This window comes from Emcibacteraceae bacterium (genome assembly GCA_041396985.1).
Taxonomy (GTDB): domain Bacteria; phylum Pseudomonadota; class Alphaproteobacteria; order Sphingomonadales; family Emcibacteraceae; genus Pseudemcibacter.
This window is the reverse complement of sequence record JAWKXO010000001.1, coordinates 634,387-692,057: the sequence shown is the minus strand read 5'-3', so window position 1 is coordinate 692,057 and position 57,671 is coordinate 634,387. Positions and strand designations below refer to the sequence as shown.

Below are 57,671 nucleotides of genomic sequence, written 5' to 3'. Positions count from 1 at the left end.
CGGGACTATATATTCTGGGCGTTGAGCCTGTTGAAGAAATGTAAACTGTAACAAGGGGTTATTATAAAATTGGCCAAACAAAATTCAGATAACGCATCATGGCTGCGCCCAATCCCTGAGGAATTTACAAGAAAAGGAATGACATCCAAAAGAAGGATGATTTTGTCGGCAGTGACCGTCGCTGTACTGGTCGGGTTTTGTCTGCTTATCTGGATGAGCTATACATCTGACACTTCGGAATTGGGGCCAGTGCCGGTCATTCATGCTGATGGCACGGTGGTTAAGGTAAAACCTGATGAGCCGGGAGGGAAGGAAATTAGATTTCAGGACAAGGAAGTCTTTAACAGGGTCGATAATATACCCGGTGAAGAAGTTGATGTCATCGCGTCAAGCTCAGAAATTCCCCTAAAGCGTCCGGTAAAACCTGAAGAAGAACAAGTGGCGGAGGAGGCTCCGGCAGAAGCACCACAAATGGTGGAGAAAGCAGCGGATGAGGCAGATAAAATTGCCCCTGCTGCAGCATCTGTTCCTGCGTCTGCTCCGGTCAAAAAAGCAGCGCCAACCGGAAATTATATGATCCAAATTGGGGCTTTCGCGGAAAAAAGCAAAGCCGAGGCATTTTGGGCAACTGTTAAGAAAAATAACAATTCAGTTCTGGCTAATTTATCACCAGTTTATATGCGTGTTGATCTTGGTGCAAAAGGCGTATTGTACCGTGTCCGTGGTGGCATGATCGATGACCGAAAATCGGCGGATAATATTTGTGAAAAACTGAAACAAAACAATCAAAATTGCCTGGTGGTAACAAATTAGATGTTTCATCCTGTAATTACAGATGTTGAGGGGCTTGAAATAAGGGCCGAAGAGCGGGCGCTGTTTAAAGAATTCCGCCCTTATGGGTTTATATTATTTCAAAGAAATTGTGATAATCCCGATCAGGTAAAAAAACTTACCGATCAGATGAAAGAAATTATAGGCAATCCTGATGCACCAATCCTTGTTGATCAGGAAGGGGGAAGGGTTGCCCGCCTAAAACCGCCACATTGGCCTGCCTATCCGGCTGCCGGGGTATATTCAAAACTTTTTGATGATAATCCTGAACTGGCCGCAACGGCAGTGCAAGTCCATGCCCGGTTAATGGCTGCTGACCTGGTTAAAGTTGGCATAAATGTCGATTGTTTCCCGGTTGCTGATATCTATTATGAAGGCGCCGATAAAGTCATCGGCGACCGTGCCTATGGTGATAATGCAGAAAAAGTCTCGATATTGGCCCGTGCTGCTGCCGAAGGTATGATTGCCGGTGGTATTACCCCGGTAATAAAGCATATTCCTGGTCATGGCCGTGCTGATGTCGACAGTCATAAATCATTGCCAACTGTTGACACGCCACTTGATGAACTTAAGAAAACGGATTTTATCCCTTTCAAAAAATTAAATGATTTTCCCTGTGCCATGACGGCCCATGTTATTTATAGTGCCATTGACAGTGAAAATTGTGCCACAATATCAAGAAAAATTATTGGGGACATTATCCGCGGTGAAATTGCTTTCAGAGGCGTGCTTTTTTCCGATGATCTTTCCATGAAGGCTCTTAATAAGGCGCCAGAACAAAACGCAGTGGACGCCCTTGTGGCGGGATGCGACCTTGCTTTACACTGTAACGGGACATTGGAAGAGCGCCGTGCGGTGCTTAAAGCGACGACAGATAAACAGTTGGGATCAGAAAACAGGCTCGATTATTTCTTTAAAAAGAAACGGATTTCAAGTGAAATTGACCATGGCCAATTATACGGCTGGCTTTCGGACGTGGTAAAGGGATATGATTAAGTATGGCTGAAACTATTCTAAATCTGACCGTTATGGTAATTCCCTTACTGCTTGCAATTACTCTGCACGAAGCAGCACATGGCTGGGTCGCCTGGAAACTCGGGGATAACACAGCAAAAATGATGGGGCGGGTGAGCTTCAATCCACTGGTCCATATTGATCCGTTTGGAACAATTATTTTGCCGGCATTGTTGATTTTTTCAGGGACAGGATTTTTATTTGGCTATGCCAAACCGGTACCGGTAAATTTCAGGGCACTTAATAATCCGCGTCGTGATATGGTTTTGGTTGCCTTGGCGGGACCAGGTGCAAATATATTTTTGTTACTTGTCGCGGCGCTGGCCATGAATTTTACCGGGTTTATTCCGGGAGTTGCCAATGAATGGGTTGCTTTAAATCTTTCCTACATGATTTTTATTAATGCCATTTTGGCTGTGTTTAATATGCTGCCATTGCCGCCGCTTGATGGCGGCCGTGTTGCTGTGGGTATTTTACCGGATTTTCTTTCCCGTCCGCTTAGTCGGCTGGAGCCTTATGGGATGCTGATATTAATTTTGTTGATTTTTATTATTCCGGTTGGTGCAGGGTATCTTGGGTTCAATTTTAATCTGTTTCAGCAGCTTATTGGTCCACCTGTTGAATATATTGTTTCCATTGCGGATCAATTAACAAGGCTGTTTTGATATGAGCGATGACTGGGATAAGGATATTGCTGATTTTGAAATGCCTGATCCAAGGCTTAGTCGTCTGGATGATCTTGATGACGAAGAACGCCTCATTGTCGATATCGAGGGCTTTGAAGGACCACTTGATGTCCTCCTGGCCTTATCCCGAACCCAAAAGGTTGATTTAAAACAGATTTCCATTCTTGAACTGGTTAAGCAGTATCTTGAATTTGTCAATAAAGCGAGGGCATTAAGGCTGGAACTGGCGGCCGATTATCTCGTAATGGCTGCCTGGCTTGCTTATCTTAAATCCCGGCTTCTGCTGCCGGAGGAGGAAAGCGAAGATGAGCTTTCAGCAGAAGAACTGGCAGCGCGACTGACCCATCAGCTTGCCCGTCTGAATGCCATGCGGGAAAGAGCGGCAATTCTTATGTCGAGAAACCAGATGGGGCGTGATGTCTTTGCGCGCGGGGCACCGGAAGCCGTTATTATTACCCGCTATCACACATATGATTTAAGTATGTATGAGCTTCTTAAAGCCTACGCTGAACATAAGACAAGAGAAGCTGTTGCCGATATTCAGATTTTTAAGCGAAATGTTTATACACTTGATCAGGCCATTGAACGACTTTCAGATATGCTGGGACTGGCTCTCGACTGGACCAGCCTTGAACACTTTTTGCCGAGCGGAATTGAGGATGCACAGCTTATTAAATCAACAAAAGCCAGCATGTTTACCGCTTCACTGGAGCTGGCAAAAATGGGCAGGGCGGAACTTGAACAAAAGCAGCAATTCGGGCCATTATTTATCCGTGGTCGAAAACCGGATCCGAAGAAGGAGGAAATAGAATGAATCATCATGAACAAATGAGAATTTGTGAAGCCCTTTTATTTGCTTCTGACCGGCCACTGTCCTCTATTGCATTAGCAGAGCAATTGCCGGAAGGAAGTGATGCACATGCGATTCTGGAAGATTTACAAAAAAAATATAAGGACAGCGGCGTCAATCTAGTCGAAGTCGCCGGTAAATGGATGTTTCAGACAGCGTCTGATCTTGCGTTTCTCCTTAGAAAAGAAGAAGAAAAGGAAAGAAAACTGTCACGTGCCGCTGTTGAAACGCTGGCGATTATTGCTTATCATCAGCCGGTAACGCGGGCAGAGATTGAAGAGATTCGCGGTGTGAGTGTTAGCAAGGGTACCATTGATGTGTTAATGGAGGCCGTATGGGTAAAACCGGTTGGGCGGAGAAGAACACCAGGCAGGCCAATGACTTACGGGACAACCGAAGATTTTCTTGTACAGTTCGGATTAAATAGTGTAAAAGACTTACCAGGTATTTCTGAGCTTAAAGCTGCGGGTTTTCTTGATAATGTGAACACATCAAGGCTTAACCTTTTAAGTGATGAAAAACCGGATGAAGAGCAACCCGACCTGCCGATGGATGATGATGAAAGCAGTTCTGAGGAGCAGGTAATCTCTTAAAATATATATTTCTGTTGATTTCCTGCCCAAGATCGTCGATCTTTTGCGTGAAAATATCTCTGTTTGTGTACAGGGTTAACTTGAAATATTGAAGGAAAAAGATAATGGGAAATGTAGGAATCTGGCAACTTGTTATTGTCGCTGTCATCGTAGTTTTATTATTCGGCAGAGGAAAAATTTCCGGCCTTATGGGTGATGTAGCCCAGGGAATCAAAAGCTTTAAAAAAGGTATGGCTGAGGATGATGAGCCAGCTCAAACTGTCGAACAGAAAAATATCGAACAAAAATCTGAATCTGTCGCTTCAGAGCAGAAAAAGCAGACTTCTGAAAACGCAGATTAATTTTATCTAACCACAGGTCGGAATCAAAAATGTTTGATGTTGGATTTCCAGAACTTTTTATTATTGCGGTGCTGGCAATTATATTTGTTGGTCCTAAAGACCTGCCGAAAGTTGTTCGCTCGGGCATGACACTGATGCGCAAGATCCGGGAGATGGGCCGGGAATTTCAGGACGGTGTCAAAAAAATGGCTGATGAAGTTGAGCTTGAGGCTGTAACGCGCAAGCTCAACGAAGCGGCAAATATTCCGCTTGAAGATGCAGGGACAAAGAAAAAAGAAGATAGTGCGTCAAATGAATTCGCTGATTATAAGGAATTTGATTATGACGAATATGACTATGATCATGGCGGATACTCACCCTCTTCCAAAAGTAAGCAAAAGGACGCGGAAAAGGATACGTCATCCACGGAAGCGGTTGCCAATGAACAATCTTCCGATACAACAGAAAGTCCTGTAGAAACAGCATCCGAACAATCGTCTGAAAAGGCCAATGAAAATAAGAGTAAAGCAGATGACTGATATGTCGGAAGAAGACGAAATCGAAGAAAGCGCGGCACCGCTTCTTGATCATTTAATAGAACTTAGATCCCGCCTTATCTGGTGTGTCGTTTATATCATGGTTGCTTTTTTGGTCTGTTTTTATTTTGCTGATGATATCTATAATTTTCTTGCACAGCCTTTTGTGGATGTGGCACGGGAGCATGGCAAAGAACCGACAATGATTTTCACGGGATTGCAGGACAAATTTTTTGTAAATATCCGTTTGAGTTTCTATGTGGCGCTCTGTGTAACCTTTCCAATGGTGTCTATGCAGATATGGAAATTCGTGGCCCCCGGCCTTTATAAAAATGAGAGACATGCCTTTTTACCATTTCTGGTCGGAACACCGATCCTGTTCGTGATGGGGGCATCACTTGCCTATTACGTGGTTATCCCTAACGCCTGGAATTTCTTTATTTCATATGAAGTCGGAGTAGCGTCTGAGGTAAGTAAAGAGATTGGAAATCAGGCACAGCTTCATATTCAATCATTACCGGCGGTTAAAGAATACCTTTCACTGACAATATTATTAATGTTTGGTTTTGCGCTCAGTTTTCAGTTGCCCGTGCTTCTCCTCCTTCTGGCGCGCGTAGGATTGGTAACTGCTGATGGGTTGTCTAAACAAAGAAAATATATGATCGTCGGCGCTTTTGCCTTTGCGGCATTTATGACACCGCCTGATCCGATTAGCCAGATCAGCCTTGCAGTGCCTGTATTGCTGCTTTATGAAATATCAATAATCGTTATAAGACTAACAATAAAACAACCGGAAGAACATGTTTGATATAAAAGCCATCCGCGATAATCCAAAATTTTATGATGATGCATGGGCCCGACGGGGGCTTAATCCACAGACAGAGGAACTGATAAGTCTGGACGCAAAATTGCGCGAAAAACAAACGGACCTTCAGGTTTGCCAGGCACGTCGCAATGATGCATCAAAAGCCATTGGTATAGCAAAATCAAAAGGTGAGGACGCATCATCAGCAATGAATGAAGTTGCTGATTTAAAAGTCAGAATGACGACCCTTGAAGATGAGGTACGGATATTAAGTGATCAGTTAAATGCTGCACTAGCGGGTATCGCGAACATACCTTATCCGGAGGTTCCGGATGGAGCGGATGAAGAGGGAAATATTGAGGTTCGCAAATGGGGTGACATACCGACTTTTGATTTTGAACCAAAACAGCATTTTGATCTTGGAGAACAATTAGGACAGATGGATTTCGACCTTTCCGCCAAAATGTCGGGTGCCAGATTTGTTTTACTTCGTTCGGACCTGGCTAAGCTCGAACGGGCACTGGCCGCTTTTATGCTGGATATGCATACGGCTGAATTTGGCTATGAGGAAGTATCGGTCCCTCTTCTAGTGCGTGAACAGGCGCTTTTTGGCACCAGCCAATTGCCGAAATTTGAAGAAGATCTCTTTAAAACCACATCGGATCATTATCTTATTCCGACGGGTGAGGTGCCACTGACAAATATGGTCAGGGAAAGCATTGTCGAAGAAGAAAAATTACCATTGAGATTAACCTGCCTGAGCAGTTGTTATCGTTCTGAGGCCGGGTCAGCCGGTCGGGACACGCGCGGAATGATCAGACTGCACCAGTTTCAGAAAGTTGAAATGGTCAGCATTACAACGCCGGAACAATCAAGTGATGAGCTGGAGCGGATGACGTCGATTGCCGAAGAAGTTCTCAAAAGACTAAAGCTCCCATACAGGGTCGTGATGCTTTGCACAGGAGATATGGGCTTTGCCGCCCATAAAACCTATGACCTTGAAGTGTGGCTGCCCGGGCAGAATGGTTACCGGGAAATTTCAAGTTGCTCGAATACCGGTGATTTTCAGGCGCGGCGAATGAAAGCCAGGTGCCGTCCAAAAAATGATAAAAAAACAAGGTATGTTCATACATTAAACGGTTCTGGTCTTGCCGTTGGCCGAACACTGGTCGCCGTCCTTGAAAATTATCAGCAGGCGGACGGTTCCATTAAAATTCCTGATGCCTTAATTCCATATATGGGTGGACAAGAGGTGATTTATTCCTCTTAGAATATTTAGTAAGTCTTATGAAAAGTAGCCTTAAATCCAAAAAAAAACAGCTAATAGAGATTTTAAGATCCCAGGGAATCACTGATGAAAAGGTGCTTGAGGTTATTTCTGAGATTCCCAGAGAAGACTTTATTCCCGACTTTTTAAGAAACCAGGCATATGAAAATGCCGCTCTTCCTATCGATAGCGGGCAAACCATAAGTCAGCCATTCATTGTCGCTTACATGACACAGGAACTCAAAGTCGAGAAAAAGCATAAAGTGCTCGAAATCGGGACGGGGTCAGGATATCAGGCGGTGGTGCTGGCAAAATTATGTAAGCGTCTTTTTACAATCGAGCGTCATATGCCGCTTTATAAATCGGCAGAAGACATGTTTAAAAAACTGAGAATTTTTAATATTACGACGCTTTTTGGAAACGGCATCAAAGGCTGGAAAGAACAGGAACCTTTTGACCGGATTATGGTTACGGCGGCGGGGGAAGAAATTCCTGATGAATTATTATATCAGTTAAAGGACGGTGGCATAATGATCATCCCTGTCGGTGCTCAGGACGAGACGCAACATATTATCCGGGTAACGCGGCGTGGCGATGATTTTGATGTTAAAACGCTACTGCCAGTGAAATTTGTTCCATTGCTATCGGGTATTGTGCATTCGTCTTAATGCCTGCTATAATTTTCGTATGAATTTAAAAAAGGCATTATTTTTATCTTTATATATTATTGTCGGTACAATTCTTTCGGGTTGTTCACTTGGTTATGACAGCCCTGGGCCTTACCCTTATTCACACGTCAATCAGTCTGATCCGACACCATCAACGTTTCAATCACAGCCTGCATCAGGCACACAAGCGACAAATAACACCCCTGCACAGAACCCGACACCGCGAACGAAACCTACTGCTCCTGCGACAGTTAATGTTTCTTCAATTCCAGCAACCAAGCCGTCGGCTTCAACAACATTGGTAACAGTCAGGAAGGGCGACACCGTTTATGCGATATCTCGCAGGTACGGGGTAACGGTTCGATCTGTTATCAGCACTAATAACTTGAAACCACCTTACCTATTGAAACTGGGGCAGACATTGTCAATTCCTGCCGTTACAGATTATACAGTAAAAAGGGGGGATACAGTTTATGGTGTATCAAGAGCTAATGGCGTTATGATGAATGATCTTGTCCGAATAAACGGACTGCGACAGCCTTATGCCTTAAGGGTAGGACAGGTGCTGAAAATTCCTGGACATGACCAATCGTCTTTGATGAAAGTTGATGTCGCGCCACCACCTCAAATTTCAGGGAAAGGGTTTATGTGGCCGGTACGGGGCAATATTATTTCCAGTTACGGACCAAAGCAGGCAGGTTATCATAATGATGGTATAAATATTCGTGCCTCCCCGGGAACACCAGTCTATGCTTCCGAAAGCGGTGTCGTCGTTCATGCAAGCAATAAACTTGAAGGATATGGAAACCTTATTCTTATAAAACACCAAAATGGATGGGTCACGGCTTATGCACATAATCAGGTGATGCTCGTTAAAAAAGGGCAGAATGTGGTTCGTGGTCAGACTATCGCCCGTGTTGGAAGTTCTGGTAGGGTAAATAGTCCCCAGCTTCATTTTGAAATGAGGAAAGGCTCCCGTGCGGTTGATCCCAATCTCTATCTTAAAAGCTAATTTGATATATTAGTAAATTTGCAATAAATCATCGTTATATAAAAACAATTAAAAACCACATTGAATTATCATTATTTAAACGAATAGTGGTTAAGGTAATGGTTTGAAATTTGCATTTGAAGAAAATAATAGATCAAAAATAATCAGTGGTTCTGGAAAATAGATAAAGGTCAAAAAGCGGGATGGGCAATTCAATTGAGCTGAGTTTATCGGCATTAAATGATTATATTGAGAACAAATGCAGCGGAAAAGAAGTGTTTTTTGGCATCTGGTCATTTGACGATATAGAATTCAAGATAGATAAAATTCCAGACAATATTCAGATTGAGAAGGGAAGAAACTGGTTGGCATTAAGAAACGGTGCAAAACTGGTTGATGGGGTATTATTTCCCAAAATTTCAGACGATCAAGGCCCGGAACTTGTTGTGATGAGGGGATATCTGGGGGAAGAAAAAATACATTCCTATAGCGATCCTGATAAGGTCCGGAGCTATTGGAGCGGGAATTTTCAACGCCGTCATAACGGAATTTTCAGTGCTGTATCTATTACGGATGATGGTAAGAAACTGAATTTCATTTCTGATATTTTTGGGATCGGAGCACTTTATTACAGGCAAGTCGGCGATTTGGTCTTTTTCTCTTCTGCTTCGGGGTTGCTTTCTTTGTGTGATGATCATCCTGACTATACGTCCTGGGTTCTGAATATAGTTTTGGGTTTTATTCCTGGAAATGATACACTGACCAAAGAAATAAAACTTGTTGAGCCTGCCACCAATACCAGCTTCACGAAGCACGGTATGTCCGTTGATAAATGGTTTAAGGTGGATGATTTTCCTGAAGGTTCAGGATTTGTTGATGATGAAGTTCTTGGACAGTCGCATGAATGTTTTAAGCGTTCGGTTGAACGTTGCCTTGATCTTCATCATGGTAAAAATATATTACCCTTATCAAGCGGACATGACAGCCGCCGGATATTTGGCCATTTAAATGATAGCGAATTACCATTTGAAACTTGTACATTGCAAATTTCAACGGCAACCGGTGAAGACCTCGACCTGCCATATGGTGAGCGCATTGCCCATGATTTTAATATTGATCATACTTCCATAAAATTGCCGAATAAACAGCAATGGCGCATTAATGACATCCAGCGGATCCTCTCAATGGATGCACAAAGTCAGGTTCATACATGGTCAGTGCCATTATTCGAACATTATAAAAACCAGTCAGTCACTATTTATGATGGTCTGGGTGGGGATGTGTTCGGGTTTCACGGACTTGTGGTGAACGAAGTCAAGAATATCAAATTACCCATAAATGTACCAAAGCAGTTTAGTTGTGATATAAAAACGACTGATCAGGAAGTCACAGCAATTGTTGAAAATATGAAAGCGAAATTCAAATTTGGTCCAAATCATGGACTACTGGTATTTTTACATTCTATTTCCAGAAAAATTACAAGCCTTTGGTCGCAGCAACAGGCGAAACCCGGTCAGTTGGTAGTATATCCATATCTTGATCTTGAGTATGTGGAATTTATGTTGTCATATTCCTATAAGGAAAAAATATATGAACGGACACAATTGAAAATAATGGAAAAATACTGGCCAAAACTGGCGTCTTATCCTTCTAGTCGGGAAGTTCCTGCTGATGCAGTTAGCCTCAATCACATTTATGAAACCAATAACCGTTATTCCAAAAACTTTTTACAAACGAACTGCTCGTCTAGCCAAAACAGTCCCGTTGATTTTGGCCGTTTTCTGACTTTAAAAGCACGTGTCATTCTGGGCCTGTCCCGCTATTACAGAAAACTGGATATCAGTTCAGGTTGGTGGATCAGACCGGTTATAGAATTTGTTTTCTGGTGGAAGAACAGACCTTTATTTTTCAAAATTGAAAATGAAAAAGAATAGTCTGAATTATTCTTAAATATATCTGTTAAACATTGTAATCCCGCCTTGTTTGATCTATGGCTATAAATATTGATCGCGCGGAGTTTGCGACCCTTTGTCAATATTGATTTAAAAATAGATATTAAGGTGAATATATAAAATGAATTCCCTGAAACTGCCTGAATTTGAAGATGTTTTGAGTGCGGCAAATAAAATTGCCGGCCATAGTGTAAAAACGCCCCTTCTGAAATGTGATGATCTGTCCGAAAAACTGTCAGCAGAAATATATGTCAAGGCAGAATGCCTTCAGCGTGTGGGTGCATTCAAATTCAGAGGGGCTTATAACAGGCTTTCAAGACTTTCTGATGACGAGAAAAAACGGGGTGTTGTTGCCTACTCATCAGGCAACCACGCGCAAGGGGTAGCCGCATCTGCCCGCTTGCTCGGTATTGACGCCGTCATCGTCATGCCGAAGGATAGCCCGAAAATGAAACTTCAGAATACGATAAATTATGGAGCTGAAGTGATCACCTATGACCGGGCAACGGAAAGTCGTGAAGAGATCGCCGCCCAAATATCAGCGGAACGGGGGTGCGTTGTTGTTCCTTCATTCGAGGATTTTTATATTATTGCCGGTCAGGGTACAGCCGCCCTCGAAGCCCTTCACCAGGCAAAGGATTTCGGAACCGAATTTGATGTCTTTATGACCCCTGTTGGGGGAGGTGGTCTAATTTCCGGTTGCTCACTGGCGGTTAAAGCTCTTAGTCCAGAGACAGAAATTTATGGTGTGGAACCCGAAGGGTTTAATGATGTACAACGCTCCCTGCAAAGTGGCAAAATTGAAAGTAACCCCAAGCCGTCAGGATCAATTTGTGATGCCATTCTGACCGTTCATCCGGAACCCATGACATACACGATCATGAGCCGTAATCTTTCGGGCGTATTGACAGTGACGGATGAGGAAGCCCTTAAAGCAATGAAATATGCCTGGGAGAAACTGAAACTGGTTGTTGAACCGGGTGCCTGTGTTGCACTTGCCGCGGTTTTGCATGGTAAACTGGACGTAAAAGGTAAAAAAATATGTATCGTACTGAGCGGCGGTAATGTTGATGAGGAAACATTTATTAAGGCACTAAATACATAATGTCGGGCAAAATTGGAAAAATAGCAAATGGTGGAGGGATACTTTATCCCTATAAAGGGATTTGGCCGGAAATTGATGACAGCTGTTTTATTGCACCCGGAGCACGGATAATAGGCGATGTTAAAATTGGTGCCGGTAGCAGTGTATGGTTTAATTGTGTTCTCAGAGGAGACGTCGGAAAAATCAGAATCGGCAAAAATACAAATATTCAGGACGGAAGTGTACTTCATGTTGATAGTGATGGTTTTGATACAATCCTTGGCGATAACGTATTGGTTGGGCATATGGCACTCGTTCATGGAACAACCGTTGAAGATGATGGCTTTGTCGGCCTTGATGCCACAACAATGGATGGTTGCGTTATTAAGAAAAAAGGCATGCTGGCGGCCGGGTCATTGCTTAGTCCGGGTAAGATTATCGGCGAGGGCGAGCTTTGGATGGGACGTCCTGCCAAATACGTGAAGGACATTGATGAGAAAGCGTTAAGGGCTTTCGCGAAAGGGGCTAAAAAATACGCAATCACAGCCCAGGAATATCTCAGCGAATATTCATAATTTGTCAGGCCTGATTTCTCAGAAATATATTAAACATTGCTTTAAATCCCAATCTCATTAAAATTAGCTAAATAAAAATATAAAATATCTGGGAGCACTGAATGGAAGCAATGTTTGCAGCATTTGCGGATTGGTTAAACATGATCGTTTGGGGACCAATCATGCTGGTATTGCTTCTGGGAACAGGGGTATATCTGACAATCGGCTTAAAATTTATGCCGATCAGACGTCTAAAAGCAGGTTTTCAAAGTCTTTTCAGTAAAAAATCAAATACGCATACATCTGCTCATGATGGTATAACACCACTGCAATCATTGATGACGGCGTTATCCGGGACGATTGGTGCCGGAAATATTATTGGTGTGGCCTCAGCAATTCTTGTTGGTGGACCGGGAGCCATTTTCTGGATGTGGATGACGGCTCTTTGCGGGATGGCTACAAAATATGCTGAAGCTCTTATGGCGGTCAAGTACAGGACAAAAAGTGAACATGGGTTTCTGATCGGCGGACCGATGTATTATATAAAAATTGGCCTGCCTAAAAAATGGTTGTTTCTGGGGGTTTCTTATGCCGGAATGATGGTGATTGCAGGTCTTGCGACCGGGCATATGGTTCAGGCGAATGCCATTTCCGTAGTTCTAAGTGAAAATTTCGGGGTCAGTAATTGGGTTACGGCAACGGCGCTTTCCGCATTGGTATTCGCGGTGATAATCGGTGGCTTAAGATCCATTGCAAGAATGGCAGAATTCACAGTGCCGACAATGAGTATTCTTTATTTGTTTTTCGGGACAATAATATTACTAATGAATGCCGCTCAAATTCCCACTGCTTTTGCGCTTATTTTTGAGGGCGCCTTTAATGGAACCGCGGCCGTTGGTGGATTTGCCGGTGCCGCCATGATGGCGGCAATACAACAGGGGGTTTCCCGTGGCCTTTATTCCAACGAGGCAGGGACAGGAAGTGCAGCAATTGCCCACGCTTCTTCTGAAGTGAAGGATCCTATAAAGCAAGGTGAGATTGCTATGCTCGGAACCGTCATCGATACGATTATTATTTGTACGTTTACGTCACTGATCATTTTAACAGTACAGATCGATATGGGTGGTATCACACAGGCGGCCTGGTTGTTTGGGGATGACGGTAATGCTGGGGCGACCCTGACATCACAGGCATTTGCCGCCGGGATTAGTGGTGGCGGCTATGTGGTTATTGTAGGCCAACTAATCTTCTCATTTACAACGATCATTGCCTGGAGTCTTTATGTCGAAAGGGCGGGAATTTTTCTGAGCAGTGAAAAATATAAACTGGCCTTCAGGATTTTAAGTGTAATTTTGGTTTTTTTAGGTTGTGTAGGCCAGTTTACCACAGTATGGGCTTTTGGCCTTGCGTCATTAGGTATGATGGCAGTCCCTAATCTTATTGCGTTGCTTATAAAAAGCCCGGAAATTTTTGAAATGACTCGCGTCGCCCATCAGACAAGGCTAGAATTAGATAATCAAAATGCTGAATAAATTAAGGGATTAAAATAAAAATGAGTGTAGCTGAAAGTAAAAATCATGAAATGACGAGCCATTGGCGGTCGAAAACCGGCTTCCTGTTAGCGGCTGTTGGTGGCGCAATTGGTCTTGGAAATATTTGGCGTTTTCCGTTTGAAGCAGGGCAAAATGGTGGGGCGGCCTTTGTTATCGTTTATGCGGCTTTTGTATTTATAATCGGATTTCCATTATTAAGCGCTGAAACAATGCTGGGCCGTTACGGTAAAGAAGGTGCCATAACCAATTTTGGTCATATTGCCCGACTGGAAGGTAAATCACAAAACTGGAAATTTATCGGCTGGTTTATTGCCTCTTCCGCTTTCATTATCAGTTCTTATTACAGTGTTATTGCCGGAACGACTGGAGCTTATGCGTTTGAGGCGATCAGGGGAACATTTTCCGGAATAACGCCGGAGGGTGCAAAAGCACTTTATGCCAGCTATGAAGAAAACCCTTTGAAACTTACTTTCTGGCACGGCTTATTCATGGCGGGATGTGCCTTTGTTCTTTCCAAACAGCTTAATAATGGTATCGAAAAAATGACGTCCATTACCATGCCGCTCTTCTTCTTTCTCTTAATCGTGCTAATCATTGTCGCCGCGGTGATTGGCGATTTTTCAGCCGGGGTAAAGTTCCTTTTTGCGCCTGACTTTTCCAAATTGACAATGGGTGTGGTGGTTACGGCCCTCGGACATGCATTTTTCTCAATCGGTGTTGCGCTTGGTATCATGCTTACATTCGGGGCATACCTGCCGGATGACACGTCAATTGTTCAATCCTCACTTCTCGTCTGCGTTGGGGATACATTATGTGCAATGACTGCGGGCCTTTGTATTTTTCCTATCGTCTTTGCCTTTGGACTGGAGCCCGGTGCAGGACCAGCGCTGGTGTTTAATTCCATGACCGTTGCTTTTGGCCAGCTTGAATATGGAGGATTTTTGGGTACTGGTTTCTTCGTTTTGCTTGCCATTGCGGCATTTACAACGCTTCTTGCTTTGATGGAACAAATGGTCAGTTATTTGAATATTTTTTATGAAATGTCACGAGCCAAATCAGCCTGTATTGTGACAGGATCAATATTTACACTTGGTCTGCTTTCCGTTTTATCTTCAAATATACTTGCAGGGTTTACAATAAACGGAATGAATTTGATAGATAGCTTGGATTGGTGGATCAATAAAGTTGGTCTGCCGCTAGGCGGGTTGTTCACAGCCATTTTTGTTGGATGGGTTTTAAATAAGCAAAAAGTATTCGAAGCATTTGGGAAAAATGAAAAGCGTCTCGAACTGTTATATACAATCATCAAATATGTATGTCCGATTGCTATTTCGATTGTGTTTATTTCTCAGATTATTTAAATATCCAAAATTTTTTAACTGATTTCTCGCAGAATCCTGTTCCCCGAACAGGATTTTGCTGTTATGAGAGGGCGGAAAATATAATATTCTACTCATTTAAACGGATAAAAAGATGAATTCTGAATTTTACAGAATAAAAAGACTGCCCCCTTATGTTTTTGCTGAAGTCAATGCAATGAAAGCAAAAGCACGAGCGGCAGGAGAGGATATTATAGATTTTGGTATGGGAAATCCTGATCTTATGCCGCCACAGCATGTGATTGATAAAGTCACCGAAACCATGAAAGACCCTAAAGCACATCGTTATTCTGCATCAAAGGGGATTCATGGACTTCGGAAAGCAATGGCCGCTTATTATGAGCGCAGGTTCAATGTGACCCTTGATCCGGAAAGTGAAGTAATAGCCACTTTGGGCTCGAAAGAGGGGCTTGCCAATCTGGCCCAGGCCATTACTGCGCCTGGTGATGTGATCCTCGTGCCGAACCCAAGTTATCCGATCCATCATTTTGGATTTATCATCGCCGGGGCGACAATTCGTCACCTACCGACAAGCAAGGATCATGATTTTATAAGAATACTTGATCAGGCGGTAAAACATAGTGTGCCAAAGCCGCTGGCTTTAGTGATTAATTATCCGTCAAATCCGACAGCTGAGGTTGTTGATCTTGATTTCTACAAAGAGGTAGTTGCTTTTTGTAAAAAACATGAAATTTATATCCTTTCTGATCTGGCCTATGCGGAGATTTATTTTAATGATGTGCCGCCACCATCAATTTTGCAGGTTCCCGGTGCCCGTGATGTTGCCGTTGAATTTACTTCCATGAGTAAAACATATTCTATGGCTGGCTGGCGGATGGGCTTCGCTGTTGGTAATAAAGACCTTATTGCGGCCTTAACCCGAATGAAATCCTACGTTGATTATGGTGCTTTTACACCTATTCAGGTGGCGGCAACTGCAGCGCTTAATGGTCCGCAGGACTGTATTGATTATGCAAGAAATATTTATAAAAGCCGCAGAGATGTTCTGGTTAACGGAATGGCCGGTTCCGGCTGGGAAATACCATCGCCGGAAGCCACCATGTTTGCCTGGGTACCGCTTCCTGAAAAATGGAAAAAACATGGGTCAATGGAATTTTCAAAATCCCTGCTAACCAATGCAAAGGTGGCTGTGGCACCTGGCGTCGGTTTTGGAGAATATGGGGATGATTTTGTCCGCATTGCTCTTGTTGAAAATGAACAGCGCATAAGACAGGCAGTCAGAAATATGAAGCAGTTTATGCAAAAAAGTGATGAATATCTGGAACAATTAAGTAAGAAATAAGGTAAGGAAACGTTTTGAGTAATCCGTTAAAAGTGGCCGTTGCCGGGCTTGGGAATGTAGGCGTAGGTGTCGTTAAGATACTTGAAAAACATAAGCAGTTAATCGCTGATCGTGCCGGTCGAGAAATTATCATTACCACCGTTTGTGCCAGAAACCATAATGCTGACCGTGGCGTTGATCTTTCGCACTATAAATGGGTTTCTGATGCGAGTACTCTGGCGGATCAGGATGATGTGGATATTGTTGTTGAACTGATCGGCGGCGAAGAGGGTGTTGCCTATGAAACGGCGATAAATACTCTTAAAAATACCAAATCACTGGTTACAGCCAATAAAGCTATGATCGCCCATCATGGAACAGTTCTTGCTGATCTGGCTCAGGAAAATAATGTTGCCCTTCGTTTTGAGGCCGCAGTAGCGGGCGGTATTCCCATCATCAAGGCGATTGGTGAAGGGCTTGCGGCCAACGAACTAAACCTTGTTTACGGCATTATGAACGGTACCACCAATTATATGCTGTCCCAGATGGAGGCACGGGGGTTGAGTTATAATGAAATTCTCGCGGAAACTGAGCAACTTGGTTATCTGGAAGCGGACCCTTCGCTTGATCTGGACGGAATTGATGCCGCACATAAACTGGCAATTTTAAGCAGTGTGGCGTTTGGGACAAAAACAGATTTTGACAATGTCTATATCGAAGGTATCCGTAACATTGAAACTGTTGACATAAAATATGGCAAGGAACTCGGCTACAGAATAAAGCTACTGGGCATTACCAAATATGAAAATGGTAATCTATCCCAACGTGTTCATCCGGTTATGATTGATCGTAAACTTCCAATAGCAGGCGTTATGGATGGATTTAATGCTTTGGTAGTCGATGGTGATTTTATCGACAGAACTTTTTATCAGGGGCGTGGTGCCGGTGAAGGGCCGACAGCCTCAGCGGTGGTTGCTGATCTGATTGACATTGCAAGAGGACACACTGGTCCGGCATTCTTTAAGCCGGCCTCAAAACTTGTGGCGGCAAACCCGGTGTCGATTGATCAGAGAAAAGGGGCCTATTACATTAGGCTGCATGTTAAGGATGAGGCCGGTGTAATCGCCGATATAACGACTTCTTTAAAACAGGCGAATGTGTCCGTGAAGACCATGTTACAAAAGGGAACAGAACTGGACGGTACAGTTTATGTGGTTCTTGCAACGCATGAAACGACAGAAACGGCAATGAATGAAGCCCTTAAGCGTATAAGTGAATATTCATCTGTAATAGAGGCGCCGTTATCTATTAGAATTGAAAAATTATAATTATAAGATATATTCGGTATAGTATTAAATAATAAGAAATAGGAATTAATTATGGCTGTTAAATCGACTTTAGATCGTATTTTTGTACTAGAGCTCGTACGTGTCACAGAGGCAGCGGCGATTGCCGCAGCAAAACTTGTCGGAATGGGGGACGAAAAAGCAGCAGATGCTGCAGCCGTTGATTCCATGAGAAATGAACTAAACGAATTGCCTATTAAAGGCCGGATCGTTATTGGTGAAGGGGAGCGTGACGAAGCCCCAATGCTTTATATCGGTGAAGAAGTGGGGACAGGCGAAGGGCCGGAAATTGATATCGCTCTTGACCCGCTTGAAGGAACTACAATTGCCGCAAAAGCCATGCAAAACTCATTGGCAGTCGTTGCCCTTGCTGAAAAAGGTAATCTTCTGAATGCACCGGATGTCTATATGGATAAGATAGCTGTTGGTCCGGGTTTACCGGAAGGCGTAGTAGACCTTGATAATAGTGTTGAAGAAAATATTAAGTCCGTTGCAGGGGCAAAAGGACGTCTGGTCAGTGATATGCTTGTCTGCGTGCTTGATCGCCCACGCCACGCGGAACTGATAGATAAAATCCGCGCTACCGGGGCACGCGTAAAATTAATTGGTGACGGTGATGTCGCCGGCGTAATTGATACAACCAATCCGGACACATCCGTTGATATTTATATGGGCTCTGGCGGCGCACCGGAGGGCGTCCTGGCGGCGGCGGCACTACGCTGCACAGGCGGACAAATTCAGGGCAGACTTACATTCAGAAATGAAGAAGAGCGTAACCGCGCCCGGAAATGGGGAATTGATGATCTTGACCGCAAATACAGTACCGTTGATATGGCAGCGGGTGATGTGATATTTGCGGCCACCGGTGTTACCGATGGAACGCTGCTTCGCGGTGTTCATAGTACGCCGGACGGAAAGGCATACACGACGGAAACAGTGGTGATGAGATCAGCATCAAAAACGGTGCGTAATATCCGGACTATTCATAACCGCGCAGTCAAACTATCAAAATAATAGATGAGCGAGAGTAACTTTTCCACTGCCGATAAAGATTATATTCTGGCCGTGGAAAATTCTGTAACAGGCCGGTCCTGGGTAGCCCGACCGGCCGAACACAGGGTGATTCAGGCTATTTCGCAAAATCATGATCTTCCGGAAATTGTTGCCCGTGTCATCGCCGGCCGCGGCATTGATATTGATGAAGCACAGATTTTTCTTAATCCTACATTAAAGGAAACATTGCCTGATCCGTCACTATTCAAGGATATGGATAAGGGCTGCGTACGCATTGCCGATGCGATTATGAGCGAAGAGAAAATAGCCGTATTTGGCGATTATGATGTGGATGGGGCGACATCGTCGGCTCTCTTTAAACGTTTCTTCAAAGCAATCGGGCATGATGCGACCGTCTATATCCCTGATCGGATGAGTGAAGGCTATGGTCCGAACAAAAAAGCCCTGCTTGAACTTAAAGCTGCTGGCCATAAGCTGGTCATTACCGTTGACTGCGGTATTGTTTCATTTGACCCTTTAAAGACAGCGACCGAGGCAGGACTTGACGTTATCGTTGTTGATCATCATCAGGCAGAAGCGAAATTGCCGGATGCAGTGGCAATTATCAATCCAAACCGACTTGATGAAGAGCCAGGTTTTGGCCAGCTGGCCGCTGTCGGAGTAAGTTTTTTGACGATCGTCGGTATAAACCGGGAACTCAGAAACAGAGGCTGGTATGAGGAGAAGGGGATATCGGAACCCAACATTATTCAGTGGCTTGATTTGGTGGCCTTGGGGACAATATGCGATGTGGTTCCACTTGTCGGGCTTAATCGTGCTCTGGTTTCTCAGGGGCTTAAAATTATGGCAGAGAGACGCAATGTCGGCCTTAAAGCCTTAAGTGATATTGCAGGGATCAATGAAGTGCCCGGGACGTATCATGCCGGTTTCCTGCTTGGTCCCCGGGTCAATGCGGGTGGCCGTGTTGGTCGGTCTGAAGCAGGTAGCATACTGCTCAGCACAGACGATGAACTGGAAGCAGCAAGGATATCGCATGAGCTGAATATCTATAATGCAGAACGCCAGGCAATTGAATCCATGGTTCTTGAAGATGCCATGGTGCAGGTACAAAACAAAATCGGCGTCGGGGGGCTGGTGCCGCCTGTAATTATTGCGGCAAATGTTGGGTGGCATCCTGGGGTAATTGGCATCGTTGCCGGCCGTCTTAAAGAACATTTTAATCGACCGACGATTGTCATTGCCATTGATGAAAATGGTGAGGCAAAGGGATCAGCTAGGTCTATCATGGGTGTTGACATTGGGGCTGCCATTACGGCAGCAAGACAGGCTGAAATACTCAGCGCAGGGGGCGGACATTCCATGGCAGCGGGACTATCCATGAGAAGCGAAAAAATAGAAGTACTTGAACAGTTTTTATGTCATAGGCTTGGGTCGAAAGTCGATGAGGCCATGACGTCACTTTCCTTAAAGTTGGACGGAGTTTTAAGTCTCGGCTCAGTAAATTCAGAACTTGTCCATATGCTGGACCGGATCGGGCCCTATGGGCAGGGAAATGCCGGACCCCGCTTTGCTTTCCCGGATGTGTTTTTAAGCTATGTCGATATAGTCGGAAAAGATCATGTGAAATGCACTCTTAAAGGGGCTGATGGAAAAAGCGTTAAGGCAATGGCATTTCGTTGTGCCGATAAACCGCTTGGTCAGTTGCTGATAGAGTCACGGGGTAAAAAAATCAAAGTTGCCGGCACCATCCATAATAATCATTGGAATGGTCAGATAAGTGCCGAAATTTTCATTGAGGATGCAGCGATTTAGCGTTTAATTCTGCGGTTTTTCAAAAAAGCGTACTTTAAAATCAAAAAAGATATTGACCCGTGCCGCCGGAAACGTTAGAAACCACCCACACCGACTTTGACGGCCCCTTCGTCTAGCGGTTAGGACGCGGCCCTTTCACGGCTGAAACACGGGTTCGAGTCCCGTAGGGGTCACCATTTCTTCTTTTGATCTCACTTGCACTATTTATATCACTGTCTTAATTAAATTGACTGTCATATGGCTGTTAAAAATTCTTTTCAGAAAATCAACCAAACCGGAGGATTTTGAATTGCTTGCTACTGCCGGACCATTAAGTAACAAATATCTAAAGTTATTTATTTATTCATTTTGATCCGCCTCAATGACAAATGGCTGGCCTTTATTGTTAATACTTATTTAAGGCTGATACCCTAATATTTTTTAACATATTAAGAAATGATTCTTATATTGTAGAATTTGTCCTCGTTATGAGGTTGGGGTGGCAAAATGTTAGAACACGCTATTGAAAAAGCGGATTCTTTTGAATTTCATCATTTAAAAGATCATCTGATTAAAAGCTTGCATTGGCGATGATTGGCTTGAATGATCCATATACTGCAGCACATATCGAAGAAGTAGCCGACATTGTACAAAAAATAGGGACAAAGCTTGGTCTCGATCATGACAGGCTTGAGAATCTGACATTGGCAGGTTTTTTACATGATATAGGTAAGCAGGCAATACCCAGTTCCATTCTTTCAAAACCTACAAAATTAACAAATGAAGAATTTTCACTGGTAAAAACCCATGTTGATGTCGGTGTTCAGCTATTAAAATATGCAGAAGTTTCTCCGGAAATAATAAGGATTGTTGCAGAGCATCACGAAAGACTGGATGGCAGTGGTTATCCAAAAGGATTAAAAGGAAACCAGATATCGTTCGAAGGTCAAATTATCGGGGTTGCCGATGTGATATCGGCTGTTACCAGTAAAAGAACCTATCGTACGGCTGCTTCGAAAGAAGAAGTAACCAAATTACTACTGGATTCTTGTCCCCATAAATTTAATCGTGGGGTGGTTGATGCAGCTTTGGAATGTCTGGACAGCCTGTATTAGAATTATAGTTTATAATCAGACTTATTCTGGATATTTTTGCCGAAGCGCAATCTATTTTTAAACATCAATCTGAAGATTTTAGAAGACGCTCGCACCAGTCTTTATCTATTCCTCGGCTGTTTATTGTGAAGGATAGATTAATTAGATATTGCTTCTGACCACTGGTTAATGATTCCGGGTTATCCGAATAAAGTGTATTATAATGATCAAGATAATTCTGGCAGAGCACTCTGTCATCAAGATCGTCAAAATTATGTGATATCTGTCTTTCCCTAAATGAGTAGCCGAAGACTATTAAGAAAAATAAAAAACTAATAAAAAATTTTAATAGATGCATTTGATCTTTCCCCCAAAAAATTAATTAATCTATGAAAGCATTAATTTCATTAAAAAGCAAATTTGTCTACAAAGAGTTTGTTACAGTTAAAAGACAATTTGGTTATGAGATTATTATCTTTTTCAAAATTTCAATAAAATTATCTATCTCAACCTCGTCATTGTAATAGTGTAAGGATGTCCTAACCAGATTTGGTAAGTGATTTTTGGTTGCATCCAGCAATGTACTGCCAGGTTCGGAAACGCTGGTGTTTATGTGATGTTTTCTAAGGGCGTTCACAATATCGGCAGCCTTATGGTTTTTAACCCAGAATGTAACGATGGCACATTGATTTTTGCTTAATGTATGGGGAATGATATTTTTTATTTCAGTTAAACGATGACGCAGATAATCTGCCAGTTCATTATTACGCTGCCTGATATTTTCAAGACCTATATCAAGGGCATAATCAACGGCAACACCCAAACCAAGAACAGCTGCATAATTAAATTCCCAATTTTCAAATCTTTTTGCGTCATGTCGAAGTTCATATTCATGGTCACTTAGCCATTTGGCACTTTTTAAATCAATGATTGGCGGGTGGAGCTTTTCAATCACTGATTTTCTGGCATATAAAAATCCTATACCGCGGGGGCCGCGCAGATATTTTCGACTGGTGGCCGAGAGTAAATCACATCCTATCTCTTCGACGTCCAATGGCATCTGCCCGGCCGACTGGCAGGCATCGACCTGATAAAGAATATTATGTTTTTTTGCAATTTTGCCGAGGGCACAAATATTATTGACGAGCCCGCTGTTGGTGGGGACATGCGTTGCGGAGATCAGTTTTACTTTTTCATCAATCATCGCCTCAAGCATATCCAGCTTTAGGTCTCCATGTTCATCACTGGGAATAACATCAATGATGACACCTTTTGATCTGGCCATATGAAGATAGGCAAGGTAGTTGGAGGCATATTCCGCTTCTACGGTCAGTATTCTGTCACCGGGTTTAAAATCAATGGCATAAAATCCCATTGCCCATCCAACAGTGGCGTTTTCAACCAGTGCAATTTCATCCGAGCTGGCACTGATTAACTTGGCGACAGACTTATATACTTCATCTATCTGATCCTTTTTATCGGCCATTGCTTCATAGCCGCCGATAATAGCTTCCAGTTTCAGATGGGCTATTTGTGCATCAAGTACAGGTCTGGGCATGAGGGACGACCCTGCATTATTCAGATGGATAAAATTTTTTTTACCCGGCGTATCCGCAAATATTTTTTCTTTATTTAAAGTCATCGGATTATTTCCTCTGAAAATTGAACGGCACTAGAGCATAAAATTTCAGCTTTCTCAATTGAAATAATTACGTTAGCATAGCGAGAAATTTTAAAGGGGATATTTAAAATGATTAAGTCACTTCTTGCTTTATTGTTTTTTGTATGTGGGTTTGGGACAGCCTATACCAAGGAATTCCACTTTGTTGAAGCAACAATTGATGATATTCATCAGGCCCTGTCATCAGGGGAAATAACATGCCGCGATATTGTCTCCGGTTATCTGAATAGAATAAAATCCTATGATCAACAGACAAAGCTGAATGCCATCACAGTGATTAATCAAAAGGCTTTGGAAAAAGCGGATGAAATTGATAAAAAAATAAAAAATGGTGAAAAGCTTGGCCCTCTTTACTGCGCTCCCATGCTGATTAAAGATAATTATGATACCCACGACCTGCCAACAACTGGGGGCTCAATTGCCCTATTGAATAACTATCCGCCCGATGATGCGTTCATGGTAAGAAAATTACGGGAGGCTGATGCCATCGTTCTTGCCAAAACCAATATGGCAGAATGGGCGTTTAGTCCACGACAAACAAAAAGCTCCTCATTTGGGACCACGGCAAATGCTTATGATCTTACGCGAGTGCCCGCGGGGTCTAGCGGCGGGACGGCGTCTGGCACGGCGGCCAGTTTTGGGGTTGCCGGCATGGGAAGCGATACCGGTAACAGCATCCGGGGACCATCATCACATCTGGCATTATTCGGTATTCGCTCAACCATTGGCCTGACCAGCCGTGATGGGGTTATTCCACTTGCCTGGGACCGGGATATTGCCGGACCAATGACCAGAACGGTAAAAGACGGCGCTCAAGTTTTTAATGTGGTTGCAGGCTATGATCCTAACGATGCCATGACAGAACTTGGCAAAGGAAAACGTAAAGCCGATTACACAGCCTTCCTTAAAAAAAATGGACTTAAAGGAAAACGGATAGGGGTCCTTCGTTCGCTAGTCTTTACAGATGATGCAGACCCGGAAATTACGGCGCTTTTTATGAAAGCCGTGGATGATTTAAAAGCGGCTGGAGCAATTATCGTTGATCCATTTGAAATTACGAACCTCACTGAACACCGGGAAGCGCCAAATTTTTGCCGCCGCTTTCGCTACGATATGCATGAATATCTTAAATCACTGGGGGATAAGGCCCCGATTAAAGATGTTATAGAAGTATTGGAAACCGGGCAATATTCGCCTTATGTTAAAGGGGGGCTTGAGAATTTTGGGTCCGGTCCGCTTGATGTCCATCCAAGAGATGAAAATCCGCCTTGCCTCGAATACCCCAATCATCCGGGCAGAAATGCGTTTAAAGCCGACGTTATAAAATCGATGGATAAATATGATGTGGATGTGGTTATCTATCCATCCTGGACAAATCCGCCAGCCAAGCTTGAGCGCGCTGATGAAGATTATAAAGGTGATAACAGCCAGATAATTGCACCGGCAACCGGTCTGCCCGCAGCAACAATCCCTATGGGGTTTTCACATGGCAACCTTCCGGCTGGGCTTCAGATTTTGGCAAGGCCATTTCGTGAAGATGTCATATTTGAAGTTGCCTATTCTTATGAACAGGCGACCAAGCACAGAAAACCACCGAGCCTTTTTCCTGAACTTAAGAATAATGAAAAATAAATGTGAGTAAATAAATGAGCCAGAAATATAAAAGCGATATTGAAATCGCTCGCGATGCCACAGCAAAACCAGTAGAACAGATCGCAGCAAAAATTGGTATCCCGGCAGAAAAGCTTATCCGTTATGGTCATGATAAGGCAAAAGTAAGTCTGGATTATATTGAAAGCCTTAAGGATAAACCGGACGGTAAACTTATACTGGTCACAGCAATCACCCCTACACCGGCAGGCGAAGGAAAAACCACTACCACTGTTGGGCTGGGCGACGGGCTAAACCGGATTGGCAAAAAAGCAATGATCTGTATTCGGGAGCCATCACTCGGGCCATGCTTCGGAATGAAGGGAGGAGCGGCAGGGGGTGGCTATGCGCAGGTGATCCCTATGGAAGATATAAATCTCCATTTTACCGGAGATTTTCACGCAATCACCAGCGCCAATAACCTTTTGGCGGCAATGATCGATAATCATTATTACTGGGGAAACGCTACTGAACTGGATAATCGCCGTATCACCTGGCGGCGGGTGTTGGATATGAATGATCGCTCACTGCGTCAGGTAGCCACATCCCTTGGCGGTGTGGCAAACGGATTTCCACGTGAAGGGGGTTTTGACATCACCCCGGCGTCAGAAGTCATGGCAACGTTCTGCCTGGCAAGTGGTCTTGATGATCTTCGTCGCCGGATCGGACAAATCACCATTGGTCAGACGCGGGAAAGAAAAACAATCTATGCCCGTGATATTAAAGCCGATGGCCCGATGACGGTTCTGCTTAAAGATGCATTGCAGCCAAATCTGGTTCAGACTTTGGAACATAACCCCGCCTTCATTCATGGCGGCCCATTTGCCAATATTGCCCATGGCTGTAACACGGTTATGGCCACCAAAGCGGCCCTAAAAATGGCAGATTATGTGGTTACTGAAGCCGGGTTTGGGGCTGATCTGGGGGCAGAAAAGTTTTTTGATATCAAATGCCGCAAGGCTGGCCTTAAACCGGCTGCTGTTGTTCTTGTGGCAACGGTTCGCGCCCTTAAAATGCATGGCGGTGTCGGAAAAGATGATCTGGCAAAGGAAAATGTTGATGCGGTTATGAAAGGGCTTAAGAACCTTGAACGCCACGCGGAGAATATTAAAAAATATCATGTGGACAGTGTCGTCGGAATAAACCGCTTTCCAACTGATACTGATGCGGAAATAGCTGCTGTGGTTGAGGCATGTGCCAATGTCGGGATAAAAGCCGTAGAAAGTAGCCACTGGGCTAATGGCAGTGCCGGCAGTGCAGCACTGGCACAGGAGGTGGTTAATACCATAGAGCGCGGCAATTCAAACTTTCAGGTGCTTTATCCTGATAATTATGGATTGATGACCAAAATTGAAATTATTGCTAAGGAAATATACCGTGCGGATGAGGTCTTTGCTGATCAGAAAATTCGTAATCAGTTAAAGGATCTGGAAAAAGACGGTTTTGGCCATTTGCCTATCTGTATCGCCAAAACGCAATATAGTTTTTCGACCGATCCGTCTTTGAAAGGAGCGCCTAAAGGCTATGGTATCCCGATCCGCGAGGTCCGGCTTTCCAATGGGGCCGAATTTGTGCTGGTGGTGTGCGGTGAAATCATGACTATGCCGGGATTGCCGCGTGTGCCTGCGGCTGAGGCAATTGAAATTGATGAAAATGGATTTGTGCAGGGACTTTTCTAAAATTTGCAGCGTTTAATAATTTAGGCTTCTTAAAACTCATCGTTATTGATGATCCGATAGCTCTTGTCTGCATTAGGCCTTTATTCTATACATAAATAACAACAAAATTTGGGAGCAAAGCTTGCATAGTTACGCATGGATTAAAAAGGTTACAGTACTTATTGTGAGTGTCGCTATTTCACTAATTCCGGTAAACGCTGCCTTTGCAGCACGAAAGCAGTTTAATATCGGCACAGGCTTTGTTGGCAGTTCTATGCATTCTCTTGGAACGGTGCTCGCAAAGAATCTTCAGAAAAATATGCGGTTGCGGGTAACTGCCCGGCCATTTGTCGGGCCGAGTTCGTTTATACCGCTTATTAATGCGGGTGAGCTTGAAATGGGGCTTACGTCCATGGCGGGTATGGGGACAGCCTATAGAGGAATTGACACGGATGCCAATAAGGACATCCGGGTTGTTGCCAGACTTTTTGCTATGCCGTTTGCTTTCATTACTCGAAAGGATTCAGGCATTAAAAATATTGCTGACCTTAAGGGAAAAAAAGTCGTCTTGGATATTACGGCTGCCCAAGCAGTAAATACAATGGCCATTGCCATGCTGGAAGCAGCAGGGCTTGAACGTAAAGATGTAGTGGTCATTCCGGTTTCCGGTGTCGGGCAGGGCGTTGAAGCCGTTGTCGAGGGCAATGCAGATGCCACACCCGGAAGTGTGAGTATGTCAGCGGTCAGAAAAGCGGATGCCACCGTCGGGGTGCGCATTTTAAACCTTGCCAGCCCGGGGTATGAGCAAAGGCTTGAAAATTCTTCAGCACCGGGCCTGAGATCCTATGTAATTGAAGAGGGACTATATCCCGGTGTTGAAACCGAAACCCGAATTTTTGCTATGGATATGTATCTTTTGGTTCCAAAAGCATTGGACGATGAGGATGTGGTAAAAATTCTTGATGCATTGCATGCGAGCTGGCCGGAAATGCAAAAAGAGTATGGGGGATTTAAGGGTGTATCAACAGATGAATTTGTACATCCATCGCAAACGGTACCTTACCATAAAGCCGCTATCGACTATTATAAAAGCGGAAAGGGTACAGCCATTTGGGATGAGCAGGCAGAGCTCAGAAATCAGAAGCTTCTTGATGTCTGGAAATAATTTTTTTATTTTTTTTGTTTCATTAAATTTGTGATCAGTGAGCATTAGAGCATTTCTGCCAAAATTATGTTATTTTTATTAAATATATAAAACGGAGTCCTAAAAGCTTTGTTTTAAGGGCGCCTAATATGATAATTAATATTCTTAAAGTTCAATAAATGGTCAATTCGACTTTACCTTTGGTTAAGTTATGATATAACATCTCTAAAATACGAAAAATAGGTGGGTATAATGGTTAAATTTACTATAAATGGAAAATCACACACTTTTAATGGTGATGAAGAAATGCCACTCCTGTGGTATTTGCGTGATGAAGCAAAATTAACAGGAACAAAATTCGGCTGTGGAATTGCACAGTGTGGAGCTTGTACAGTGCACGTTAACGGACAGGCTCAACGTTCGTGTGTATTGCCGATGATGGCAGTTGAAGGTGAGGAAATTACCACCATTGAGGGAATTGGTGATGAAAATCGTCTTCATGCAGTACAGAAGGCCTGGATTGATGAAGACGTTTCCCAATGCGGTTACTGCCAAACCGGCCAGATTATGGCTGTGGTTTCTTTTCTGAAAGATTATCCAAATCCCACCGATCAGGATATAGATGAAAATCATACAAATCTTTGTCGTTGTGCCAGCTATATGAGGATAAGAAGAGCCATTCATCGAGCGTCCAGATATATAAGAGGGGAGATGTAAGATGGATAATTTCAACAGACGTCGCTTCCTTAAGGTTTCTGCTGCTGCCGGCGCACTCGTGATTAGTGCGCCAAATTTCAGTTTTGCGCAAGGGATGGGCAGGGAAAGATATAGAAACCTGGATACAAACCTTGGCTTTTATTTAAAAATTGATGCCGATAATAAAATTACCATCGGTTATTCTGTTCCAGATGACGGTACAGGCGTAAGCACAGCTTTGCCGATGCTGGTTGCTGAAGAACTTGATGTTGATTTTAAGACTGTCAATGTGGAAAAATTGCCGCCACTTTATAAAAAGGCAGATGGAGAAAACGGATACGATGATCAAACATATAAAGGGCAGCCTATCCATCAGTCCACGGGAGGTAGTCAGGCAATCCGTAGATCATATATCATGCTCCGTCAGGCTGGCGCAGAGGCCAGAGCCCGCCTTGTAAAGGCTGCTGCTCAGAAGTTGAGCGTTTCAGAAAGTGATCTTTCAACAGAAAATGGATTTGTGGTTCATGGCAGCAACCGTTTAAGTTACGGTTCGCTTGTTGATGCTGCTGCAAAAGTAACTTTAAGCAGCGAGCCAAAGCTAAAAGATTATGCCGACTATAAAATTATTGGTACTGACCAGCCACAGAAAGCTGCTTTGGATATAGCTTTGGGTAAGCCAATTTACTGTATGGATATGGAACTGCCGGGCATGCTCAATGCGGTAATAGCACGCTGTCCATACATTGATGGTGTCGTAAAGTCATATGATGATACCGCAGCCTTGAAAGTACCGGGGGTCAGAAAAGTAGTCAGAATTCACCGTATTCCTGAAGACCGCAATCAGCAGAAAATAATTTCTGATGGTGTTGCGGTTATTGCGGATAATCATTGGTCCGCCCTTAAAGGTCGCGACGCACTTGAAATTGAATGGGACGACAGCAAATGGGCCCATGCCGATGATGCCTGGTTAAACAGCGAATTTGACAGGATGGTTAAAAGCGGTAAGCGGGAAATTAAAATTGAGCATGGCGATTTCGATGCTGCATATGCGAAAGCTGATAAAAAGCTTGAGGTCGCTTATGAGCAGCCTTACTGGGCACACGCCACAATGGAAACGCCATGTGGTATTGCCGATGTAACCAATGATAAGATTACAGTTATCGCGGGGAACCAAACGGCAGTTCGGGTTATGAATGATCTGATGAAGGTATTCCCAGGTTATCGCCATGACCAGTTTGATGTTACCATTACGCGTCTTGGGTCTGGCTTCGGCCGCAAATTTATTGTTGATGCTGTGACCGAAGCGGCACTTTGCTCTAAAGCGGTTGGAAAACCTGTAAAGGTAATCTGGACCCGCGAAGATGACCTGGAACAGGATTTCTATAATCCAAAAGGTCGGCACGTTTTCCGTGGTGGACTGGATAAAAACGGTAAAATTATTGCCGCAAACTATCTTCATTGTTCTACGGACAATGATTTTGCCACACATGCGTTTCCAGCTCATAATATCCCTAATTACCGGGGCGAGGTAGTGCATAAGCAGGTTCTGCCAAGTGGCCCCTGGCGTGGTCCGACCGAAAATGTTGCCGGTTACGCTATGCAATCTTTTGTCGATGAGATGGCACATTTGGCCGGGAAAGACCCACTGGAATATCGGATTAATATGTTCCGTGAAACTGGTGATACACCACATCCCGGGTTCAGTAGTGATTTTATCCGTGCAGATCGCTTTATCAATATCCTGCAAATAGCGGCTAAGAATGCCGGCTGGGGTAAAAAACTGCCTAAAGGCCACGGTATGGGGGTTGCCAGCTTCATGACCTTTGGTGGTTATGCCGCTGCTGTGGTTGAGGTTAAAGTGGATGATGACGGAACTTTGACAATTATCAAAGCGTCAGGGGCATGTGATCCGGGTGTGGTGATCAACCCTCTTGGCTGCAAAGGTCAGATTGAGGGCGGTACGCTGGACGGCTTTAGTGCGGCACTTGGTCAGGAGATTAAAATTGATGGTGGTCGTGTTATTACCAATAATTTTGATACCTACCATATGGCGCGAATTGCTCAGTCCCCAACACAGTTTGATGCAGAGGTAGCCAAAAATAACATCGAACCACGCGGAATGGGTGAAATGGCGCTTCCGGCTGCAATCCCGGCCCTTTGTAATGCGATTTATGCAGCAAGTGGAGTAAGAATACGTAAATTACCGATCGCTGATCAGCTTAAATCAGCTATGAAAGGCTAATTTTAAAAAACTTAAAAGTCTATTTTAGTAGGGCGATAATTTTTATTATCGCCCTTATTATTTTTTATAAAGCTCATCCGGGCTTTTTAATACATTGGAAATGATTGTTGTTGTGCCGTCTTTTGCGACTTCCTCGAAGAAACAGCTATATCTTCCTGTGTGGCAAGCTACGCCGATTTGATCCACAAGAAGCAGAATAGTATCGCTGTCACAATCTATCCGAAAACTTCTTAACGTCTGAGTTTGTCCGGAGGTTTCACCCTTGCGCCATAATTTTTGTCTGGATCTTGAATAATAACAGACCTGACCCGTCTTTAAGGTTTCAATAATGGCTTCCGAATTCATCCATGCCATCATCAGAACTTCACGCGAGTCGTGAGCTTGTGCAATAACAGGGATCAGGCCATCATCATTAAATTGCAATCGGTTTATAAATTGCTCTAAAGAGTTGTTATTTTCCGTGCTTGTCATATTATTGTCCTGATGGGTTGATATTTTATAACAATCAGGGCAATATCATAATTCGGGGCTCTTTGGAATAGTAACGAGAGAGAAAAAATTGTTAAAACATAAACACAATCATGATGAATGCATTGAATCTGCATTGGAGGCAGCGCAGAAGATATGTGAGGAACGCGAAACAAGGTTTACGCCGCTAAGGCGTAGAGTGCTTGAATTGGTATGGAGTAAGCATCAGCCAATAACAGCATACGAGGTTCTTGATTTGCTAAGCGAGGGACAGAAAAGGGTAGCGCCACCAACAGTGTATCGTGCGCTTGATTTTCTTATTGAGGAAGGATTTGTTCACAGAATCGAATCGCTAAACGCCTTTGTCGGATGTAGTGATCCGGCACATAAACACCAGGGCCATTTTATGATTTGTACAAAATGCAGTAATGTTACGGAAATGAACGAGAAATCGTTACATGATGTCATTAAAAAAGCAGCAAAGGAAAATGGCTATACCTACGAAAATTCTATATTGGAAATCGCGGGTGTTTGTGAAAATTGTAGGAATTAGTGGGGATGAGCGTCAAATCTAGTCAACTACTAAGGCTAGAAAATGTGTGCAAAAGTTACAACAATAACCTTGTGCTTGAGGATGTTTCTTTTTCGGTTAGCCGGGGAGAGACAGTGACCCTGATCGGCCCTAATGGAGCCGGCAAAAGCACATTGATGAAAATCTCACTTGGCATTTTGGATGTAAGTTCAGGAGATGTGCACAGAGCCAAGAATATATCTATTGGATATATGCCGCAGAAGGTGATGATTGATGATGTTTTGCCCTTATGCATCAGGGATTTTTTATATCTCAGACCCAAAACCACCTATGATGACATTGAGCAAGTTCTGGAAACAGTCAGGCTTCCTCACATTGGAGATCAACCTATTCAAAGTGCGTCTGGCGGAGAAATGCAGCGTATTTTGCTGGCGAGAGCCTTGCTAGGAAAACCCGATTTATTAGTGCTGGATGAACCTGTTCAGGGAATCGATATCCTTGGGCAGCAGGAAATTTATGGATTGATTGCAGAAGTGCGGGACAAAACGAACTGTGGTGTCCTGATGATTTCCCATGATCTTCATCTTGTTATGGCTTCCACAGATCAGGTGCTTTGCCTGAACCGTCATATATGCTGTAGCGGTCCTCCGGAATTTGTGAGAAATGATCCTGAATATTATGCGTTGATGGGGCGCCCAATGGAAGGCGTTGCCATATATACACACCATCATAGCGAGGGTCATGATCACCAATATCATAGCCATAAACCTGCTAGGGATAATCACGATCATGATTGATCAGTTTATAATCAATGCATTGATTGCGGGTGTAATGGTTGCGGCGATAGCCGGACCATTAGGATGCTTCATGGTGTGGCGGAAAATGGCTTATTTTGGTGATACAATTGCCCATTCTGCCCTTATGGGGGTCGCTTTGGGGATTGCCTTTGATAGCGAAAATCCGGTCATTATGATAGGTACCTGTTCCGCTGTTGCCATGCTCCTTCTGTTTTTACAAAGGGACAGACGGTTTTCGTCAGATACATTACTGGGTATTCTCGCACATAGTGCCTTATCAATTGGGATGATTGTTATTTCAATGATGGACCGCTTCCGAACAGATATGATGTATTATCTTGTTGGCCAAATTCTCGCCATCGGAACTGATGATCTCTATACAATTGGTGGTGTTGTCGTGTTATCCGCTATTATACTTTATTTAATCTGGCGCCCATTGCTTTCAATTACGGTGCATGAAGATCTGGCCAGAATTGAAGGGGTCAAAGTAGATCAAATTAAAATTGCCTATATGTTACTTATCGCTTTTGTGGTTGCAGTGGCTCTAAAGGTAATAGGTGTTCTGCTCATCACAGCTTTAATGATCATTCCCGCAGCTGCAGCAAGAACAATGGCAAAAACCCCGTTACAGATGATTATTATATCTTCAGTTTGTGGAATAATATCCGTCATAACTGGTATCAGCATTTCAAACATGTGGGATGTACCGACAGGGCCAGCAATTGTTCTAAGCGCTACCGTACTGTTTTTATGCGGGCGCTTTTTTATCCGGGCAAGAGCATAAATTTAAATATTTTGTTATAAGGCGCTGTTGAAATGCTTGAACGCCTGATCAAGGTCCTCTATTAAATCATCAGCATCTTCAAGGCCAACATGTAAGCGGATGAGCGGGCCATAATGATCCCAGTTATTGCCAACTCTTTCATTCTTTAAATTATAAAGGCTCATGACCAGACTTTCAAAGCCGCCCCAGCTATATCCCATTTTAAACAGGTTGAGGTTATCGAGAAAGGCTTCTACGGCTGCATCATTGCCTTGTTTAAGAGTGAATGAAAAAAGACCGTTTGATCCTTTAAAATCCCGTTTCCATATTTCGTGACCAGGACAGTCGCTAAAGGCCGGATGAAGCACGAGATCAACTTCATTTCTTGATTTTAGCCAGTGGGCAATTTTTAAAGCACTCGCTTCATGCTGTTTTATTCTGGCGTTAATGGTTCTGATGCCCCTAAGCGCAAGGTTTATATCGTCAGGGGCTGCGGTATAGCCCATAAAAAAGCTGTTGTCATAAAGCTGTGGCCAGTATTTTTCTGAAGTTGTAATGGTTCCCAGCATGGCATCGGAATGCCCGACAATATATTTCGTTGCCGCCTGAATGGAAATATCCACCCCATGTTCATAAGGGCTAAAATTAACAAGATTGCCATAAGTATTATCGAGCATCACAATAATATTTTTGGCATGCGCTACCTTTGAAATAGCCGGAATATCCTGAATTTCCATTGTTACCGAACCAGGGGACTCACAGAAAATCACTTTTGTATTTTCACGAATTAGGCTTTCTATACCACCACCGATTAAAGGATCATAATAGGTGGTTTCGATACCCATTCTTTTTAATACCGTGTTGCAGAGTACTCTTGTCGGTCCATAAGCGGTATCGACCATCAATAAATGATCGCCACTGCTTAAAAATGACATTAGTGCTGCATTAATAGCGGCAAGACCGGATGGATATATTAGGCAATCATGCCCGCCTTCAAGCTCTGCCATGGCATCGCGAAAGGCAAAATGAGTTGGCGTGCCGCGACGACCGTAATACATAATTTTATTCTTAAAATTTTTGAGGGCATATTTTAAATCATCGACTGTTTCATGAATAATGGTTGATGTGTGATAAACGGGCGGGTTAACCGCCTGACCGGTCCACTTTTTATTGCGGCCACTATGGGCAATTTTTGTATCTTTTTTCATTGTAGTTTTTCCACAGGAGTATCATTTCTTGTGCCCCATTCGGCCCATGATCCATCATAAAGCGCCCCATCCTTATGACCAATCTGGTCAAGGGCAAAAAGCAGAACACAGGCTGTAATACCGCTGCCGCAAGATGTGACGATAGGTTTGTTCAAATCAACGCCATTTTCGACAAATATTTTTTTTAGTTCATCTCTACCTTTATAGATTCCGTCTTCACTCAGAAGTTCATTAAAAGGAACACTAAAACTACCGGGAATATGACCTGACCGTGACTCTGGCCTTGGTTCTGGGGCTGTTCCTAAGAACCGTCCTCTTGAACGTGCATCAACAAGCTGTTCTTTATTGCTTTCAATATTGGCTTTAATCTGATCTAGATTGCGGATTTTATTTTCATCTTTATTGGCCTGATAATGGCTGCTTGAAAATGTTGGAATATCTGACTGAGTGGGACGCCCTTCCTTGCACCATTTTTTAAATCCACCATCAAGGATTGATATATTTTCATGACCGAAATTTTTAAACATAAACCAGGCTCGGGCCGCAGAATTAAAATCGCTGTTATCATAAACAACGATATGATTTCTGTTGGAGATACCCATTTTTCTGACCCGGCTGGACATTTTCTCATTGCTTGGCATCATGTGGGGGAGAGGGATGTCAGTGTCAGCGATTTCATCAATATCAAAATATAATGCGCCTGGTATATGACTTTGTGCATATTCTGCCTTGGCATTATTTTCTGAATTTGGAAGATACCAGGTCGCATCAAGTATTCTAATATTTGGATCACTCATATTTTCAGCAAGCCATTCTGTTGTTACGAGTGAAGATGTTCCGGGCATTTTTTGGGATCCATTTAGTTTATATAAAAATTGAAGATAAGTTTATTCATGACACAGGTCAACAAGGTGAATTGATGATTATTGAACTTTTTCCCTAGGCAGATGACAATCGGTCATTATTATATTATATGATGGTATTTTAGCATTGAAAGAAGACTTATGAGTAAAGAAATTTATGACGGGTTATCCCAATTGGGCGGATCAACAAAGTTGCCTGAAAATCCGGATCAGGCGATTTTGGAAAAAGTTCCCAATCCGAGACCGGCATCTCCATATTTTGTCCGTTTCACTTGTCCGGAATTTACATCTTTATGTCCGGTGACCGGGCAGCCTGACTTTGCCCATATTGTCATTGATTATGTGCCGGAAAAATATCTGGTCGAAAGTAAATCACTGAAACTTTATCTTCATTCTTTTCGAAATCATGCAGGGTTTCATGAGGATTGTACGGTTGGAATTGCAGAACGTCTGGTTGATGAATTAAAACCCGTCTGGCTGCGAATAGGGGGGTACTGGTACCCAAGGGGTGGTATCCCTATTGATGTCTTCTATCAGACTGGGAAGCCACCGGAAAATCTTTGGATTCCGGATCAGGATGTGCCAGGGTACAGAGGGCGCGGATAGCCCTTTAAAAAATTTATATTTCAAAAAAAAAGGAGGCCGCGGCCTCCTTTTCCATTTTAATATAAGTTCTGTTATTTCCCGAAAATTATTTCCGGTAGCCAGGTAACCAGTCCTTCAAAGTTATAAAGGATTACCAGGGCAATAACCTGAATAAGAATATAGGGAACGACTCCCTTATAAATATCAGTTGTTTTTACCTTATCTTCCGGGGCGACACCACGCAGATAGAAAAGCGCATATCCAAATGGCGGTGTCAGGAACGATGTTTGCAGGTTCATGGCCATCATAATGCCCAGCCAGATAGGATTAATATCCATCAGGAAGAGGACCGGGGCCACAATCGGAACCACCACGAAAACGATCTGAATGAAGTCAAGGAAGAAGCCAAGAGCAAACATCACCAGCATAACGACAAGGAATGCGCCCAAACGTCCACCAGGCAGATTGGTGAGGAATTCCGTAATATAATAGTCACCATTAAATCCAAGGAAAATCAGGGTGAACAATGCAGCGCCAACCATTATGATAAAGATCATTGAACTGATTTTAGAAGTCATCTGCATAACTTCATGGATTACTCTGGTGCGGTAAACCCTCATAAAGCATTCAAAGACACCCCAAAAGAGAGCAATCACAAGAGGAATGGAAAGGCCAAAGGCAATATAATCCATGAAAGCAATTTTTTCACGTCCCATCCTAAGATCAAACACACCACCTAAAATAACAAGTATGACTATTGAAGATGCGGCGACAATTACCGGCAAAGGTTTTGACTTATTATTCTTATATCCAGCCATTATGATCGCACCAATTGCACCTAAAGCCGCAGCTTCAGTCGGTGTTGCAATACCGGCAAGAATGGATCCAAGCACGGCCACAACCAGAATGATTGGCGGAAGAAATGCTGCCAAAACCGGCTTAAGATCTATTTTCTCGCTTTTCTCAATGACTGGTGGGCATGTACTTGGCAAAAAGATAGCAAGTGAAACTTGGTAAATAATATAGAGAAGCACAAGGCCCAGGCCAGGAATTAGTGCCCCAGCAAACAAATCACCAACCGATAATGGTGTAGGAGAAAAGTTTCCAATAGATAACTGTGACGATTGCCATGCTGAGGATAACTGATCACCTAGAAGGACCAGTACGATTGATGGCGGAATAATTTGTCCTAGCGTTCCTGAAGCGGCAATGCCGCCGGTTGCCACAGCTGGACTATATCCCTTGTTTAACATTGTCGGCAGAGCCATAAGGCCCATAATAACAACTGTTGCACCAACAATACCGGTAGATGCAGCCAGAAGGGCCCCTACGATTGTTACGGAAATCGCCAGGCCGCCTTTAAGCCGTCCCATCAATTTCCCCATACTTTCAAGCAGGTCTTCAGCAATTTGTGACCTTTCAAGCATAACCCCCATAAATACGAAGAGGGGGACCGCCATCATCACAACATTTGTCATCGTTCCGTAAATTCTTTGCGGCACACCGCCAAGAATAGAGAAATGAAATATTCCCATTGCATAACCGAGGCCACCAAAAATGAGTGAAATACCAGGCAGAGTGAAGGCAACCGGGTAGCCGAGAAGCAGGGCTCCACAGGCCAAAGCAAACATAACACTGCAAAGCAGTAAGTCCAGTGGCATGCCAAAAAATTCGCTTAACCAGATTCCGATGAGTACGAAATCAATATGAACCCCAATTAGTGATAAATCTAATATCATTAGATGCCCTCCCCGAGTTCTTCTTCCACGAGATGTTCATATCCGAATATGACGAGAAGAGAATGTAATGAGATAGAAACACCTTGTAAGAATGTACTTCCCACAAACAATAAGATCATTGTTTTTAATATATAGACAATTTGAAGACCACTGGTCTCAATTGACCCTTCACTAATTTTCCATGACTGCATAACGAATGGCCACGCGTAATAACCGATACATATGAGGACCGGGAATAAAATGATCAGAGCACCAAATAAATTTATGTAGGCCTTTCTTTTCTCATCCATTTTACTATAGAAAATATCAACACGTACATGACCGTTATGAAGAAGAGTATAACCGGCTGCCCCCAGAAAAACTAAAGAATGCATGTAGGTCAGACTTTCCTGCACAGCAATAACCCCTTCACTGTAAAGGTAGTTAAATAATACAATTCCAAACTGCACGAGTACGAGCGTAAGCGCTGCCCAAGAGACGATCTGCCCTATTTTTTCATTTACGGCATCAATAGCGCGGGCAGTAATTGCAATTCCTTCCATTGGATTTTGCTCCCGAATGTTATTCACTAAATATTTTTTGCATGGTCATTATTTTATAAAGGCTGACCAAATTTATCTGATAGTCGACGGGCAGCAATATATGGCTCGTCCGCAACGGCACTCCATTCCTTGGCTGCTGCAAGTGTTTCCATATAGCTGTTATACACCCTTCTTGAAATGTCATCAGTTCTGCCAATGTCGGCAACCACATCCGCAGCGGTATCAACAAGTGCTTTCATTACTTCAGGTGGAAACTGACGTGTTTGAACATTATGTTCATTGATCAGAGTACGAAGAGAACCGTCATTGCGGGCATTAAACTCGGCCAGTGAATATGAATAATGTTTTTGTGCCAGTGCTTCGATTATCACTTTTTCTGAATCGCTTAGCGTATTCCATACCTCAAGGTTCCAGCCAGCACATACAGATGCACTTGGCTCATGCCAACCAGATGTATAATAAAATTTAGCAGCCTGATGGAAGCCCAGTGTTAAGTCATTCCAGGGGCCAATCCATTCTGTTGCGTCTATATTGCCCTGTGATAGGGATAAGAAAATCTCGCCACCTGGCAAAGTTACAGGGGTGCCCCCCAGTCTTTTGATAATTTCCCCCCCGAGTGCTGGGATACGCATTTTTAAGCCTTGGAAATCTTCTACAGAATTAATTTCTTTATTAAACCAACCGGCCATCTGAATTCCGGTTGCATTACATAGCATTGGTTTAATGTTGAAACCGGCTGAAACCTCATCCCAAAGTGCCTGTCCGCCACCATATTGAAGCCATTGTGTCATTTCCGTTGCAGTTAGGCCAAATGGAACAGCACCAAAGAAATTAAAAATCGGGTGCTTACCTTGCCAGTAATAATCCGGACCGTGATATATATCAGCATTACCCTGTGAGACAGCGTCAAATGCCTGAAGAGCAGGGACCATTTCATCGGCAGCATAAACACGAATGCGAATCCGTCCGTTGGTCGCAGTGTTAATATCATCAGCAAATTTTACAGCACGATCCCCCAGACCCGGAAAGTTTTTACCCCAGGTTGTTACCATTTTCAGATCAATCGAAGGTTGACTGTTTTGAGAGCCAGATGATGAAGACGCGCCGACGTTCTTGTATTTACCTGAATTTGGATCAACGGGACTTGGACTACAGGCGGCTACAGCGCCAGCAGCAAGAGTTCCTGCGCCTAAGGCAGCAGATTTTTTAAGAAAAGAACGACGTTTCATATGTTAGCCTTAATTTTGATGTAGAAAGATTTATTGTTATAAGATTTCATTCTCTTATAAACACGCATTTTATAAAATTCAATAATAACTATAGAGTCAATATAATTTATTTAAGAGCTTCCAACCGTTTGAAGTCAGAATTTCCAATGGTTGGAAGTTTTTTTTATAACTCATCTTGGGACTGTCTTTTACAAAATACCCAAGGTAGATATGATCCAGATTTCGAGATTTTGCAATATTAATGTGATTTAAGACAATATAGACACCAAGACTACGTCTGATCATTGAAGGGGAAACATCAAAAAAACTATAAACCATTGAAAGTGAGTCCTGCATCTGATCTGTAAGTGCTGCGCCAATTAATGTTCCGTCTGGCAGTCTGTATTCTATTATTACAGTGCTGACAGGGCTGCTTTCCACCATATCGCGATATTCATGAAATGACAGGCCACTCATTCCGCCATCAAAATGGCGGCTATTGATGTAATTGATAATTAGAGAGTATTGCTCTTTTGTCGCAATGTTAGGTTTTATCTCGAAAATAATATCTTTATTTTTTGAAAGAATGCGCTTCTGAGTTTTTGACCCTTTGAATAAAATGACAGGAATTCTTACAGATTTGCATTCATGACATCCTTCGCAGGCCGGGCGGTAAGCAATATCCTGACTTCTTCTAAAACCGACCAAGGCAAGTGAATGATGTAAATCTTCAGCTCTTTGTCTGTTTGTTTCCGGTCCCTGATAATTTAATATTGCCTCCCTGTCATAGGCAAGTTGTTCAGGCTTGAGTTCGGTAAATATTTTTCTCTCTGTTTTTCCTTCAAGATACGGGCAGGCATTCGGTGCCGTAACATAAAATTTTGGAAAATGGGAGGATTGGTCAGTCATAACAGATAAATACCATATTTTTATATTATTTAGCAGTGTATTTTTTCATTTATACAATGTCCTTTTACAGATCATAATACCAGGGCGCAAAGAACGTATAACTAATCCAAAGCAATAAAATAAGAGGCACACCCACTTTGATGAAATCAGCAAATTTGTAATTTCCTGGCCCAAAAACCAGAAGGTTTGTTTTATATCCCATTGGTGTTGCAAAAGAACAATTGGCAGCAAAAATGACTGTGGTGACAAATATAAATGGATCAATATTTATTTCATTGGCCATGTTTATGGCAATAGGGGTAAACAATACCGCAGTAGCATTGTTGCTTAAAATATTTGTCATAAAGGCGATCAGCAGGAAAAATGCCGAAAGAATAACTGTCGGACTTGCACCATCCAGTAAGGTGACCATATGCATGGCTATATATGAGGCACCGCCAGTCGCCTGAAGGGAAGTTCCCATGGCCAGAGCGGCGCCAATAAGCAGAAATATATTTCGATCAATAGCACTTGTCGCTTTTTTAACACTTAAACATCCGCTTACGATCATGGCAAATGCACCGAGCAATGAAGAAATGGCGATAGGCAATATTCCTGTAGAAGCCAGAAAGACAACTGAGATAAATATGAACATGGATTTCCACATATCAACAATGATTGGAATTTCCTTGGCTGACCATTCCAACAATAGGACATCATTATTAAGTCGAAGTGATTGGATTTCCTGTTGGGTTCCAATAGCCAACAAAGTATCATTTGCTTCAAGTCTAATGTCATTGATTGATGTTCTGTTCATTCGGCTTCGCCGTTGAATACCGAGTATTTTACAACCGCCCGGTAAACTGAAACCTGATTGGGCAAGCGTCCGGCCGTCCAGTTTGGATTCCGGCATTATGACTACTTCTACAAGTTTTTGTCCTCTGTATAGAATCTGATCCTCACGATCCGTTTTTTTTCTGTCATCTTCCGAGTGGCCTTTTACGTCAGACAGTAGTAAATGTTCTTTGGCTATTTTATCGGTCAGCTCCTTTCTTGTAGCAGCTAAAATAAGCTGGTCTCCCTTTTCAAGACTGATATCATCAAAAGGTGGAAGGAATTTTTTTGTTCCTCGTCTAACCATTTGTACAGTTAGACCGGATAGAATAGGAAACATACCTGCTACTGCCTTATGACCAATTAATGTATTTCCTTCTGTAAGATCAATTTGAACAATAAACTGCTTGCCGGTGATTTGAGTGTCTTTATTTGAAGTTGAGCGATCTTTTGGTAAAATATAGGGGGCTATGAACAAAACATATAAAAATCCAATAAAGGCAAGAAAAATACCTGGAACAGCAAAATCAAAAAATCCCAGTTCAATTCCGCCTATAGTCCTTAATGATTCAGAAACAAGCAGATTTGTGCTGGACCCGATCAAAGTGGTCATCCCGCCCAGAATGGCGACGAAACTGAGCGGCATCAGATAAATTGAAGGAGACTTCCCAAGATTCTCGGCCAAAGTAATCATAATGGGAATAAATATTACAACCACAGGCGTGTTGTTTAGAAATGCGCTGATAAACATGACCACAAGTAATGACATGACGATCACGGCGACAGGATACGAACTGCTTAAACGTATGAGAATTTTGACCGGGCTATCCAGAGCACCTGTTTCCACAATACCATGCCCGACAACAAGTAAGGCAAGAATGCTGATTAGTGCAGGATCTGCAAGCCCCTCAAGCAGTGACCTTGTATTAATAAGAACTTTATCATCGTTACCGTGAAGGGGCATAAAATGGAAAAGCAGGAGCAAAGAAACGATAATACCAAGTGAAACCAATTCCATTGGATATTTATCAAGTACATAAAAGAAGATACCTATCGCAATCAAGCCAAAGGTTAGCCACATTTGGACTGAGGGCTCTAAAATTTCCATATAAGATTCCTTGTTTATGGAATAATTTTAGCAGTAGTTATCTGGAAAAGACAAGGTCTTTTATAGGTTTAAAGATTGCTTGGAAGCGTTGGGGCTTCACGGATGACAAGAATAGTAATTCTTCTGTTTTCCGGGCGATCAGGGCGACCTGGCAGCAATGGTTCAGTTGCGGCCTTGCCTGTGATCTCTGCAAAGCGGTCTGTTGAAACGCCTGAAGACAATAGAACTCTTCTCGCGGCATTTGCCCGATCAGAGCTTAATTCCCAGTTAGAATAATTTGATCCTGCCCTGAATGGTTTTGAATCAGTATGCCCGGCAATTGAAATACGATTTGGCAGTTTACCAACTTTTTCAGCAATGAGCTGTAGCATTCTTTCAGCATATGAATAGAGTTCGGCGGTGTCACTTTTGAACATTGACCTATTGTCTTTATCGACAAGCTGAATGCGCATGCCGTCTTCGGTCATATCAATAATCACCTGATCTTTTAATTGCGAAAGTTCGGCATTATCCTGAATGCTTAGATTTAGATCAGTAGCCATATCTTCAAAAGCTTCCTGCTCTCGGTTTGCCATGGCAACTTCAAAACTATTTTCTTCCGCTGCATCGTTATTCCGTTTGGCAACTTCTTCTTTTTTAATCACCACTTCATCAGGCATTGGTGTTGTAACATCACTCGATGAGGATCCATCAGAATTTACCGAAACACCTTCAAGTACATTATCTGCTCCTGCAACAGCTCTTGTCGCCGCTGTAGTAGGTGTGAAATAGTCTGAAAGACCTTCTTTTTGTTCCTGGGATGTGGAATTCAAAAGCCATAAAAGCAGAAAAAATGCCATCATGGCCGTAACGAAGTCAGCATATGCCACCTTCCAGGCACCACCATGGTGTCCGCCCGAAACTTTTTTAATACGCTTTATTATTATAGGGCGTTGCTGTTCGTCCGACATCTAAAACCTTAATTCAAAAATATGACTTTGTCTGCCTATAATGCCCGCGGATGGTTAATTAAATATTATCAGGCATCATCTTTTTGAATTACATATCAATATTTCTGTTCACATTGACTACGAAGCCTTCTTCCCGAAGTTCATCAAGGATATCCTGAAGATGACGCGCATCTCTGGTTTCCAATGTTATGTTAGAATAAGTTTCCTTGGCCGGAAGTTCTGTAAACAGCCGGTGATGTGATACGTCGATAATATTTCCGCCCTGATTACCGATAATTGAAGAAATAACTGATAAAGCGCCCGGCACGTCTGGAAGTTCAATGCGAAGACGGGTGATTCTGCCGTCTCTGACAAGGCCACGCATTAAAATTGAAGCAAGAAGCCTGGTATCTATATTACCGCCTGTGACGACCAGACCGACTTTTTTGCCTTTAAAAATATCAGGATATCTTATGACTGCCGCAAGGGGGCAGGCACCGGCCCCTTCAACAACCGTTTTTTCAACAGTAAGAAGAAGTCCCACTGCTTTTTCAATTTCGTCTTCGCTGACCAGAAGAATATCATCAACCACTTTTTTACAGACTTCGATGGTTTTTTCGCCGATCGTTTTTACGGCAATCCCTTCTGCCAGTGTTGATCCTTGCGCAACATATTCCTGTCCATTGAGTGACCGATAAAGCGAAGGAAAACGCTCCGACTGAACGCCTATTACTTTTATGCCGGGATTTATAGCCTTTGCCGCAGTGGCGATACCGGCGATGAGGCCTCCTCCCCCGACAGGGACCACAATTATGTCAAGGTCCGGGACATCGGACAATAATTCCAAAGCGATCGTGCCCTGTCCGGCCATAACATGATAATCATCAAAAGGATGAACGACAGTAAGCCCTTGTTCTTCAGCTATTTTTAGTGCTGCTTCTGCTGTTTCATCAAACCGCTCACCAACCTGTACAACTTTTGCTCCGAGTGCTTCCGTATTGCTGATTTTAACAAATGGGGTTCCAAGCGGCATTGCAATGGTTGTCGGAATTTTAAGCCGGCTTCCATGATAGGCGACACCTTGCGCGTGATTTCCGGCACTGGCAGCTATGACGCCGTTTCTTTGTTGCTCATGCGATAGATTTAAAAGTTTATTCAGTGCTCCACGTTCTTTAAAGGATGCTGTAAACTGATTATTTTCCAATTTTATATAAATATCTGCGCCTGTAATACCGGAAAGAGTAATCGCATGATTTGTCGGTGTGTGTTTAATGGCGCCGTCAAATGCTTTGGCGGCATTTTTAACATCCTCTAATGTCAGTGTTTCCGGATTATTGCTCATGATTTTTTGCCGATCACTCAGTTGCTTTATTTCTATAGAGCCCTGATATATTGGTTTCTCAGGAAAAAGTCCAAAATTTTTATTTTTTATTTTTTTCATTTTTTAGGCCGACATTAAAACTTGCTTAATAACCTTTAACTATAACTATGGGTAACTATAAAAAATAAAGGTTATTTTAATGCTGGTTATTGTTGGTATTGTAGTCACACTGGGAATGGTATTTGGCGGCTTTATTGTCCATGGCGGTAATATGGCTGTTATCTTTCATGCGCTCCCAACGGAAGCTATGGTTATTGGTGGTGCCGCGATTGGTTCATTCATTACGGGGAACAGTGGATCAATCATGAAAAAAGCCGGTAAAGGCTTCGGCAAAGCCATTAAAGGATCAAAATGGAAGACGCAGGATTACAGCGATCTTTTATGTCTGCTTTTCATGCTTTCAAAACTGATTAAGACCAAAGGGGTTATTGCACTGGAAGCTCATATTGAGAATCCAGGTGAAAGTAAGATTTTTAACCATGTCGGAAAAGTAAAAGATGATCATCATGTAGTTGATTTTATTTGTGATTATTTCCGCATGACAACCATGAACTTTGATGATCCAAACCAGATGGAAGATGTCATGCTTAAAGAGCTTGAAAAACATCACCATGAGGAAAGCGAAGGGGCCCATGCTCTTGCTGTGGTTGCGGAAGCTTTTCCTGCACTGGGTATTGTGGCCGCGGTTCTCGGCGTTATCAATACAATGTCATCAATTGATCAGCCTGTTGAAATCCTGGGCGCTTTGATCGGCGGTGCGCTTGTGGGTACGTTTCTGGGTATTTTGATTTCCTATACAATGGCTGCACCGCTTGCGAGCAGATTGCAGCAGATCATTGATGAAGAAGGTCATTTTTTTGGAGTTGCAAAAGATTTCATCATTGCGCATCTACATGGCAGTGCCCCGCAAATTGCTGCAGAAATCGGCCGAAAAGCCGTGCCAGGTGAATTCCAGCCTTCATTTTATGATCTTGATGAATTGTTGCAGGAAATACCAAACGACGTCTTTTCCTGATTTCATTCAATAATTTATATGTGTTTGAGCTTTTCAGCGACGACGGGTGCAAAGTAGGTCCAGATACCACTGGCACCGGCACGTTTAAAAGCAAGAAGACTTTCCATCATAGCCTTATCAAGATCAAGCCAGCCATTGGCCGCTGCTGCATGGATCATGGCATATTCGCCACTGACCTGATACGCAAATGTCGGAAAGTTAAGTTCCCGGGTGACCCGCTCAATTATATCTAAATAGGGCATACCTGGTTTGATAATGATACTGTCAGCCCCTTCATCAATATCCATGATCACTTCACGGATGGCTTCATCGCTGTTGGCCGGATCCATCTGATAGGTTTCCTTGCTGCTTTTCAGATTGGATGATGACCCGACGGCATCGCGGAACGGCCCATAAAAGGCTGATGCATATTTTGCGGCATAAGACATGATCCCGACATTGAAATATTTCTTTTTTTCAAGCATTTGGCGGATGGCGGCGATACGCCCGTCCATCATATCGGAGGGGGCGATGATATCGCATCCGGCTTTTACCTGAACAAGGGCCTGATTAACCAGTGCATCTATTGTCAGATCATTATCAACATAGCCGTCCCTGATCAGGCCGTCCTGACCGTGTGAGGTGTATGGATCAAGGGCGACATCGCAGATTATACCAATATCCGGAACCTGCTCTTTTATGGCGCGGACTGTGCGGCAGATAAGGTTTTCAGGATTTATCGCCTCGTAGCCTTCCTCACATTTTAATTCTTCAGGCGTTTGCGGAAAAAGGGCAATTGCCGGAATTCCCAGTTCCATTGCTTTTGCTGCATTTTCAACGGCTAAATCTATTGTCAGACGTTGAACGCCGGGCATAGAAGAGACATCAGTCGCCGTATTTTTTCCTTCCTGGATAAAGAGCGGCCAGATCAGATCCTTTACCGATAAGGTATTTTCACGAACAAGGTCACGGGACCAGGCAAATTTTCGGTTGCGCCGGGGACGACTATTGGGGAAGGAACCACTGATCATTTACTGCTCCGGAATTATTTTCCACTAATTTTAAACTATTAATTATTTGTAAACAAATTTTTAACAGCTTGTTAGGTATGTTGTTATATAACGTGAGTAAATAAAGCAAAATATATTTATAAATAATAGGATATTAGGATGTCACTTACACATCACAGCAGTAATCTGATCGGTGGCCACGAAACTCAGGAAACAAGAACAAGACATAATTTTCTTGAGTGTCTGAGACTGATTGAGCGTCTTCACAGAAGAATGCTTGATATTGTCAAGCATCGTCTTGATTTAAAAGGGATGAGCGATATCAACTCTGTTCAGGCTCTCTTGCTTTATAATATCGGAGATCATGAAATTACAGCCGGAGATCTAAGAAATCGTGGTTATTATCTTGGCTCAAACGTATCTTATAATTTAAAGAAACTTGTTGAAGCGGGTTATATCCGTCAGGAACGTTCTGAACATGACCGCCGTGCCTTAAGGATCTGGCTTTCGGACAGCGGAAAATCAGTATGTAATCTTGTCGGTGAACTGTTTGATGAAAATCTTGACCTTGTTCGCGACCAGAATCTGTTCACGGATCAGGGGGTAACGGAACTGCGTGACAGACTGAGATCTCTTGAAAGTTTCTGGACCGATATGCTTCGTTTTTCCGGCGAATAGGGAAAAATGTCCAATTTAAAAGCGCAAAGATTGATTTTTTTGACATATGTCATTTGAAATTTGGTTTTTAAACTAATAAACTGCCAGTTATTGAAAAGTGTATTTTTTCCTTCCTTTGTCAAATAAACTAAGGTACGACAAAGCGAATGGAACAAGCTGGAATTATAGTAATGAATTACGACCAAATATTTTCGTCAGCTTTAAGTGATATTAAAGAAGAAGGCCGATACCGTGTATTTATGGATATCGAGCGTAAAAACGGCGAATTCCCGAAAGCAACCTGGCATACTGAAAACGGCGAAAAGGAAATTGTCGTCTGGTGCAGTAATGACTATCTGGGTATGGGACAGCATCCCGATGTCATCAATGCCATGAAGGAAGCGATAGACAAGGTTGGTACCGGTTCGGGTGGTACCCGTAATATCAGTGGCACTCATCATTATCATGTGATGCTTGAGGAAGAACTGGCGGATCTTCATCATAAGGAAGCAGGGCTTCTTTTTACCTCCGGCTATATTTCCAATGAAACGTCAATTTCGACAATTGCAAAACTATTGCCTGGCTGCATTATTTATTCGGATGAGCTTAATCATGCATCCATGATCAGCGGCGTTCTTAATGGGAAATGCCAGAAACGAATTTTCAGGCATAATAGTGTTGAGCATCTTGAAGAGCTCATAAAAGCCGATGATCCGGCACTTCCGAAGATTATATTGTTCGAGTCTGTTTATTCAATGGATGGCGATTTCGCGCCGATTGAGGAATTCTGCGATCTGGCCGATAAATATAATACCATGACCTATATGGACGAGGTTCATGCGGTCGGTATGTATGGCCCGCGCGGTGGCGGTGTTGCTGAACAGCGTGGCCTTATGGACCGTGTTGATATTATCGAAGGCACTTTGGGTAAGGCATTTGGTCTTATGGGGGGGTATATTACGGCCTCAAAAAACATTGTCGATTGTGTTCGCAGTTTTGCGTCTGGCTTTATTTTTACGACGTCATTGCCTCCAGCCCTGACAGCCGGCGCACTTGCAAGTGTACGCCATCTTAAAAAATCAAATGTTGAGCGGAAAATTCATCAGCAGCGTGCGGCAAGGTTAAAAGAAAAACTGCGTGAAGCCAATCTGCCGGTGATGCCGTCTGATAGCCATATTGTCCCGGTTCTGGTTGGAAATCCGGTTATCTGCAAAAAAGCGTCTGATATACTGCTTGATGAATATGGCATCTATGTTCAGCCGATCAATTTCCCGACAGTGCCGCGGGGTACGGAACGGCTTCGATTTGCGCCAAACCCGCTTCATGATGATGACATGATCGATCATCTGGTAAAATCTTTAAGGGAAGTATGGCAGCGCCTGGATATCGATAAATATTCCAGAGCGGCATAAATTTAAGCGAAAGGGCCCGGACCATGGACGAAAATGAATTTATCATTGAATTCATTGCCATGGGAAACTCTGTCAAGGTGACCTGCGTTGACCCGAAAACGGGACGGGAGGTGTCCACCATCGGCCCGGCCAATCTTTCACGCGATCAGCTCAGTAAAGCCGCTATCAATAAAATGCTGTATGTTTTGAAAAAAGAACAGGCTTAAGTCCTAGATTTTTCAGCGTTTTTTAACCAATGTTACGCCGCCTGGGCCTATCAGCACATCATCACTTTGAAGTTTATAAATCTGGGCAATACCGGGAGCGACAAATATTTTTATTTCATCACCTTTTTTTTCATAATCAAATTCTGCAAATCTGCTGCCGATCATTGATTGACTTACCCTGCCATCAGGTCTGAAATCCATGACGACAGCTCCTTGCATGGCGCGGTATTGCCCTGAAAACCCACCCCCGCATGCGGTCAGAAACAATAAAATTATTGAAGCTAAATATCTGTATATATTTTTCATTTGTTTCTCGCTTAATAAGTGAAACCTTCTTCGATAATGACAGAGTAAGCTGAACACAAACTGAATTATATTTATTGTTAAATTAATAGCTTAATAGACATCTGTAATTATTAGGCCATCTTTAAATAAGGTGTCTATTGCCGAAGTATCATAAACCAGTGTTTCCCAAATATTTAGATATTTCAGTGTTTTCAGTTTTTTTATCGGAGACAAATCTTTTACCAGAGTATCAGCGATTTCAAGATATTCTAATTTTTCCAGACTTTCTAGGCCATTTAAATCAATTATATCTGTCGCACTTACATTTAGATACTTAAGTTCAGTTAATTTTCTAAGTGGTGATAAACTGGATATATAACTATTACTAATATTGAGAAATTTTAATTTTGTTAAATTTTTTAATACCTTAATATTGTCTATTTGGGTAAATGTCAGAGTAAGTTTTTCCAGATTTTTCAGATTTGAAAGTGGTGTAATATCATCATATGCCCTGTCTATTACTGCATCTCCGACATTCCTGTCTCTTGTAAAGCGGCTGTAATTTTCTGGACCCTTGTCAATATTAAACCGTTTTCTAAGTTCATTTATATCAATTTTACATTCTTATCTTTTAATATTGAGGTAAATTCATCACTATCCATGTCTGCCTGGATTACTATGGTTCCTGGATTTGTACCATCCGGATTTTTATATACATCAAGACTTAATCTGCCTGATACATCGAGTTCTATAAGATTAATAAGTGCGCTTAAAGGCGATAGATCATTAATAGGTGTTCTAGCGACATTGAGTTTTTTTAAATTATGAAGTGATGATAAGGGCGATAAATCACTGACAAATGTTTCTGATAAATCGAGCAGTAAATCAGGATGGTTCATTAATTGCTTGTTTATTTCAGACATATTGGACTTAAGGTCATGGTCATTGAAAAGGGTGTTTTCCGGTTTTAAAATTAATAACCCATCATTGTCGGAGGATAAAATTAAACCAATTGGGCGTTCAGGATAAAAAGGAACAGGATATGTTTTTTTTATCTTTTCAATTTTTGATGTAACGTTTTGTCGGACAGCTCGTATATCAATTCTGCGCTTTTCGAAAATCGTAGATTGATGGTTTTCAAGTGAAGATACATCCTTAACTCTGGTATCCCTGATATCAGGTGAATGTAAATTTTTAAGTTTTGATAAAGGAGAGATATCTTCAACCCATGACCTGTATAGGGAAATATATCTTAATTTATTAAGGTTACTTAGCGGGCTTAAATCGTCGACTTTGGTATATGTTAAAGCCAAATCCTGTAACTCAGTGAGTTCACTAATTGGGGTTAAGTCTGAAATATCACTTTTACTAATATATAAACGCTCAAGTTTTTTTAAATTTTTTAAATCGTTGAAATTTGAATAGTTTGTACTCTCAAGAATTAGGCTCTTTAAATTCTTTAGCTTTTTAAGTGATGATTGGTTTTCAATTTTAGTATTTTGCACTCTCAGACTATTTAGATTGGGTAGGTCTAGTAATAGATTGATATTAATTGGCACAGTATCAACAAAGCTCAGGCTTTCTATACTAGTCATTTGATTTAATGAGCTTAAGTTTATGATATTGCTTTTATCTATATTAAGATTTTTTAGGGATTTAATTATAGAAAGATCTTCAAGGTTTATATTTTTGAGCTTATAAAGATGCAGATATTCCAAATAAGGATTATTTGATAATGCTTTCAAGTTATTAACATCGCTGTTCCAAATTGCTAGGTCCATGAGTGATGTTAATTTAGAAAGGATGTTTAACTGGTTTTGGCTAGCATTCGAAATTTCAAAAGAAAGTCCGGGAAAATTTTTCTCAATAAACTCTATATTGGCATTTGCAATTTCAATTTTTTCGTCTGATAAATCATTCTTTGGATTGGCATCAATATAATTTTCATAATCCACATAGAAAAAACCAAGTTCTTCTAATTCTTTTATTTTTTGTTGTAATTCGGTCATCTTCATTAAATGAATATCGTTCTTATCGTTTCTGAAATTTTGACTATATGAAAAATTATCTGGAAAAAATATAAGCAAAATTGCCAGAGACAATAATACTGACATCAGTTTAATTTTTTTTCTCACAGAAGCCCCCCTTCTGATTTCTAAAATGTTCTGATTTTAATAATAGCAAGCAGTATAAGTGTTTGCAATGAAGGGAAGGGGGCGAGCTTCTTTAAAAATTATCGGCAATTTCATCAAGGAAATTTTCCATCACCAGATAATAATTGGAAAGTCCGGTAATGGTGACATATTCATCATCGATCAGGCCGCCTGTGCCTTCCAGGCGCATGAGTAGAATGCTGCTGCCTTGCGGTGTAAACCAGCGGGCGTCACAGCCACCCGTTTCATGCATCAGACTGGGAATGCGTCCCTGTTTCAGGAGAGCACGCATAAGGTCAAGAAGCGCTTCATCATCCGGTTCAATACTGACTGGGTCTGCACTGTTGATAATTTCCAGTTTTGAATTTTTCAGGGCGTTTCTGATTTTTTCCTCAATAACGCTCACCGTTAATGTCGGTGGATAGCGTAAGTCAATGGTGGCTTCAGCCATTGCCGGGACTGCATTGGTGGCTTCCCCACCCTTTATGGTGCCCAGGTTGAAAGTAATATTGCCCTGATGGTCAATATCCCCATAAGAAAACTGCTGTTTCACCCGCTCTATATCATCATTAAGCAGGTCAATGGCGGACATGCCTTCCCACGGGCGGGACCCATGGGCAGCTTTTCCGGTGGCTGTCAGTTTAATCTGCAAAATCCCTTTTTCAGAAATTGACGGGTTTAATGGATGTCCGCCATCCGGGTTAAACACGACTTTGGCTTTTAAGCCATAATCCTCAATTAAATGGGCGGTGCCGTTAAAGCCGCCGATTTGTTCATCTGTCGTCATGACAAGGGCATAATTTTCAAATTGGGGATTTTGGCTATTGTCCAGAAAAAGCTGGATCATACCGGCCGTAGCCGCCTTCATGTCGCTGATTCCCCGGCCATGCAGGGTATTGCCGATCACTTTAGGCGTATAGGAACTAAGATCCGGATTATCGACCACATCCAGGTGGCCCAAAAAAATAAGATCATAATCAAAGCCATCCTTTTTGCTTATGACCATGGATTGGGCACCATTTTTTTCAAAACGCCGGATGATATATCCGCTGCCTCTAAAAAGATTTTCCACATAATCTGTGATCGCGAGACAGGTTTCCAGGTTAGTTGAGTAAGACGGGATTGAAACCAGATCAGATGTCAGTTTAACCAGTTGATTCTGTAATGTAGTCAGTTGCTCTTTACTATAATTTCGTGGGTTTTGTTTTTGACTGCTAATAATTTGATAGGCGCGTGCTGTTTCATCCTTTGCAAAAAGCGGGTGGCCTGATAATTCTGTCGCTGGAATATCAGAAGAAGTTATCTCCTGCGAAACAGCATAGGAATCAAACCCACATACCAGAACAGCGAGAAGGGAGAGCCGTTGGATCAGGACAAATAGAATGAACTTTACGGACTTGTTAAATATAGTGTGTCTCTTTTTTTTGAAGATAATAATTAAAATAAAACGTATAAATATATTTAAATTATGTCAACGGCTTAGCATATTCTCCCATTTACTATTTTGATTACAGAAAGCCGATTGGAATTGAATTTTTTGTGTGTTACAAATTCTACGGCCCATAAATGAACAATAAGGAATAAGCTATGTCAGACAATTATAAATTTTCAACCCTGGCGCTTCACGCAGGACAAAATCCGGATCCAACCACTGGCGCTTGTGCGACCCCTATTTATCAAACAACCGCCTATAAATTTAACAATACCGAACATGCGGCCAATTTATTTAACTTAAAAGAATTTGGAAATATTTATACCCGCCTGATGAACCCGACAACAGGTGTATTGGAAGAACGAATGGCAGCGCTTGAAGGCGGGGTAGCGGCTCTTGCTGTATCAAGCGGGCACGCAGCGCAATTTACCGTTTTTCATATGCTGCTTGAGCCCGGTGATGAAATTTTGGCATCCAACAAGCTTTATGGCGGTTCAATAACACAAATGGGCACCAGTTTTAAGAAGTTCGGCTGGAAAACAACATTTGTTGATCCAAAACCGGAAAATTTCAAAGCGGCTCTGAATTCAAAAGTCAAAGCAATATTTGTTGAAAGCCTGGCCAATCCTGGTGGGATAGTCACCGACCTTGCCGGTATTGCAAAAGTCGCCAAAGAAGCCGGGATTGTATTTGTTGTTGATAACACTCTTGCGACACCATATCTCTGCCGGCCAATTGAACATGGGGCAGATATTGTTGTCCACAGCCTGACTAAATTTCTAGGCGGTCACGGTAACAGCATGGGCGGCGTCATTGTTGACAGCGGTAAATTCGACTGGATGAAAGACGATAAATATCCGACTTTATCACAGCCCTGTTCCAGCTATCATGGCATGGTGCTTGGGGATGTCTTTGGCCCGGCAATGGGCAATATCGCTTTTGCTATTTCCTGCCGAGTGCTTTCACTGCGTGACATAGGTCAGTGCCTGTCACCGCAAAATTCATTTTATATTTTAAACGGTATTGAAACATTGCCACTTCGTATGCAGCGTCACTGCGATAATGCACTTGCAGTCGCCAAACATTTAAAGGCGCATGATAAAATTTCATGGGTTTCTTATGCGGGACTTAGCGATAATCCTTATCACTCATTACAGCAGAAATATATGCCAAAAGGTGCCGGGGCCGTGATGACGCTCGGTTTGAAAGGGGGCTATGTCGCCGGGGTAAAAATGGTTGAAACGGTAAAATTATTCACCCATCTTGCCAATATCGGTGATGCACGCAGTCTGATTATCCATCCGGCATCAACAACCCATCGCCAGCTTGATGAAGCAGGGCAAATTGCCGCCGGGGCGGGACCCGATGTTATCCGTCTTTCAATCGGGATTGAGGATGTAGAGGACATCATTGCTGATCTGGATCAGGCAATAAACAGCTGATAGAAATTATCAAAATTTGATAAAGGCCGCACTGTAACCGATGTGGCCTTTATTTTTATTTTGCCCTTGAAAACCACGCATGAATAAATAGGGCCTGATAGAATAAATTTGGTTTTCCAAAACCGCTCTCCACGATCATTTGCTCAATTTCATCTTTGGGGCTGATGGCGACATCTTTTCCCCAGCTTTTCGAAATATTTTTGACTTGTTCGTCGTTTATGCCAGCATATTTCCACATACGGACCCATACTTCATATAGCGGTTTAAAGTCTTCGGATGACATATCGGCTGAAAGGTCGGCATTGATCATATAGCCACCCTTATGGAGGAGGGACGCCACTTTAGAGAAGAATTTTTTTCGGTCAATTGGGTTTACCAGAAACTGGGAAACCAGCAGTGCTGTTGCCGCATGAAATGGTTCAGTTGCGGGCAGAGTTTCAATATAGCCTTCATGAAAAATGCAGCGATTGTCTATATTATTTTTCTTTGCCCGTTCTTTACAGATATCCAGCATAGCGGCGGCAGGCTCAACAAGGGTAAATTTCCAGCCAGGAAAGGCATCGGCCAGATATAAAAGTTCATCGCCCGTACCGACCCCTATACACAGTATGTTGGCATTTTCCGGAAGCTCACCCAATACAAGGCGTATCGATAGATGCATTGCCTCCTTTAACGGGGCCGTCTTTTCCCACTGCTTGTCATATTTTTTTGCGTGTTCTGTGCCAAAATGAGTTGGTGATTTTTCAGATGTCATGACCTGCCCTGTATTTTATTTTGTTATAGTATAACAATAAAAATAATAGTTTAAATATAAAGATCAAGTAGGGTGATTGAAAAAAATAAGGTAAGTCTAAAATTGGTAAGAATTCTTTACAAAATAGGGAAATAAAAGATGCAAGGGCGGTTTTTTTCGCTAAACTGACTAAAAAATAACAAGAAGGATGGGCATGTCAGAAGGATCATCAAAAAAACTGCTGGGGTTCTGGGATCTGATGGGTATATCACTGGGTCAGATTATCGGGACCGGAGTGGTGGTGTTGACCGGAATAAGCATCGGTATGACCGGCTATGGTGCGCCATGGGCCTTTATATTTGCGTTGGCAATTGTTGCTATCCCAACTATTTGTATTGCCGCCTTGGGGTCAGCCGTACCCAATACGGGGGGAAATTATACCTATGTGCGTGATTTTCTGGGGCCAAAGACTTCTTTTCTTTATCTGTCACTACTGATTTCGGGGCAGGTTATTCTGGCCAGTTTTGCGATCGGCTTTGCCGAATATGCTTCGGAACTTTTTCCGGGCATTAACCTGACCTTTACGGCCGCTTTTATTATTGTGCTTTGTTATCTGGCCAATTTATTCGGAATCAAGACTGCCGCCCGCTTTCAAAGCATTATGGTTCTGGTGCTTGTTGGATCACTGATTTTTTATATTCTTTCTGGCTTTGGTCATATTGAAGATTATAGCCATTATGGGTCAGGGAATGATGTATTCCCGAATGGCTTCGGCGGTTTTTTTGCAGCAGCATTCCTGCTTCGTCTCAGCCTGATTGGGTCAGAATTTGTTTCTGAGTTTGGCGGCGAAATGGAAAATCCCGGAAAAACGATCCCACTGGTGATGGGGCTTTCACTGCTTCTGGTAGTGATACTTTATATTGGGATTGCCATTGTCGCGACAGGCGTGCTCCCGCTTGAGGAAGTATTGGGAAAAAATCTGGCGGCAACGGCAGAGGTTGTTTTTTCACCGCCCGTTTATATTGCCTTTATCGGCGGTGGTATTATGATTTCTCTTGTAACGTCTTTAAACGCTATTTTTGCCTGGTGCACACGCGGGCTTTATATGGCGACGGAGGACGGTTGGCTGCCAATAAAGCTGGCGGCAAAAAATAAATATGGCACGCCCTATATTTATCTGACTGTCTTTTTTATTGTCGGCATTACGCCGATCCTGACGGGGCTCAGTCTTGAATATGTGTCAATACTTGGCAATGCTGTGGGGGCAATTTTTGGTCTGTTTCCTGTTGTTGCGCTCTTTAATCTGTCCAATCGTAATCCGGAAGCCTATAAAAATGCCCCGTTCAGATTACCGATCTGGGCAACCAAGCTATTCCCGATGATTGCTGTTGTGATTTATGGTTATGGAATCTATTCCTCATGGGATTTTATCGGCAATACCGGCTGGTTTATGCTTGCCGGTTATGTTGTGTTGATCATTGGCTATATATCCATCCGACAAAAACATGTCAGGGCCTGTCAGGAAAACTAAACCGCTCCTTTCATTGCCCTCAGTAGTTTGTCAATATCAGCCATATCATTAAAGACCGATGGTGAAATGCGTAAACGGTCAGGATAAAGCGCAATCTGAATATTTGCGGCATCCATTCTTGGCTTTAATATTTTATCTGCATTTTCAAGGGAAACCACAACCATCGGCCCGTCGCTGTCATTGGGGGTGATCACATTATATCCCATTTTTGGTAATTCCGCCTTTAAATGGTCAGTCATATTTTTTGAATAGGCGTGTATATTTTCGACGCCCATCTCCAATATATAGGCAAGGGACTGTTTCAGGATCGCAACGCCGCTGAAGGATCGGGTGCCAATAGCAAAAAGTCCGGAAGCACTTTTTGGGAAACCATAATTTTCCTTGGCCTCTTCTGCTGCCTTTCCTTCGTTTGATGTGTTAAGACCGAAATATCCGAAATTGGTTCGCCTAAGGCGGCTTTGCGCCGCTTTACTGGCAAAGATAAAACCGGTGCCAAAATCACCCATCAGCCATTTGTAACTTGAACAGGCGGCAAAATCGATTCCGCAGTCCTTAACATCAATGGGGACCGTACCTGCTGCCTGTACCATATCTGCGTAAACAAGTGTTCCGTTTTTATGGGCAATTTCACAGACGGCTTTAAGGTCGTGTTTAAATCCTGTCTCCATAGCAACCAGTGACAAGGCGATCAGTTTGGTATCTGGCCTTAAAGCCGCTTTAATATCATTCAGGTCAATACGATTATTTTTCCCTTCAATGCGGGTGACATCCATACCGTTATGGGCCATCCAGTCATACATAATGAGCGAAGGGTGAAAATGAAATTCATCGGTAATAATATGTCCACCACTTTCAGGAAAGCCCAGTCCACGGGCAATCATCTGTTCCCCGGCGGACGTGCTTTGAACATAGGCCACTTCATCAAAATCCGCGTTTATCAGTTTGGCAAAATTTTCAAGCGGAATATTGCTGTCATGAAGGCCTTTTGGGGCTTTCGGGTTAAGCCGGCGTTTTGCAAGATATGTTTCCGCCTCTGCACTGGACTTAAAACTGATCGGATGCTGTGAGGCATTGTTCAGATAGGTAAACCCCATTTTTTCAAATGATTCTTTATCGGGAAGAGTAGGGGTGGCTGTTGCAATATTACTGGCCTGTGCCAGTGCCATGCTGGCGATTGGTAAAACAGTCGTTGTTTTAATCAGGCCTCGGCGGGTAATCTTCATTTAAGTCTCCTAAAACGAGAATAGTGATATAAAAAGCACCATAGCCAATTAATTTTAAAATGTCACA

54 protein-coding genes and 1 tRNA gene (1 of these 55 running past the window's edge) are annotated in these 57,671 nt (G+C 42.8%); 38 read left to right on the top strand and 17 right to left on the bottom strand.

Translation table 11 applies throughout. The features are described from left to right. From argS to R3D86_03195, 23 genes are all read left to right on the top strand, one after another. A protein-coding gene (argS, locus tag R3D86_03305) for an arginine--tRNA ligase (GenBank protein MEZ5757230.1) crosses the window boundary here: on the top strand, positions 1 to 44 show its 3' portion. 1,657 nt of this gene lie to the left of the window's left edge; 44 of the gene's 1,701 nt are visible here — the last part of the coding sequence; its start codon lies beyond the left edge, outside the window; its stop codon occupies positions 42 to 44. A 25-nt stretch (positions 45 to 69) separates the two neighbouring features. Beyond that, a complete protein-coding gene (locus R3D86_03300; GenBank protein MEZ5757229.1) occupies positions 70 to 813 on the top strand; it encodes an SPOR domain-containing protein in 744 nt (247 codons plus the stop codon). Continuing rightward, positions 814 to 1,827: a beta-N-acetylhexosaminidase gene (gene nagZ, locus R3D86_03295; protein ID MEZ5757228.1), complete on the top strand. Its 1,014-nt coding sequence runs from the start codon at positions 814 to 816 to the stop codon at positions 1,825 to 1,827. A gap of 2 nt (positions 1,828 to 1,829) precedes the next feature. Next, a complete protein-coding gene (locus tag R3D86_03290; protein MEZ5757227.1) occupies positions 1,830 to 2,510 on the top strand; it encodes a site-2 protease family protein in 681 nt (226 codons plus the stop codon). Between the two features lies 1 nt (position 2,511). Continuing rightward, positions 2,512 to 3,345, top strand: coding sequence for a ScpA family protein (locus tag R3D86_03285; protein ID MEZ5757226.1), 834 nt, complete (start codon positions 2,512 to 2,514; stop codon positions 3,343 to 3,345). Beyond that, positions 3,342 to 3,974: an SMC-Scp complex subunit ScpB gene (gene scpB, locus R3D86_03280; protein MEZ5757225.1), complete on the top strand. Its 633-nt coding sequence runs from the start codon at positions 3,342 to 3,344 to the stop codon at positions 3,972 to 3,974. Before R3D86_03285 ends, scpB begins: the two co-directional genes overlap by 4 nt. 104 nt (positions 3,975 to 4,078) lie before the next feature. Continuing rightward, positions 4,079 to 4,315, top strand: coding sequence for a twin-arginine translocase TatA/TatE family subunit (locus tag R3D86_03275; GenBank protein ID MEZ5757224.1), 237 nt, complete (start codon positions 4,079 to 4,081; stop codon positions 4,313 to 4,315). Positions 4,316 to 4,344: 29 nt separating this feature from the next. After that, positions 4,345 to 4,833 (top strand): Sec-independent protein translocase protein TatB, encoded by a 489-nt coding sequence (tatB, locus tag R3D86_03270; GenBank protein ID MEZ5757223.1) that lies wholly within the window; start codon positions 4,345 to 4,347, stop codon positions 4,831 to 4,833. Further along, the gene (gene tatC, locus R3D86_03265) at positions 4,826 to 5,638 is read left to right on the top strand and encodes a twin-arginine translocase subunit TatC (GenBank protein ID MEZ5757222.1); all 813 of its coding nucleotides are present in this window, start codon (positions 4,826 to 4,828) and stop codon (positions 5,636 to 5,638) included. Before tatB ends, tatC begins: the two co-directional genes overlap by 8 nt. Beyond that, a complete protein-coding gene (serS, locus tag R3D86_03260) occupies positions 5,631 to 6,905 on the top strand; it encodes a serine--tRNA ligase (protein ID MEZ5757221.1) in 1,275 nt (424 codons plus the stop codon). The genes tatC and serS overlap by 8 nt, the downstream gene beginning before the upstream one ends. Before the next feature lie 17 nt (positions 6,906 to 6,922). Next, the gene (locus R3D86_03255; protein MEZ5757220.1) at positions 6,923 to 7,570 is read left to right on the top strand and encodes a protein-L-isoaspartate(D-aspartate) O-methyltransferase; all 648 of its coding nucleotides are present in this window, start codon (positions 6,923 to 6,925) and stop codon (positions 7,568 to 7,570) included. 19 nt (positions 7,571 to 7,589) lie between these two features. Beyond that, entirely contained in the window at positions 7,590 to 8,582 is a 993-nt protein-coding gene (locus R3D86_03250) for a peptidoglycan DD-metalloendopeptidase family protein (GenBank protein MEZ5757219.1), read from the top strand. A gap of 182 nt (positions 8,583 to 8,764) precedes the next feature. After that, complete coding sequence (locus R3D86_03245) at positions 8,765 to 10,495, top strand: hypothetical protein (protein ID MEZ5757218.1); 1,731 nt, start codon at positions 8,765 to 8,767, stop codon at positions 10,493 to 10,495. 139 nt (positions 10,496 to 10,634) lie between these two features. Next, a complete protein-coding gene (locus tag R3D86_03240) occupies positions 10,635 to 11,618 on the top strand; it encodes a threonine/serine dehydratase (protein MEZ5757217.1) in 984 nt (327 codons plus the stop codon). Continuing rightward, positions 11,618 to 12,172 carry a gamma carbonic anhydrase family protein gene (locus R3D86_03235; GenBank protein ID MEZ5757216.1) on the top strand — a complete coding sequence of 185 codons (555 nt, stop codon included), beginning with the start codon at positions 11,618 to 11,620 and terminating at the stop codon, positions 12,170 to 12,172. Before R3D86_03240 ends, R3D86_03235 begins: the two co-directional genes overlap by 1 nt. 101 nt (positions 12,173 to 12,273) lie before the next feature. After that, positions 12,274 to 13,683, top strand: a complete 1,410-nt coding sequence (locus R3D86_03230; GenBank protein ID MEZ5757215.1) for a sodium:alanine symporter family protein — start codon at positions 12,274 to 12,276, stop codon at positions 13,681 to 13,683. A gap of 20 nt (positions 13,684 to 13,703) precedes the next feature. Next, positions 13,704 to 15,065 carry a sodium-dependent transporter gene (locus R3D86_03225; GenBank protein MEZ5757214.1) on the top strand — a complete coding sequence of 454 codons (1,362 nt, stop codon included), beginning with the start codon at positions 13,704 to 13,706 and terminating at the stop codon, positions 15,063 to 15,065. 112 nt (positions 15,066 to 15,177) lie between these two features. Next, positions 15,178 to 16,386 (top strand): LL-diaminopimelate aminotransferase, encoded by a 1,209-nt coding sequence (locus R3D86_03220; protein MEZ5757213.1) that lies wholly within the window; start codon positions 15,178 to 15,180, stop codon positions 16,384 to 16,386. 14 nt (positions 16,387 to 16,400) lie between these two features. Beyond that, positions 16,401 to 17,693 (top strand): homoserine dehydrogenase, encoded by a 1,293-nt coding sequence (locus tag R3D86_03215; GenBank protein MEZ5757212.1) that lies wholly within the window; start codon positions 16,401 to 16,403, stop codon positions 17,691 to 17,693. Between the two features lie 51 nt (positions 17,694 to 17,744). Then, positions 17,745 to 18,725: a class II fructose-bisphosphatase gene (glpX, locus tag R3D86_03210; protein MEZ5757211.1), complete on the top strand. Its 981-nt coding sequence runs from the start codon at positions 17,745 to 17,747 to the stop codon at positions 18,723 to 18,725. A gap of 3 nt (positions 18,726 to 18,728) precedes the next feature. Then, positions 18,729 to 20,537 (top strand): single-stranded-DNA-specific exonuclease RecJ, encoded by a 1,809-nt coding sequence (gene recJ, locus R3D86_03205; protein MEZ5757210.1) that lies wholly within the window; start codon positions 18,729 to 18,731, stop codon positions 20,535 to 20,537. A 101-nt stretch (positions 20,538 to 20,638) separates the two neighbouring features. Further along, a tRNA-Glu gene (locus R3D86_03200) sits at positions 20,639 to 20,713 on the top strand. A gap of 393 nt (positions 20,714 to 21,106) precedes the next feature. Further along, positions 21,107 to 21,631: an HD-GYP domain-containing protein gene (locus R3D86_03195; protein ID MEZ5757209.1), complete on the top strand. Its 525-nt coding sequence runs from the start codon at positions 21,107 to 21,109 to the stop codon at positions 21,629 to 21,631. 439 nt (positions 21,632 to 22,070) lie between these two features. Here the strand turns inward: R3D86_03195 and R3D86_03190 are convergent, their stop codons facing one another. Beyond that, the gene (locus R3D86_03190) at positions 22,071 to 23,252 is read right to left on the bottom strand and encodes an aminotransferase class V-fold PLP-dependent enzyme (GenBank protein ID MEZ5757208.1); all 1,182 of its coding nucleotides are present in this window, start codon (positions 23,250 to 23,252) and stop codon (positions 22,071 to 22,073) included. A 108-nt stretch (positions 23,253 to 23,360) separates the two neighbouring features. On the opposite strand from R3D86_03190, the gene R3D86_03185 reads away from it, so the two are divergent. The 5 genes from R3D86_03185 (at position 23,361) to R3D86_03165 (ending at position 30,681) form a co-directional block, all read left to right on the top strand. After that, positions 23,361 to 24,923, top strand: coding sequence for an amidase (locus tag R3D86_03185; protein MEZ5757207.1), 1,563 nt, complete (start codon positions 23,361 to 23,363; stop codon positions 24,921 to 24,923). A 14-nt stretch (positions 24,924 to 24,937) separates the two neighbouring features. Then, positions 24,938 to 26,620 carry a formate--tetrahydrofolate ligase gene (locus R3D86_03180; protein MEZ5757206.1) on the top strand — a complete coding sequence of 561 codons (1,683 nt, stop codon included), beginning with the start codon at positions 24,938 to 24,940 and terminating at the stop codon, positions 26,618 to 26,620. Positions 26,621 to 26,741: 121 nt separating this feature from the next. After that, on the top strand, positions 26,742 to 27,764 hold the full coding sequence (locus tag R3D86_03175) for a TAXI family TRAP transporter solute-binding subunit (GenBank protein MEZ5757205.1): 1,023 nt from the start codon (positions 26,742 to 26,744) through the stop codon (positions 27,762 to 27,764). A gap of 231 nt (positions 27,765 to 27,995) precedes the next feature. Further along, positions 27,996 to 28,460: a (2Fe-2S)-binding protein gene (locus R3D86_03170; protein ID MEZ5757204.1), complete on the top strand. Its 465-nt coding sequence runs from the start codon at positions 27,996 to 27,998 to the stop codon at positions 28,458 to 28,460. Between the two features lies 1 nt (position 28,461). Further along, entirely contained in the window at positions 28,462 to 30,681 is a 2,220-nt protein-coding gene (locus R3D86_03165) for a molybdopterin cofactor-binding domain-containing protein (GenBank protein ID MEZ5757203.1), read from the top strand. A 57-nt stretch (positions 30,682 to 30,738) separates the two neighbouring features. Here the strand turns inward: R3D86_03165 and hisI are convergent, their stop codons facing one another. Beyond that, a complete protein-coding gene (gene hisI, locus R3D86_03160) occupies positions 30,739 to 31,152 on the bottom strand; it encodes a phosphoribosyl-AMP cyclohydrolase (protein ID MEZ5757202.1) in 414 nt (137 codons plus the stop codon). Between the two features lie 88 nt (positions 31,153 to 31,240). Between hisI and R3D86_03155 the strand changes: the two genes are divergently transcribed. From R3D86_03155 to R3D86_03145, 3 genes are read left to right on the top strand one after another with little or no spacing between them, the layout of a single operon-like run. Then, positions 31,241 to 31,702 carry a transcriptional repressor gene (locus R3D86_03155; protein MEZ5757201.1) on the top strand — a complete coding sequence of 154 codons (462 nt, stop codon included), beginning with the start codon at positions 31,241 to 31,243 and terminating at the stop codon, positions 31,700 to 31,702. A 5-nt stretch (positions 31,703 to 31,707) separates the two neighbouring features. Further along, on the top strand, positions 31,708 to 32,478 hold the full coding sequence (locus tag R3D86_03150; GenBank protein ID MEZ5757200.1) for an ATP-binding cassette domain-containing protein: 771 nt from the start codon (positions 31,708 to 31,710) through the stop codon (positions 32,476 to 32,478). Further along, positions 32,423 to 33,262, top strand: coding sequence for an iron chelate uptake ABC transporter family permease subunit (locus R3D86_03145; GenBank protein MEZ5757199.1), 840 nt, complete (start codon positions 32,423 to 32,425; stop codon positions 33,260 to 33,262). The genes R3D86_03150 and R3D86_03145 overlap by 56 nt, the downstream gene beginning before the upstream one ends. Before the next feature lie 14 nt (positions 33,263 to 33,276). Here the strand turns inward: R3D86_03145 and metC are convergent, their stop codons facing one another. Next, complete coding sequence (metC, locus tag R3D86_03140; protein MEZ5757198.1) at positions 33,277 to 34,449, bottom strand: cystathionine beta-lyase; 1,173 nt, start codon at positions 34,447 to 34,449, stop codon at positions 33,277 to 33,279. Then, positions 34,446 to 35,294 (bottom strand): 3-mercaptopyruvate sulfurtransferase, encoded by an 849-nt coding sequence (sseA, locus tag R3D86_03135; GenBank protein ID MEZ5757197.1) that lies wholly within the window; start codon positions 35,292 to 35,294, stop codon positions 34,446 to 34,448. Before sseA ends, metC begins: the two co-directional genes overlap by 4 nt. A 159-nt stretch (positions 35,295 to 35,453) precedes the next feature. On the opposite strand from sseA, the gene queF reads away from it, so the two are divergent. Next, the gene (queF, locus tag R3D86_03130) at positions 35,454 to 35,918 is read left to right on the top strand and encodes a preQ(1) synthase (protein MEZ5757196.1); all 465 of its coding nucleotides are present in this window, start codon (positions 35,454 to 35,456) and stop codon (positions 35,916 to 35,918) included. A gap of 71 nt (positions 35,919 to 35,989) precedes the next feature. Here the strand turns inward: queF and R3D86_03125 are convergent, their stop codons facing one another. The 7 genes from R3D86_03125 to R3D86_03095 form a co-directional block, all read right to left on the bottom strand. Next, positions 35,990 to 37,636: a TRAP transporter large permease subunit gene (locus R3D86_03125; protein ID MEZ5757195.1), complete on the bottom strand. Its 1,647-nt coding sequence runs from the start codon at positions 37,634 to 37,636 to the stop codon at positions 35,990 to 35,992. Next, a complete protein-coding gene (locus tag R3D86_03120) occupies positions 37,636 to 38,178 on the bottom strand; it encodes a TRAP transporter small permease subunit (GenBank protein MEZ5757194.1) in 543 nt (180 codons plus the stop codon). The genes R3D86_03125 and R3D86_03120 overlap by 1 nt, the downstream gene beginning before the upstream one ends. Positions 38,179 to 38,231: 53 nt before the next feature. Further along, positions 38,232 to 39,407 carry a TRAP transporter substrate-binding protein gene (locus tag R3D86_03115; protein ID MEZ5757193.1) on the bottom strand — a complete coding sequence of 392 codons (1,176 nt, stop codon included), beginning with the start codon at positions 39,405 to 39,407 and terminating at the stop codon, positions 38,232 to 38,234. Positions 39,408 to 39,503: 96 nt separating this feature from the next. After that, entirely contained in the window at positions 39,504 to 40,295 is a 792-nt protein-coding gene (locus tag R3D86_03110; GenBank protein ID MEZ5757192.1) for an arginyltransferase, read from the bottom strand. A gap of 64 nt (positions 40,296 to 40,359) precedes the next feature. Beyond that, entirely contained in the window at positions 40,360 to 42,216 is a 1,857-nt protein-coding gene (locus R3D86_03105) for an SLC13 family permease (GenBank protein MEZ5757191.1), read from the bottom strand. A gap of 68 nt (positions 42,217 to 42,284) precedes the next feature. After that, the gene (gene motB, locus R3D86_03100) at positions 42,285 to 43,166 is read right to left on the bottom strand and encodes a flagellar motor protein MotB (GenBank protein ID MEZ5757190.1); all 882 of its coding nucleotides are present in this window, start codon (positions 43,164 to 43,166) and stop codon (positions 42,285 to 42,287) included. Between the two features lie 88 nt (positions 43,167 to 43,254). Next, positions 43,255 to 44,586, bottom strand: a complete 1,332-nt coding sequence (locus R3D86_03095; GenBank protein MEZ5757189.1) for a threonine ammonia-lyase — start codon at positions 44,584 to 44,586, stop codon at positions 43,255 to 43,257. Positions 44,587 to 44,665: 79 nt separating this feature from the next. Between R3D86_03095 and motA the strand changes: the two genes are divergently transcribed. After that, positions 44,666 to 45,541: a flagellar motor stator protein MotA gene (motA, locus tag R3D86_03090; GenBank protein ID MEZ5757188.1), complete on the top strand. Its 876-nt coding sequence runs from the start codon at positions 44,666 to 44,668 to the stop codon at positions 45,539 to 45,541. A 14-nt stretch (positions 45,542 to 45,555) separates the two neighbouring features. On the opposite strand, the gene hemB is transcribed toward motA, so the two are convergent. Continuing rightward, positions 45,556 to 46,551: a porphobilinogen synthase gene (gene hemB, locus R3D86_03085; protein MEZ5757187.1), complete on the bottom strand. Its 996-nt coding sequence runs from the start codon at positions 46,549 to 46,551 to the stop codon at positions 45,556 to 45,558. A 138-nt stretch (positions 46,552 to 46,689) separates the two neighbouring features. Between hemB and R3D86_03080 the strand changes: the two genes are divergently transcribed. The 3 genes from R3D86_03080 to R3D86_03070 all read left to right on the top strand — a co-directional run bounded on the left by R3D86_03080 (position 46,690) and on the right by R3D86_03070 (position 48,805). Continuing rightward, positions 46,690 to 47,208: a MarR family transcriptional regulator gene (locus R3D86_03080; protein ID MEZ5757186.1), complete on the top strand. Its 519-nt coding sequence runs from the start codon at positions 46,690 to 46,692 to the stop codon at positions 47,206 to 47,208. A 170-nt stretch (positions 47,209 to 47,378) separates the two neighbouring features. After that, positions 47,379 to 48,599, top strand: a complete 1,221-nt coding sequence (gene hemA, locus R3D86_03075) for a 5-aminolevulinate synthase (protein ID MEZ5757185.1) — start codon at positions 47,379 to 47,381, stop codon at positions 48,597 to 48,599. Positions 48,600 to 48,622: 23 nt separating this feature from the next. Next, positions 48,623 to 48,805, top strand: a complete 183-nt coding sequence (locus R3D86_03070; protein MEZ5757184.1) for a hypothetical protein — start codon at positions 48,623 to 48,625, stop codon at positions 48,803 to 48,805. Positions 48,806 to 48,817: 12 nt separating this feature from the next. On the opposite strand, the gene R3D86_03065 is transcribed toward R3D86_03070, so the two are convergent. The 3 genes from R3D86_03065 to R3D86_03055 all read right to left on the bottom strand — a co-directional run bounded on the left by R3D86_03065 (position 48,818) and on the right by R3D86_03055 (position 52,249). Continuing rightward, on the bottom strand, positions 48,818 to 49,006 hold the full coding sequence (locus R3D86_03065; protein ID MEZ5757183.1) for a hypothetical protein: 189 nt from the start codon (positions 49,004 to 49,006) through the stop codon (positions 48,818 to 48,820). A gap of 689 nt (positions 49,007 to 49,695) precedes the next feature. Continuing rightward, a complete protein-coding gene (locus R3D86_03060; protein MEZ5757182.1) occupies positions 49,696 to 51,225 on the bottom strand; it encodes a hypothetical protein in 1,530 nt (509 codons plus the stop codon). Positions 51,226 to 51,316: 91 nt separating this feature from the next. Beyond that, positions 51,317 to 52,249: a M20/M25/M40 family metallo-hydrolase gene (locus tag R3D86_03055; protein MEZ5757181.1), complete on the bottom strand. Its 933-nt coding sequence runs from the start codon at positions 52,247 to 52,249 to the stop codon at positions 51,317 to 51,319. Positions 52,250 to 52,830: 581 nt separating this feature from the next. On the opposite strand from R3D86_03055, the gene R3D86_03050 reads away from it, so the two are divergent. Next, complete coding sequence (locus tag R3D86_03050; GenBank protein MEZ5757180.1) at positions 52,831 to 54,117, top strand: O-acetylhomoserine aminocarboxypropyltransferase; 1,287 nt, start codon at positions 52,831 to 52,833, stop codon at positions 54,115 to 54,117. 55 nt (positions 54,118 to 54,172) lie between these two features. Here R3D86_03050 and R3D86_03045 read toward each other — a convergent pair whose 3' ends face one another. Beyond that, complete coding sequence (locus R3D86_03045) at positions 54,173 to 54,871, bottom strand: methyltransferase domain-containing protein (GenBank protein MEZ5757179.1); 699 nt, start codon at positions 54,869 to 54,871, stop codon at positions 54,173 to 54,175. A 193-nt stretch (positions 54,872 to 55,064) separates the two neighbouring features. On the opposite strand from R3D86_03045, the gene R3D86_03040 reads away from it, so the two are divergent. Continuing rightward, positions 55,065 to 56,381, top strand: coding sequence for an APC family permease (locus R3D86_03040; GenBank protein ID MEZ5757178.1), 1,317 nt, complete (start codon positions 55,065 to 55,067; stop codon positions 56,379 to 56,381). Here the strand turns inward: R3D86_03040 and R3D86_03035 are convergent. After that, positions 56,378 to 57,604 carry an aminotransferase class V-fold PLP-dependent enzyme gene (locus R3D86_03035; protein ID MEZ5757177.1) on the bottom strand — a complete coding sequence of 409 codons (1,227 nt, stop codon included), beginning with the start codon at positions 57,602 to 57,604 and terminating at the stop codon, positions 56,378 to 56,380. The genes R3D86_03040 and R3D86_03035 overlap by 4 nt on opposite strands. Positions 57,605 to 57,671 lie beyond the last annotated feature (67 nt).

Coding starts and splice junctions, on each gene's coding strand:
- R3D86_03110 (MEZ5757192.1), bottom strand. CDS start 40,295: ATGACTGACCAATCCTCCCATTTTCCAAAATTTTATGTTACGGCACCG.
- tatC (MEZ5757222.1), top strand. CDS start 4,826: ATGACTGATATGTCGGAAGAAGACGAAATCGAAGAAAGCGCGGCACCG.
- R3D86_03290 (MEZ5757227.1), top strand. CDS start 1,830: ATGGCTGAAACTATTCTAAATCTGACCGTTATGGTAATTCCCTTACTG.
- R3D86_03145 (MEZ5757199.1), top strand. CDS start 32,423: ATGATCACCAATATCATAGCCATAAACCTGCTAGGGATAATCACGATC.
- hemA (MEZ5757185.1), top strand. CDS start 47,379: ATGAATTACGACCAAATATTTTCGTCAGCTTTAAGTGATATTAAAGAA.
- R3D86_03240 (MEZ5757217.1), top strand. CDS start 10,635: ATGAATTCCCTGAAACTGCCTGAATTTGAAGATGTTTTGAGTGCGGCA.
- R3D86_03245 (MEZ5757218.1), top strand. CDS start 8,765: ATGGGCAATTCAATTGAGCTGAGTTTATCGGCATTAAATGATTATATT.
- hemB (MEZ5757187.1), bottom strand. CDS start 46,551: ATGATCAGTGGTTCCTTCCCCAATAGTCGTCCCCGGCGCAACCGAAAA.
- R3D86_03275 (MEZ5757224.1), top strand. CDS start 4,079: ATGGGAAATGTAGGAATCTGGCAACTTGTTATTGTCGCTGTCATCGTA.
- R3D86_03095 (MEZ5757189.1), bottom strand. CDS start 44,586: ATGAAAAAAATAAAAAATAAAAATTTTGGACTTTTTCCTGAGAAACCA.
- serS (MEZ5757221.1), top strand. CDS start 5,631: ATGTTTGATATAAAAGCCATCCGCGATAATCCAAAATTTTATGATGAT.
- R3D86_03180 (MEZ5757206.1), top strand. CDS start 24,938: ATGAGCCAGAAATATAAAAGCGATATTGAAATCGCTCGCGATGCCACA.
- metC (MEZ5757198.1), bottom strand. CDS start 34,449: ATGAAAAAAGATACAAAAATTGCCCATAGTGGCCGCAATAAAAAGTGG.
- R3D86_03040 (MEZ5757178.1), top strand. CDS start 55,065: ATGTCAGAAGGATCATCAAAAAAACTGCTGGGGTTCTGGGATCTGATG.
- R3D86_03195 (MEZ5757209.1), top strand. CDS start 21,107: ATGATTGGCTTGAATGATCCATATACTGCAGCACATATCGAAGAAGTA.
- R3D86_03230 (MEZ5757215.1), top strand. CDS start 12,274: ATGGAAGCAATGTTTGCAGCATTTGCGGATTGGTTAAACATGATCGTT.
- R3D86_03225 (MEZ5757214.1), top strand. CDS start 13,704: ATGAGTGTAGCTGAAAGTAAAAATCATGAAATGACGAGCCATTGGCGG.
- hisI (MEZ5757202.1), bottom strand. CDS start 31,152: ATGACAAGCACGGAAAATAACAACTCTTTAGAGCAATTTATAAACCGA.
- R3D86_03150 (MEZ5757200.1), top strand. CDS start 31,708: ATGAGCGTCAAATCTAGTCAACTACTAAGGCTAGAAAATGTGTGCAAA.
- motA (MEZ5757188.1), top strand. CDS start 44,666: ATGCTGGTTATTGTTGGTATTGTAGTCACACTGGGAATGGTATTTGGC.
- recJ (MEZ5757210.1), top strand. CDS start 18,729: ATGAGCGAGAGTAACTTTTCCACTGCCGATAAAGATTATATTCTGGCC.
- R3D86_03250 (MEZ5757219.1), top strand. CDS start 7,590: ATGAATTTAAAAAAGGCATTATTTTTATCTTTATATATTATTGTCGGT.
- R3D86_03080 (MEZ5757186.1), top strand. CDS start 46,690: ATGTCACTTACACATCACAGCAGTAATCTGATCGGTGGCCACGAAACT.
- R3D86_03285 (MEZ5757226.1), top strand. CDS start 2,512: ATGAGCGATGACTGGGATAAGGATATTGCTGATTTTGAAATGCCTGAT.
- R3D86_03065 (MEZ5757183.1), bottom strand. CDS start 49,006: ATGGATTTCAGACCTGATGGCAGGGTAAGTCAATCAATGATCGGCAGC.
- R3D86_03185 (MEZ5757207.1), top strand. CDS start 23,361: ATGATTAAGTCACTTCTTGCTTTATTGTTTTTTGTATGTGGGTTTGGG.
- queF (MEZ5757196.1), top strand. CDS start 35,454: ATGAGTAAAGAAATTTATGACGGGTTATCCCAATTGGGCGGATCAACA.
- R3D86_03255 (MEZ5757220.1), top strand. CDS start 6,923: ATGAAAAGTAGCCTTAAATCCAAAAAAAAACAGCTAATAGAGATTTTA.
- R3D86_03235 (MEZ5757216.1), top strand. CDS start 11,618: ATGTCGGGCAAAATTGGAAAAATAGCAAATGGTGGAGGGATACTTTAT.
- nagZ (MEZ5757228.1), top strand. CDS start 814: ATGTTTCATCCTGTAATTACAGATGTTGAGGGGCTTGAAATAAGGGCC.
- R3D86_03050 (MEZ5757180.1), top strand. CDS start 52,831: ATGTCAGACAATTATAAATTTTCAACCCTGGCGCTTCACGCAGGACAA.
- R3D86_03190 (MEZ5757208.1), bottom strand. CDS start 23,252: ATGACTTTAAATAAAGAAAAAATATTTGCGGATACGCCGGGTAAAAAA.
- R3D86_03125 (MEZ5757195.1), bottom strand. CDS start 37,636: ATGATATTAGATTTATCACTAATTGGGGTTCATATTGATTTCGTACTC.
- scpB (MEZ5757225.1), top strand. CDS start 3,342: ATGAATCATCATGAACAAATGAGAATTTGTGAAGCCCTTTTATTTGCT.
- glpX (MEZ5757211.1), top strand. CDS start 17,745: ATGGCTGTTAAATCGACTTTAGATCGTATTTTTGTACTAGAGCTCGTA.
- motB (MEZ5757190.1), bottom strand. CDS start 43,166: ATGTCGGACGAACAGCAACGCCCTATAATAATAAAGCGTATTAAAAAA.
- R3D86_03120 (MEZ5757194.1), bottom strand. CDS start 38,178: ATGGAAGGAATTGCAATTACTGCCCGCGCTATTGATGCCGTAAATGAA.
- R3D86_03070 (MEZ5757184.1), top strand. CDS start 48,623: ATGGACGAAAATGAATTTATCATTGAATTCATTGCCATGGGAAACTCT.
- sseA (MEZ5757197.1), bottom strand. CDS start 35,294: ATGCCCGGAACATCTTCACTCGTAACAACAGAATGGCTTGCTGAAAAT.
- R3D86_03170 (MEZ5757204.1), top strand. CDS start 27,996: ATGGTTAAATTTACTATAAATGGAAAATCACACACTTTTAATGGTGAT.
- R3D86_03220 (MEZ5757213.1), top strand. CDS start 15,178: ATGAATTCTGAATTTTACAGAATAAAAAGACTGCCCCCTTATGTTTTT.
- R3D86_03055 (MEZ5757181.1), bottom strand. CDS start 52,249: ATGGTCATAAGCAAAAAGGATGGCTTTGATTATGATCTTATTTTTTTG.
- R3D86_03045 (MEZ5757179.1), bottom strand. CDS start 54,871: ATGACATCTGAAAAATCACCAACTCATTTTGGCACAGAACACGCAAAA.
- R3D86_03115 (MEZ5757193.1), bottom strand. CDS start 39,407: ATGAAACGTCGTTCTTTTCTTAAAAAATCTGCTGCCTTAGGCGCAGGA.
- R3D86_03165 (MEZ5757203.1), top strand. CDS start 28,462: ATGGATAATTTCAACAGACGTCGCTTCCTTAAGGTTTCTGCTGCTGCC.
- R3D86_03035 (MEZ5757177.1), bottom strand. CDS start 57,604: ATGAAGATTACCCGCCGAGGCCTGATTAAAACAACGACTGTTTTACCA.
- R3D86_03105 (MEZ5757191.1), bottom strand. CDS start 42,216: ATGGAAATTTTAGAGCCCTCAGTCCAAATGTGGCTAACCTTTGGCTTG.
- tatB (MEZ5757223.1), top strand. CDS start 4,345: ATGTTTGATGTTGGATTTCCAGAACTTTTTATTATTGCGGTGCTGGCA.